The organism is Microcoleus sp. K5-D4 (genome assembly GCF_036704575.1).
Lineage (GTDB): Bacteria > Cyanobacteriota > Cyanobacteriia > Cyanobacteriales > Microcoleaceae > Microcoleus.
Genome location: NZ_JAUBSD010000060.1, coordinates 1 through 43,724, shown reverse-complemented (window position 1 = coordinate 43,724; position 43,724 = coordinate 1). Strand labels below are relative to the sequence as shown.

Sequence of the window (43,724 nt, the reverse complement as noted above, 5' to 3'; positions counted from 1 at the left end):
ACCTCTTTGAACAAAACTTGATATTTTTTATTATATCATATTAGTTGTTTGTGTAATTAATTTTGTTTGACTACTTACCTGTGTCACAAAAGTAATCCTTAAAACCGTACCTGTCCGTCGGGGGTGCGATCGCATCGATGTTCTCAAGCAAAAACAACATTCATGAATCAGCTTCTCAGACTATAAACGTGAACATCTAAGGGATTGAGGAAACCACTGAGTTGACCATTTTTGAAGCTCATGCCAGAAGCATGACCTGAAAACATAGGTTGTACTTCTCTCACATTTCCGGGAAGTTTAATCGCCACTTGAGCAGTACGATCGTATGAAGTATTGATGAAAACAGCTAGATTTTGGTTTTGATGCACCCAAATTCCAGCTAAGATGTTTTTCGCACCCGTCTCAATAGTTTTGAAATCTCCTTCTAGTAAGAACGAGTTAATTGCTTGCATTTCGGGTACTAAAGATTTGATTCCCATCCATAAATCTGGATGTTCCTGTAAAGTCCACTCTCGATCGTAATAAGTGTAGTAAATAATTCCTTTCGCACCCGCTAAAATTGCCTGATATGTCATATTACGTACCTCATCAAAAGTTGGTACCGCCGCGCCTTTCTCATACCACCGAAATGACTGCAAGTTTCCAATAATTAAACGATTGTTGGGAGCAGCATCGCGAGCAATAGAAATTATATTTTTAACCGAATTTAATGGTAGCTCTAATCCCACAGGATAAGCTTGAACTCCTACTGCATCAGCACTATTAATAAAATTAGAAATTTTTTTTTCTTTGCTACCGCTAATATAGGTTATGTGAGCGGGGTCGGCAGTTTTAAACTTACAATGTAAATCTAAAACCTGATTCAAAGTAAATCCATCTTTGTTACTATCGACATCATCAGCAATACTCCAACCAAAAATCGCTGATTTATTCTTAAATTTATTTACAACTTGAATAGGATCGACCGTTGGTACTAACTCAAATTCAGTCAGAACGTAAATACCGATTCGCTCAGACTCATCGAGAAATTTTTCATATTCTTCAAACTTTTCAAACCTTTTAAAAGAAGCGTGAATTATATTAAATCCTGCCGCCGCAATTTCACGTACGTGGTTCATGCGAACGTCCGCAGTAGATACCCAGGAAACGTGATAAAAACCAAAGGGAAAGAAGGGCTTGCCATTAACCATAGCAGTACCGTCAGCACGCACCTTAACTATAGGATTAGTAGTAGGAAGAACGGGGAGACGACCTGCACAGGATAAGCTGACATCAGAACTATTGCACGAACTAAAATAAAAAATAACTGAAATCAATAAAGCCGACAATGTTCTAATTAATTTACTAGGAAACTTATTCGTTATTTTTCTGTTATTATTATTCATTTGTTAAATTCCTATGCGATTATCTTGCTAGCTTTTTAAAGTCGGTCAGCGTGTCTTGCAAACTGCGATCGTTCCTGGGGAGGAATAGTATTTTCTGTTCTACACGAACTCGCACTTGAACTCAAGGCTAAAGCACCGAATAGGAAAATCCACCACAGACAAGTGAGCATTTGCAGTCTAAAAATGAAAAAATTCATAAATAGTGAAAATCCTGAAGCAACAATACCACAGCCTAAGATTGGAAATTCCAATTTTCTTGAATCCCGAAGCAGGAGACGAGCATAAACACTCCACAAAAACATAAAATATAGAAAACCAGCCATTCCAAGCTCGACAATTAGTAGCAAAAAAGTTGAGTGAGGGTGATATAAAATTGGTCCGAAGGAAGTTCGTATTATCTTAAAAGTTCTTCCTCCCTCTGCATCTGAACCATCCTCAATATCTAGAATATACCAATCCCAATAAGAGCCATAACCAGACCCCAAAATATTCAAGTCGGTAGTCCGATTACCAATAATTTTAAAAGATGTTAAGTATGTATCTGAACGGGATGAGTCTTCCAAGGACTGCAAGCGCTCGCCAGTATTTGATGTTGCAAATACTATTGCTGCTGCTATCATTACGAAAACAATTACTCCCAGAGCAGCAAGGGCAGCAATTTTCTTATTTTTATTAAATAAAATAGTTAAACAAAGAAATACACCAATAATGAGTATTGCGCCCCGTGACCCAAGACCGATTAGAGTCAGCATTAAAATAAAAATAATGGTAAGCTTAAATAAACGTTTGGTAGGAGTTTGAATCAGCTCTTGAATCGCAAATGCCAACGCTGGTATTAGCACAAAATATCCATCATCTGACCCAAACAACGGGCCTTGTACCCGCACTGTCGGATCGTTAATTAGGGCGCTTCTTACACCTGCAAACTGGAAGGATGATAAAGATGCAACTGTGTATAACAGCCCTACTCCAGCTAAACCAACTGTAAGTCGCCAGAGAAATAGCCGTACAGATGCAGCGGGTCTTTTTGCGATCGCATTATAGCCAAGCAAAAAGCTGGATGCTGTCAAAACCAGGGTACACATCATTCCCTTAGCATCGCGCGGGTCGATGCGGCTATCTTGAAGGGATAGCGTAGCATAAAATATCAGGCTAACTGTCAATATCGGCAAGTGATAATGCCAAGGTTCGAGGAAGGCGTTGATTAGATGTTCCCGTCTTTGTAAGGTGGTATTTGAGGTTTTTTTCCTCCTTGGACACAACAGGAATATGCAAGCGACTACTACAAGAAGTATGTCTTTGCCGTTAACAGGTATCGATTCAATTTCAAACCACGGAGTTTTGGTCGATGGTAGCACCGTCCAATATAAAAAGCTCAACCAAAACAGCAGGTCTAACATAAAATAAAATCACGAAAAATGACTAATGCTAGCAGCTAGAAAAGTTAGCCTCATAGACTTTTGTTAGCTCTTTTACACTCATATCAATACTGAAAGAACTCTTTTCTAAAACCCCTAGTGCATCCGATTGGGTAATGGTTGATGTATCGCCTCGTGCTGCCAAAACTGCCTCGACCCAATCCGATGCAGATTGCGACAAGGAAATTCGCCGCACCAGAGGCTTGACAATATCGACTTCCTCGGTAATGACATCGGAAAAAATACAGGGAAGTCCAGCCGCTTGTGCTTCTAGCAATACTAAGGGCAACCCTTCGTGAAAGGATGGCAAAAGGAATACATCCATAGCACCTAGCATTAACTGGGGTACGTCAGGTCGGACACCTGCGAAAATAATACGGTCTGTCAAACCAAGCTGAATAACTTTCTGTTCGATTTCTGGGCGCAGCGAACCATCACCTATCAGTAATAGGCGCATTTTTGGTTCTCGTTTGGCAACTTCCGCCACGATTTCCAACAGAAACAGATGGTTCTTTTGTTCGATAAATCTGCCTACATGACCGATCGCAAAAGCATCCGCAGGTAAACCCAATTCAGTCCGAATAGCAACCGAATTGACAGCAGACTGGAACGGAGTTAGATCGATGCCATAGTAAAGAATTTGCCTGCGCGGATCGGTTGACCATGCTGAACCGAATAGAGACGCGGCTGCCTTGTGGCTAACTCCTAAACCGACTTTTGCGTAGCGATCGACCCACCATTCTGTTAAAGCCAGATACAAACGCCGATACCACCCTGCTTTTGCCTGAACTGAGGAGGTATCGTTATGGCTTTGGGCAATGCGGACAGCTATGCCGGCTTGTTTTGCCAACCAAAGAACGTAACCGCTGAAGTGGTGGACATGACTGTGAACAATGTCATAGGGCCCGTATTCGCGTAGAATTCGTTTAAAGTTGCGACCGTATAGCCAAGGTTTTGCAGGAGCGAGGCAGGGGATAATCTTGCTGCCAAGAGCACGCACTTCGCCATCGTAAGGACAGGGTTTCTCAGTGTGAACTACAAAGTCCATATGGAAACGATCGCGATCGATATTTCGCAAAATGTGTATCAGCCAAGTTTCTATGCCGCCCCGATTCATGCCGCCGACGACATGAAGAATACGGATGGGACGCTGCTTAGTCGATGTTTGATTTTGTTCCTTGATATCTGTCGAGTCTGTGCAGTGCATAGAGGATAACTCCTAAACTAAAAACTGTTTGAACAATTGCAGTAACGATCAGCGCCAGCGCCGCCCCTTGAAGTCCCATAATTGGAATTAACCACAGACAAGCGATCGCAGAACTCCCCGTTACCAAAACAAACAAAGGCATTTGCACTCGAAAGTATCTAGCTGCCGTCATCCCGTAACCCAAAAAGGCAGAAACGTACCAAATACCCGCAGCCACCATCAGCCATAGGAACAAATCTGCTCGATCGGCATATTCCGGTTTATAAAGTAAAGTTAAGATTGGTTTGCCGGCAACAACCGCGACAAAAACGCCTCCCGCACCTAACATCAAGCCAACCCCCACCAGCTTGAGCAAAAGTGTGCGAAAAGCAGTGCTATTTCCCGCTGCATAATATTTTGCTAGTCGCGGACTTGCAGACTCCGCTAGCGCACTAACTACCATCTGCCCAACCACCATCAGGTAAGACATGGCAGCGAAAATTCCCAGTTCGCGTTCGCCCAAATACCGCTCGATAAAGTATCGAGGAATGTTAGTATTCAGCGAAATCAACATCATCACAAAACCCAGAGGTAAAGCAAGCCAAACTAACTTGCTCAAAGTTTTTCGGTGCCAGCGCGGGTACAAGGGATTGTGGCTGTTTGCAGGTTGAGCATCGGCAACAAATAAACCTTCTCTCTCTCTGCCATGCGAGGAATTCTTTAAAATTAATCTACCATTGCGAAGATCCCAAGCGAATAGGACTAAACCCCAGGCAATTGCTAATCCGATCGCTCCTCCTACAACACTCCCAGTCAGAGAAACTCCGATGCCTAAAAGTAACAGCGATAAAGGGCCTTTAATCATCAGGGCGATCGCAATCCGATCCATCCGTTCGTGTTGTTGAATCAAGCCGTAAAACACATCGCTGATCGACTCAAAAGCCTTTGCCAGGGCGATCGCCAAAATCACCAGTGAAGTCTCCCACCGATATCCAGCTTTGAGCGTAATTCCCGCAATTATCAAGAGTGCTGACCCAGTGCCTATTAACCTCAGACCTAGATAATCGCTAAAAACATAGTCTCCTTTCGCATCTGTCGCTTGGATACCTCGCAGTTGCAGATTAGTAAACATGATAACAGGTGCTGTCACCGCCAAACCCAAGGTAAATTGACCCACCATTTCAGGACTGCCCAATTTAGCTAGCACTACTAACATCCCCCACTGGGAAGCCGCATAAACGAGATTACCCGTGAAAGTCCAGGAAAAATTCCGGCGTAATGTTAGTGGTTTCAACTGTTGCATTAGTACCTAATTACCTGCTTGCTAATTGGTGAATTTAAATCCTATATTTCCCATTTCAAAGTTATTCACAAATGCCCCATTAAATTTTAGCAGCCATACCCCCTATCAAGTTCCCTACCGCCGCGCATTCTACAGGCTTCGAGAAAAAGTATCCCTGTCCGTAGAGGCATTTCAGAGCTTTGAGTTCAGCTATTTGCCATCTCGTTTCAACTCCTGTGGCAATCATGCCCATGCCTAACTCCTGAGTTATGGCAATAATTTTGTGAAGAATTTCTAAGTTCGGGTTGCTAGCATCAAGCCCGCTGACTAAAGAGCAATCTAGCTTCAAACTGTCGAATTTCCCATACTTCAGCCGCGTCAATTGGTAGAGGTGAGTTAATGATAAATCACTGAGACCGCAGTGGTCTATTTGTACTTGCAACCCTAAACTTTTAATTTGAACAAAAACAGACCCAGCCAAATCGGGATTTTCCGTCACAACATATTCAGGAATTTCTAACCTCAAACTAGAAGCATCAAGATTTGTCTCCTTCAATATTTGGCATATTGTCTGGATTAAGTCAGCTTGGAAAAACTGTTTGCTAGTTAGATTCACGCTGACTGTTAAAGGAGACTGAAGACCAAATTGCGACTGCCAAATTCGCATCTGGCTGCAAGCTTGCCGCAGTACCCACTCGCCAATAGGAATAATCAAGCCCGTTTCTTCTGAGAGTGTTAGGAATTCGTCTGGCCAAAGCAAACCTCGATTGGGGTGCTGCCAGCGCAACAGTGCTTCAAAACTACTAATTTGGTTGGTTTCCAGGCAGACGATCGGCTGATAGTGAATCCGAAACTCCTCATTGGCAAGAGCCACCAGCAAATCATTCTCCAACTGAACTGATGCTGCACTGCTAATCTTTGCTGGAGCGGTTATTTCTGTGGCTGTATTTGCGTGCAAATTGGCTGTTGAATATCCTGGTACGTACTCAGGCACTAACTGCTGTAACATTGAAACTATTAAATTTGTATCATTGCGATCGCCTGCTTGACAAAGAGCTTCTACTTCCAGATCGATATTTTCTTTCACTATGCGACTGGCATTGCCCAAGCTGAGAATTTTTTCGTGTTTAGTGCGGTTGTATTGCTCGCCCGGAATAAACAGTTCTTCAAACAATTTTTCTCCAGGTCGCAGCCCTGTAAACGCGATTTCTATGTCTTGACCCACTTCATATCCTGAGAGTCGGATCAAGTCCTTTGCTAAATCGAAAATTCGGATCGGTTCCCCCATGTCGAGCATGAATACTTCCCCGCCGCCGCCCAGGACTGCTGCCTGCAAAACGAGTTGAACTGCTTCGGGAATTGTCATGAAATAGCGACAGATATCTGGATGGGTAATTGTGATCGGCCCGCCCTCAGCAATTTGTCGCTTGAAAGTGGGTACGACGCTACCGCGGCTGCCAAGAACATTACCGAAACGAACCACTACAAAGGGGTTTTTGCTTTTTTTTGCTGCTTGCAGCACCAGCATTTCGGCAACTCTTTTGCTAGCTCCCATAATGCTAGTTGGATTCACCGCTTTGTCAGTGGAAATCATTACAAAGTTTTCCACATTGTATTTCAACGCCAGCTCCAAGAGATTTTTCGTCCCCCGCACATTGTTAGTAATCGCTTCCGGCGAGTTTAATTCCATCATGGGTACGTGTTTGTGAGCCGCTGCATGAAAAATGATGTCTGGTCTATTTTTTTCAAAAACGTACTCTAAGCGATCTATCAAACGAATGTCGGCGATAAAAGCTGTCAGGCGAGTAATATCTGTTTGGGTTTTGCTGGTCTTTTTGAGTTCTGACAGGACTTTTGTGAGTTCTTGTTGAATGTTGAATACAGAATTTTCTCCATGTCCGACGATGATGATTTCCGCAGGAGCGCACTTTAATATTTGCCGACAAAGTTCGCTGCCGATGGAGCCCCCGGCACCAGTAACTAGAACTTTCTTGCCTCCAATCAATCCCAAGACTTTCTGGGTATCGGTTTGAATGGGGGCGCGGCGGAGCAAGTCCTCAATCTGTACTTCTCTGAGGCTACCTAAACTGACGCGGCCTTTGATGATTTCATTGAGGCCGGGGAGGGTGCTGGTTGGAATTCCAATTGACTGGCAAATTTCTACGATTTCCCTAATCTCTTTTCCCGGAGCTGAGGGGATGGCAATCATGACTTTGCCGATATTTAGCGATCGAACTACTTCCGGAATGTTACAGCGATTGCCGACTACAGTCAGTCTGCCAATCTGCTTGGAGATTTTTTTGGGGTCGTCGTCAATAAAAGCGATTGGATCTAGTCCTACCTCCGGGCTCCTCTGCATCGTTTGCATCAGAGATGTGCCTGCACTGCCCGCACCGACTATCAGGACGCGATCGCGTTGCTGAACTTTCCACGGTTTTTGGTTCCATCTTTCGAGGGCTGGAATGCTGAAACGAATGGCCCCAACTAACAAAAAGCTAATGATAGCGTCTAGTAGCGGCAGCGATCGTGGCAGAGCGCGCGACGAATTATTTAGGTGGTAGAGTTGTTGGAACAAGATAATTTCCACTGCTAGGGATATACCTATCAGCATCGCTATTTGTGTCATTTCTTCCAGACCCGCATACTGCCAGTAACGCTTGTAGAATCCCCCGGCATAAAATACTGCTAATTTGACTGCTACAAATAATACTGTCACTAACGCTAGACTGTGTAGATAGGGAGCCAGAGTTAATGTATCATCTAAACGAATTGCCAGGGCCAATAACGGTGCGATCGCTAAACAAATTGCATCGATTATTAAAAAATGACGGGTTCTTAATCCCACCAACACTTTGCTGATTTTTTTGGCGCTCATATTCATCCTACCCTATTACACAAAAACTTTACTAAACCTATATCTAGTACCTAATGCTGAGGTATTTTTTTATACCGCCCAGCCCACTGAAATTAATCCGCCTTTCTTTTAATCCGGCATCACTCAAGTGATATCATTAAGGCGATTACCAAGAATACTTCGCCTCTCCTAATTGTTGTTTTTATTCTTTTTTTAGATTGAATTCTGAGATTTTAATGCTGAGTCAATCTTCTCCTAATACTGGTTCCCTTGCTCGTAAATTTATAATTCTTTACTTGTTTTTAACAAAAATATATAACTTATTTGTTATGGGGAACACACATATATTTGTTTCAACCATGACAGTGCTTGACTTAAGTGATACAATAGATATCCTCAATAATGAGTTGAAAAGCCTAGGGTGTTACTGTTTACCAAGAATCATTTTTCGGGAGTAACTGATGGAATCAACTGAAAGTGGTATCGGATTTCAGCAATACTGGCAGATTCTTAAGCGCAGGTGGCTGCCAGCTTTAGTTGTATTTGCCTCCGTTATTGCACTCGTCAGCTACAGTGCGATCGAGGAAAAGCCCATCTATGAAGCAGAAGGAAAGCTGTTATTTAAGAAAACAACTCCTGGTTCGGCTTTAACAGAATTGGGAAAAGAAATCGGACAGTTGACTCCTGCCGCGGAGCAAAGTAACCCTCTGACTACTGAGATAGAACTCGTTCGATCTCTAGAAATTATTGAAAAAACTATAAATATACTTCAGTTAAAAGACGACGAAAATAATCATCTCAAAACCCAAGATTTTTTGAAAAATCTGACTGTAGCTACTATTCGGGGAGCTGATATTCTCAGGATTTCATACAAACACAAAAATCCGCAAGTAGCAGCAAATGTCGTAAAAACCCTAATGAACTATTATATAGATAACAATCAAAAAGTCAATCGCTTAGAAGCTGTGTCTGTTCGACAGTTTATTGAAAAAAAACTGCCTAATTCAGAGAAAATTATGCGAAAAGCCGCGGGAGAATTGAGCCAATTTAAAGAAAATAATAAAGTTGTAAATCTTGAAGAAGAAGCTAAATCAGCAGTGGCAGTTATGGCGGGACTAGAAAGTCAAATCGACCAAGCTAAGTCTGATTTGCTCAAGGCAAGTGCTAAGTCCAAAGCATTTGAAGACGAATTACAAATGAATCCCCAGCAAGCATTGACCGCCAGCACTCTCAGCCAATCTAGCACTGTGCAGGAAGCTCTCAAAGAGTACAAACAGATCGAGCGGCAGTTAGCAATTGAGCAAAACCGCTACCTGGAAACTTCGCCTGTAATAACTAGGTTAGAAACTAAGAAAGCTACTATGAAAGCTTTACTAGACCAACAAATACAACAAGTTTTAGGCGAAGGAAAGCTGTTGCCAAATCAAACTTTACAGATAGGAGAGGTGAAACCAAAACTGATCGAAGAATTTATTAAGGTAGATGTAGAACGCCAGGGTTTGGCTGAGCGAGTTACTATTTTATCAAATGCTCTAGCTGGCTACAGGCAGCGGGTTAAAGTTTTGCCGAAGCTAGAGAAAGAAAAGCGCCAACTTGAAAGGAAACTCCAAGAAGCCGAAGCTGATTACGAAGAATTGCAGAAAAAACTTCAGCAAATTCGGATTACTGAAAATCAGCAAGTGGGGAATGCTAGGATTATCCAAAAGGCGAGTGTTCCTGAAGAACCAGTACGTTCTCGCAAGCTTTTATTGCTGGTATCTGGGGGTTTGTTGGGAACTCTGCTAGCTATAGCTGCGGCGATACTTTTAGAATCTCAAGATAAGTCTGTGAAAACTATTGAAGAGGCGAGGGAATTGTTTGGGTTTACTTTGTTGGGGGTAATTCCTTTGCATAGAAAGCCGGACAAAAATCCTCGGCGCAATTCCCGGCAGATTAAGTCTGTTACGCAGGATTTAGAGCTATCTCCCCGACAGATTGTGGTTAGAGATACTCCTCATACTTCGAGCAGTGCTGCTTATCGAATGCTTCAGGCAAATCTGAGATTCCTGAGTTCTGATAAAGAGCTGAAAGTTATTGTTGTCAGTAGTTCGCTACCGCAAGAAGGCAAGTCTACGGTATCTGCTAATTTGGCTGTAGCTATAGCTCAATTAGGAAGGAAGGTTTTGTTGGTAGATGGGGATATGCACTGTCCTGTTCAACATCGGATTTGGGAACTTCCCAATCAAGTAGGCTTGAGCAACGTGATAGTCGGACAAGCTGGATTTGGGGATGCGATCGCCCAAGTTATGGATAATTTAGATGTGCTCACTTGCGGCGTGATTCCGCCTAACCCAATGGCTCTGTTGGACTCGCAGCGGCTCACTTTATTAATTAAGCAATTTTCGGCGAGTTATGATGCCGTGATCGTTGATACTCCTGCTTTGAATGTTGCTGCTGATGCTCTGATTCTCGGGAATAAAGCAGATGGGATTTTATTGGTAGTGCGACCTGGAGTTCTTCATTCTGGTACTGTGGCTTTTGCGAAGGAGCTATTGAAGAAATCAAATCAGCACGTTCTGGGCTTAGTGGTGAATGGAGTAAGTCCTAAAAACGAACCGCACAGCCATTACTATTTTACCAATGAATCTTACACTCAAGAGCAGAGTCCTGGTATTAAAAAAACGAATAACCAGTAACCAATAACAACAGTTAACTGTTAACGGACAACTGACTAAATTGGCAGCCGCACTCCGAAAGTCGAGCCGAGTCCTTCCCCAGGACTTTCGGCCCAGACACTGCCGCCGTGGAGTTCCACGAGATGGCGGACGATCGCCAATCCCAGTCCCAGCCCGCCGTAATTGCGCGTAGAAGTGCTGTCAGCTTGGCGGAAGCGATCGAAAACAAAGGGCAAAAACTCCTTGCTGATGCCAATTCCCGTATCGCTGACAACGATCAAAACAGAGTGAACCGGAGACGGCCCAGACAACATAGCGCCACCCGCTGCTCCCGGTTCCCCATCCTCCAAGAGCGTGATTTCCACGCGACCCGACGGGGGCGTAAACTTAATAGCATTCGAGAGCAAATTCCACACCACCTGCTGCAAACGAGTAGCATCGCCTCTCACCAAGCTCACCCCTTCGCCACAAAAACTCGCCAATTCAATTCCCCTAGCTTCAGCATCAGGGGTCAGCGCCTTCACCGCCGTTTCTACAATCCGCACCAAATCCACCGGGAACAGCTTCAAACAGACTTTGCCGCTCACAATCCGGGAAACGTCGAGCAAATCCTCAATCATCTGAGTCTGCAACCGCGCGTTTCGCTCAATAGTCTCCAAACCGACAGCCGTTTTTTCGGCACTCATCTGGCGCTGCCGCAGCATCTGCGCCCAGCCCAAAATGGCGTTCAGAGGCGTCCGCAACTCGTGAGAAAGCGTTCCCAAGAACTGGTCTTTAATCCGGTTAGCCTCCGCTGCTTCCCGGTAAAGCCGCGCATTGTCGATCGCCACCGCGGCATCCCGCGCCAAATCCTCCAGCAAAACCAAATCCTCCTGCCCGCAGCGGCGGCCCGACTCCCCGCACAGCAACGAAATCGCTCCCAGCGTCCGCCCGCGAGCGATCAGCGGCACGCAGATTGCCGACAGCACTTGGGATTGGGATCGCAGCACCAACTGCAGTTCCTTGTCCGGCACAACCGCTTCGATCACCCATTCCGGTATTTCTGGGTAGAGCTTCGACTCACCAGTCCGCAGCACCTTTGCTACTCCGTGCCGTCCCTGGGGGTCTAGTGGCATACGCCGATCGATTTGCCGCAGCAGAGCGACTTTGCTCGGATCTGAGTGAGCAACTGCTTGCAAGCGGATCGAGCCGTCGGCATCAAGCAAATGCACACAGCACCAATCCCCCAGCTCCGGTACTGTTAAATCTGCCAAACCTTGCAGCGCCTTCTCGTAATCCAGGGAAGCCGACGACAGCAAAGCCAAAGCTTGAGCGTTAAAATAGGCTGTTTGGGCCGATCGCTGGCGATCGTCAATATCAGTACAAGTCCCGAACCATTTGAGAATTTTCCCGTCAGCGTCCCGCACGGGCAATGCCCTGCCCAGATGCCAGCGATAAGATCCGTCAGATGCCCGTTTAAAACGGTATTCCACCTCGTAAGTCTTCCCTGTCTCCACCGAGGTCTTCCAGCTTTCTACGGAATTTTCCACGTCATCTGGATGCAGGGCTAGCTGCCACCCCCAGCCTTGAGTTTCCTCCAGGGTCAAGCCAGTATATTCAAACCAGCGCTGGTTGTAGTAGTCGAGCCAGCCGTCGGCTTTGGCAGTCCAAACTATTTGTGGGATGGCTTCAGCGAGGACGCGGTACAACTGTTCGCTGGCTTCGGCTTGGCGACGGGCGGCCTGTTCCCGCGCCAATGCCCAATTCCGCTGTTCTTCGGCCTCTTTGCGAGCGGTGATGTCGCTAATCACGCCGATCCATTTGTAGGGATTGCCTTGTTTGTCAAGCACTGCTTTGCCCCGATCGATCCAGTGGAGCAAGCGGCCCCGCTGGCACTGAACGCGGTATTCCTGAAAAAATGGGGCGGCAGAACTGTCTGGCGCACTCAAATACCGATCGACTGCGGCCAAAACTCGATCGCGGTCGATCGGGTGCAAGATACTGTTCCAAGCTGCTCTTGTCCTCGGAAATCCCCCTTTTGCGTACTCCAAATGTTCGTCTACGTGACCGAACCACAGCACGATCCCGGTTTCGATATCCCATTCGTAAATCAAATCGCTGGCACTTTCTGCAGCAATCCGAAACCGCTCTTCAGACTGTCGCAGCACTTCCAGAAATTTAAAACGTTCCGTCACGTCCAAAACCAGAGACAGCACCGATACCAACTGTCCCGAATCGCTGTAAAAAGCCGAATTGTACCATTCGCAGTGTACCAACGAACCCCACTTATTATAATTGCTGTTGCGAACTACATTGCAGCGATTTTCGGGTTTTTTTAAACTATAAATTGCCGATTCTACCTCTTCCAAATCGCCCTTAGAAATAAAGTTCCATTCGCTAAAATGCTTGCCTAAAACTTCTATTTTTTCCCACCCAAAAATCTTCTGTGCCGCCGGCGACCACCCGCTGAGACGAAAATTTTCATCCCACTCAATCACCGCTAGGGGGGTATTTTCAAAATGAGAAGTGAGTTTTTGTAGCGCCTCGCGCAGGGATGCTTCTACTTGCTTACGCCCAGTAATATCGCTAAAAGAAATAGCAATGCCGTCGCCCAATTTAACGGTCATAATCCGAAACCAGGCGATAATGCCTTCGTTGTTGTAATAAATCTCGGTATCGAGGGGAATTCCTGTTTCTACAACTTGCACGTAACGGTCGAACAAATTGTTATCTTTATGACCAGGCAGCACTTGCAGCAATCGCTTGCCCGTTAATTCTTCAGGGGTACGGTGTTGCATTTTTGCCGCTGCGGGATTGACGTATTCCCATTCAAAATCCACAATTGTGGATTCGTCGCGGATGCTGCGGAATACGTTAAATCCGTCTAGAGATAATTCCTGAAAAACGCGGAAGCGTTCTTCGCTTTCTTGCAACTTGTCTACAGTGTCAAGCAGGAGGTCCTCGACTCGCTCGCGCTGTGTTATTTCTGCAAGCAATTGCTGGTTAATTTGCTGGAGTTCGGTTGTGAGGGAGGGGACGGAATTTGTAATAGCAGAGTTGGCTTGCAGTCGATCGACCTTTTGGGTTCCCAGCGCCGTATTTCCTGGAAAAGAGACCGCCCCAGCCCCAGCCAACACTTGAGGAACCCAGGGTATCAGGGATGCTACAGCCCACAAAGAGATGATAGCGGTAACGGCGGCGATCAAACTTGACAGCCAGTAGCTGGGATGCACCAGCATCCAAACTTGCATCAAGTGAGTTGTCCCGCCGCAGAAAAACCAGGCTCCCAATAGCAGAAACCCCTTGCTCAAAGGCACGTCCCGCTGCTTCCGGGCATAGTATGTCAGAATTGCTGGAATTGAATAATAAGCCAAGGCAATTAACAAATCGCTGACCGCGTGCAGTCCCATCAACTGGGGTTGCCACTGGCAACAGCCATCTTGGGGAATAAAATTGTGGTTAAATGACATAATCTTAATAAATGGCAGCATTTCGGCTTTCCTGTGCGATCGATCCTAGTTGCACTTGTGTTGCTGAACCGCTAATTTCTAGTTTATACACAAAAAAACATAAAACAAGAGTGACTTTAGTCCGGGGAGGAAAGTTCACAGCAGGCTTTAACCTGCCTGAAATATTCGTAAATTTATTGAGAGGTTAAGGGAGAGTGAGGTACTATAATTCCCCAGGAGGTACGAAATTCAATGCTATATTTTGAATTCACAACTTACGGAAAAACAGAGCAATTGAGCGCACGGGATGAAGGGATTACTAGAGTGCCGTTCATTGACACGGTTTAGCTAGAAGCTTGCAATATTCGATAAATTCATCTTTATTGAATCTATTTTTTGATAACTTTGCAGATTCAGAAATCCCTTCAACATAGGAGAATCGACCTCTACTTCGAGGCTCAGAAATCCTGCCGGAGCAGATTCATACTTGGAGCGAACCATCCCCGCCTCTCGCCTCGGAATGAAAACTAATCTGTACCTGTATCAAAGTCTACTAAATTCTGCTACTAAATCGGTTAATGTCACAGATTATCTTCCAGTCAAATTTCTGAAACCATCTCGAATTAAACCTCCATGCGCTTAGAGCAGCTTCAAGCATTTCTTTCAGTTGCTGAAACTGGTAGCTTTCAGCAAGCGGCCCGGAAGTGTGGCGTTACCCAATCGACTATTAGCCGCCAAGTGCAGGGATTAGAAGCGGAAGTGGGTTTGTCGCTGTTTCACCGCACGGCCCACGCGAAACTGACTGTGGGAGGGGAATGCCTGCTACCTCACGCTCGCAAAATCTGTCAGACTTGGCAAAATGCTGCTGAAGAATTGGGAGACTTACGGGCGGGAAAGCAGCCGGAACTTTGCGTGGCTGCGATTCACTCGGTTTGCGCTGCTTATTTGCCGCCTGTGCTGCAAAAGTTTTGCCGCGACTATCCAGACGTGCAGTTGCGGGTGACTTCCCTCGGAAGCGATCGAGCCCTAAAAGTCCTCAAAGACGGTTTGGTGGACATAGCGGTGGTGATGAACAACCGCTATTTTACTCAAGCCCCGGAAATGTTGGTTGAGGTGCTCTACAATGAGCCGATCGAGGTGTTGATGGCGGCGGGTCATCCCCTGGCTCAGTACGAACGAGTACCTTGGCCGGAATTGATTTGTTACCCGCAAGTGGTGTTTAAGGACGGGTACGGAATGCAGCGGATGGTGCAAGAACAATTTGGACGCATCGGTGCTAAACTTCATGCTGTTTTGGAACTCAACACTCTTGATGCTTTTCGGGGTGTGGTGCGACAGGGAGAGTTGATTGCTTTGCTGCCGCATTCAGCTTTGCTGGAGGCGAAGGGCGATCGCACTTTAGCTATTCGGTCGATCGCCCAAGATCGGTCAAATTCCAAGGTTTCGACGATCGGTCAATTGGCAGCCGATCCCACTTGGACTCGCGAAGTGGTGTTGGTGACAACTCACGATCGAATGCAAATTCCGCCGATCGCCCATTTCTGGAATCTGGTACGCGAATTTGTGCCGCCATTTGATTTAATCAAGCTAGAAAAATCAGGGAGTTAATTCGATAATTTTGAATTGAATTTTGGGAAGTTTAAATTTAAACGGATTCAAATATTACCAATTACTAACTACCAATTACTAACTACCAACTACCCATTACTAACTTTAAAAGTTATGAGTGACGCATTTAGAGAACTGCTGCGAAAAATTGGCAGCGGAGTACACACAGGAGAAAACTTAACTCGCTCCGAAGCAGCAGCAGCCACGCGGATGATGCTGCTGGGGGAAGCAACACCAGCTCAAATCGGAGCTTTTATGATTTCCCACCGCATTAAACGGCCCACCGGCGAAGAATTAGCCGGAATGCTGGATGCTTATGAAGAATTGGGGCCTATGCTTGCCCCCCCAAACCGAGAAAAAGGTTTTTCCGTCTCAACCGTCGCCGTGTTTGGGGTTGCTTACGACGGGCGATCGCGCACAGCTCCAATTAGCCCTTTAACAGCCCTAATTTTAGCTGCCTCTGGCGTCCCAACTCTCATGCACGGGGGGGAGACCATGCCAACGAAAGAAGGCATTCCCCTGATTGAAATTTGGCGTGGTTTGGGAGTTGACTGGAGAAAACTGAGTTTAGAAAAAGTCCAGCAAGTTTTTGACAATACGGGTTTAGGTTTTGTTTACCTTCCCAAGCATTTTCCTCAAGCCACCGCTTTAGTTCCCTACCGCCGCGAAATTGGTAAACGGCCACCTTTTTCGACAATGGAGTTGATGTGGTGTCCCTGTGCCGGCGACGTTAACGTCATCTCCGGCTACGTCCACCCGCCCACAGAAGGTATGTTTCAAAAAGCCTTTGAGTTGCGGGGAATCAAAAATTATACCACAGTCAAAGGATTGGAGGGAAGCTGCGATTTGCCGCGCGATCGTACTGCGATTATCGGCATTGCTAAGCCGGACGCTGAGTTTGAACGAGTGCTTTTAGCTCACGGAGATTACGGTTTTAGCAACACAAATCCTGCCTTTGAATCAGCCCCAGAGTTATTCAAACAAATGCAGGAAGTGTTGCTGGGAAAACCCTCGGAATTGATGCAGTCCGCTATCTGGAACGGCGGATTTTATCTGTGGCGCAGCGGAGTTTGTTTGGATATAAACTCGGGTTTGATTGAGGCCGAAACTTTATTAAGTCGCGGTCAAGTGGTGCAAAAACTTGAGGAAGTTAGCCAAGCCGTTAGTGTTTTGAGTTGACTGTTGACTGTTAACTACTGACTACTGACTACCAGACATCTCCAATAATTATTGTGGAACAGGCATCTTGCCTGTTCAAAACAGGTAATTCTTGCGATGACTACTGACTACTGACTGCTGACTACTGACTACTGACTAATGACTAATCATAAAATTGCTGTAATTGTGCTTGCAGGCGGTCAAAGTTCGCGGATGGGTAAGGATAAAGCTCTACTGGAAATTGAGGGCAAATCCCTATTGCAGCGGGCGTTGGAAGTGGCCGCAGTTGTAACCCCCGAAGTTTATGTTCTGACTGCTTGGCCCGATCGCTATCGATCGACCTTAACCGAAACATCCCAATTTCTGGTAGAGTACAATCCGGGCTCCGGGCCTTTGGTTGCATTGACTCAGGGATTGACAGAAATTGCCGCCGAGTGGATTTTACTGTTAGCTTGCGATTTGCCTTTGTTGGATGCCCAGATTATTCAGAATTGGGCAAGTCAGTTAACAGAATTTTCCCCATCAACTTTAGCAGTTGTGCCTTATCAAAATTCGCGCTGGGAGCCTTTGTGTGGCTTCTACCGCCAACAATCTCTGCCCAGCTTGAAAAGTTTTATTGACAAAGGGGGACGTTCCTTTCAAGTGTGGTTAAATCAAATCTCCTCAATACCTCTACCTGTAGGGGAACCAGAAGCAGTAATGTTATCCAATTGCAATACATTACAAGAGTTTGAGCAATTAAAAGGTAAAATGGTTAACGGTTGACAGTTGACTAATGACTAATGACTAATTACTAATTACTAATTACTAATTACTAATGATTAACCAATATTGGTTGCTTGATCGCAATATAACTTTCCTCAATCACGGCTCTTTTGGGGCTTGTCCCATTCCCGTACTCGAAGCGCAAACCATTTTTCGAGAACAACTGGAAAGAGAACCATTGCGCTTCCTTCTGCGGGAATTTGAACCCTTGTTGGATAATGCGAGAAATCAGTTAGCAGCATTTCTCGGTGCGGCTGAGGATGACTTGGCTTTTGTGCCGAATGCCACGACGGGAGTAAATGCTGTTTTGCGAGCGCTCTGTTTTTCTCCGGGCGACGAATTGCTAACTACAAATCAGGAATACAACGCTTGCCGCAATACACTTAATTTTGTAGCCGAGCGTACAGGCGCTAAAGTAATAGTAGCAGAAGTCCCCTTTCCAATTGAATCACCCGACCAAATTATTGAAGCAATAATTAAGTGCGTTTCACCGCAAACAAAGTTAGCTTTATTAGACCACGTTGTTAGCCAAACAGGTTTAATTTTTCCCATCAAACAGTTAGTGGGCGCGTTAGCTAACCGTGGCGTGGATGTATTGGTAGACGGAGCTCATGCGCCGGGAATGGTAGCACTGAATTTAGATGAAATTGGCGCGGCTTACTATACGGGAAATTGCCATAAATGGCTGTGTGCGCCCAAAGGTGCGGGCTTTTTATACGTGCGGCGCGACAAGCAAGATGCAATTCGCCCAACTACGATCAGTCACGGTGCTAACTCGCCGCGCGCTGATAAATCGCGCTTTCAATTAGAATTTGACTGGATGGGGACAGTCGATCCTAGCCCCTATTTGTGCGTACCTGTAGCTATTGATTTTATGGGTTCTTTGTTGAGCGGCGGCTGGCCGGAATTGAGGGCAAAGAATCATGCTTTAGCATTGGCGGGGAGAAAAATATTGGCGGACAAATTAGATTTGCCGCTGCCTTGTCCTGATGAAATGGTGGGTTCGATGGCTGTTGTGCCTCTGGCAGACGGCCAGTCTGATGAGGTTGCAAAGGGAGGAATTCCACCTTTGCAAGAGGCGCTGTGGGAGATTTTTAAAATAGAAGTTCCGGTGATTCCTTGGCCGAATGCTAGTAAGCAGTTGGTGAGAATTTCGGCTCAGTTATACAATACTTTGCCGCAGTATCAATATTTAGCTAAGGCGCTGGTTGAGCTGACGAGAATTTGAGCTGGAGCTTCCCCAAAAGAAACATCACACCCAGCTACAAACAGTTATAAGTTTGTAGTTAGGGTGTCGGTTCTCATAGTTTGGGAGAAGACAGACTATTCCTCCTTACTATAAACGTAGTAAGGGTTATATAAATAAGCAAAATAAGAGGAAAAATCCTGCAATTAATCACCTTTATTCCTATTTAATTTTGCTACTTTTTACCTCACAAAAAATACTCAAAAAAAATTGCTCTAAAACCCCATCGCCCTCAACTTCGCCCATCCACCCAAACCGAATAAAATTTTTAAATAACCCGGAAAAATTCCTAAGTTAAAACAGGCTGGTCAAAGCGGATAGCGCACAACTTCCGCGCAACAGAATATAATGTATCCACACTTGCATTTTTGCAAACAAAACAAAGGAAATGAAAAGAGGCGAATACCATGTCCAATGCCATGATGGTAATTTACCCCTATCGCGAACAGTACACCTGGGTTTTTGACGACGAGCGAGTCGGACTTGTCCGAGAACCATTTGTTCAGGGCGTCCCCGAAATGATTAACGCGCTTGTCGCAGACATTCCCAATGCCGCTCAAGGTTTCCGACTTTTATTTTCAGCCAATCCATTTCCCGGATATCAAGCAGAAATGCTGTGGTTGAAAGCAGAATACGGCGGTAACTGGTATCGGTGGGAATCGAAAAATCTCGAAGGCTGGCTGTGTCCGGCTATGTTCAAATACTTTCCCGAAGCACCGCCCAAGTTTTACTGCAAAGCTGAAAAACTGCAATAACCAACAGCAAGTCAATGAAAAACTTGTCAATTTTTAAAAGAAACTTTGTTGAACGAGTCGATAAAACATCTCGAAAAAAGCCTAAATTCTTCCTATATATAGTGGGGCTATTTTTCTTGGTTTTCACAGCCGCCATCTCGGCCACAATGGGGGCAATTACTGCCCTGTTAGCTCCCGTGGAACCGCCAATTATCAATAGAGTATTAGAGGCGACTGGCTTTGACTATCTATCCTCCAACCGCTCTGGATACCGCCTATCGCGGCCCGTTAATATCTTGATATTGGGAATTGACCGCGTGCCGGAAGCTGCAGCCAATGGCCCTAAGATATTTAACGGTCGCAGCGATACAATACTCTTATTACACCTCGATCCTAGAGATAAATCTATTAGTTTGCTTTCAGTTCCACGAGATACTAAAGTCGAAGTTCCCGGAATTAGCTTCAGCAAAATTAGCGAAGCCAATGCTAGAGGAGGAGCAGCTTTGGCGACGCGATTGGTTAGCAGTATGCTGAACAATACGAAAATTGAACGATACGTGCGAGTCAGCAGCAGTGCGTTTCGGGAATTAGTGGATTTGTTAGGCGGAGTAGAGGTATTTGTACCTCGACCAATGTCCTATACAGATACCGCTCAAAAGTTAAAAATAAACTTAGCTAAGGGATGGCAAACTCTCAACGGAGAACAAGCAGAACAATTTGCTAGATTTCGCAACGACGGTTTAGGAGATATCGGCCGCATTCAGCGGCAGCAATCTTTAATTCAAGCTATTCGCGATCGCCTCGCAAGTCCATCAGTATTGGTGCGCTTGCCACAAATTGTGCGATTGATGCAAAAATATGTGGATACAAACCTAAATTATGAGGAAATATTGACGCTGGCAAATTTCGGTTTGCAATTGGATCGAGAGAATTTTAAAATGGTAATGTTGCCGGGAAGTTCTAGTTCAGAACAAGCCGATTTGAGGAGTTATTGGATTGTAGATGCGATGGGGCTCGATCGCATTATGACACAATATTTAAACCCGGGCGTGCCGGATTTTGCACAAGGACGATTTCGCAACCCAACCGAGTCCGTTTTGCCCAAAAACCTCAAAATAGCTGTCCAAAATGCTTCTAACAAAGCGACAACCGCAAAAAATGTTGCTGACTTTCTCACAAAAAAGGGCTTTTTTAATGTATCTGTAGTGCAGGATTCGCCGGAGAAGCAGCGTCAAAGTCAAATTATTGTTCAGCAAGGAGATTTAGAGGCAGCGAATTTACTGCGAAAAGAGCTAGGCGGCGGTAAAATTGAAGCCTCTTCTACCGGTGAAATCAATTCTGACTTGACGCTTCGCGTCGGCGAAGATTGGGTAAAGCGATTTTAATTAGTCATTAGTCATTAGTCAGCAGTTAAGCGTCAACAGGTAACAGTCAACAGTCAACTATGCCCAATTCCCCATTCCCCTCATCATGAAAAGTGTTTTCCGAATTGTTCTGAGCCTGGTTTTAAGTTTAGTGTTGGCTTGTGCGTGGGTGCTGCTGAGTGCTACTCCGGCATTTGCCCTGCCGAAAACAAGTATTAATTACACAAATATTAATTTGTCCGATCGCGATTTTTCAAACTCGGATTTAGCGGGGGGAACATTTGTCGCTGCTGAAATGCGGGGAACAAATTTTCAAGGTGCTGATTTAACTAATGCAATTTTGACTAAGGGAGTTTTGCTGAATGCCAACTTGTCAGGTGCTAACCTCTCCGGTGCTTTGGCGGATAGAGTTACATTCGACGGCGCTAATTTGACAAATGCTAATTTTTCCGAGGCAATTATGACTCGAACTCGGTTTTTTGATGCTGCAATTTCCGGGGCTGATTTTACTGACGCGATTATCGACGCTTATCAAGTGAGTATCCTGTGCGAGAAAGCAGATGGTGTCAATCCCGTGACGGGAGTGTCTACCCGAGACAGTTTGGGATGTCCGTAGAAATTCACACTAAAAAAATCCCTGGCTAATTATTTGATTAGATGCACTTGTAGGGAAGTGAAATACACAAATTAAAGCCCCTCTCCTGCAAGGCGAGGGGTTTGAGGAAATTTCCAAGTATTGGCTCTATCGAGCGCTACAAATGTCTGTGCTGGCAGTACCAACTACCAAATCGGAATTCAGAAGCAAATCTAAATCGGTGTCAGGATTAACAGCATACAAATCGACTTTATCTCGACCCAAAAATACTCCGATCAAAGTCCCAATTCCCGCACCGCCGAGCACCTCTTCAGTCGCGATCGCCCGATCGCCCGTAACACCTGCGATCGCCGCCGCTGCTGCTGCACCCAACGCCGTATTCTTAACCAGATTACCAACATTAACGCCCTTGGTAACAGTTTCTTTCCTAGTAATCACTTGCGAAGTGGCATTGAGAGGCACTCTGCTGCCGTTGATGATACTTAATTCTTGAGCCACAAACTGAACGCCCGAAGCAGTCGATCGCAATTCGCCACTAATTTTCGAGCCTTCCGGTATCAGCACTTGGCCATTATTGCCCGTGATATCCGAAGCAACAGTCAGCGTAATCGGAGACTTGTCATTGGGGCCGAGCAAAATCTTGCCTTTTGCATATTCGATTGGGATAGTCACCCCCCTAGGAATTTGCACAGCAACAGATTCGCTAACATCAATCTTAGCAATGTAAGGAGAATTAATTGCTCTTGCTTGATTGGTACTCACTAATGTTTGATAGATAAAAGCAGCTACTTCAGCTCGCGTTGCTGACTTGTTGGGTTTGAGAGATTTAGGACTGGGATAGCTGACAACCAACTGTTTTTCAGTAGCAGCAGCCACGCTTTTGACAGCATAACTTTGAATCTCACCCGCATCATTATAGTAGCTGAGAACATCTTGAAAATCGCACTTAGGCTCATAGCCCATGCCGTTATTTAAAGCGACTACAACTTGAACGCGAGGAATCTGCTGTGTCGGCCTGAAAACATTGCCGGGATAGCCAGACATCCATCCCATTTCGTAAGCTTCGGCGATCGCCCCGCTTGCCCAAAAATTAGACGGAACATCGGCAAACCTTACAGCAGCGCGGGTTTTTGCCTTTTTCACAGAACGGATCATTGCCGCGAATTCAGCCCGCGTTACCGGTGCATCCGGGCGAAAACTACCATCGGGAAATCCTTTGATAATTCCTCTTTCTGACAAATCTTGAATAAAGTCTTTTGCCCAGTAGTTATTATTAACATCCGAAAAAGCTGTCTGAGCAAAAGAAGGCGCGGGAGCTAGCATCGGCGCTGCGGTTCCGGCAACTGTTCCCAGTGTTAATAAAACAGATGTACTGGCTTTGATGCGATGTAATACAGACATTTTTTGATTCTCCAATTTACACAATTTTTTTATTGAGGAGAACTAAGCTTTTAAGAGGCGGATTTATTCTGCCCAAACTTGCTCTTTCCCTCAGTTATGTAATCATTATTGAATTGTTTTATTTTTCGTGCGGGGAAGATACGGTCTTTTAAAATAAATATTTTTATTCTTAGTGTGGGATTTTAAAATGCTTAAATTCCTTAAAATCCTTATGTTGCTTATCTCCCTTATCTACCTTGTGTCTGCAATTAACAGGATTTAGGGACAAAGCCGAAAGGCGTTTGATATTAGTTAACTATATTAACTAAAAGTGAATATAATTGACTCGATCGAGAAATACCTGTTTGTTGCTTATGAGTAGCTTGACGTTTGCCTCTGCCCATCAGCTAGCGCGAATGATTCGCGATCGCGAAGTCTCTGCCGTCGAAGTTCTCGACGCTTACCTTACTCAAATCGCCAAACACAACTCGCAATTAAACGCCATTTGTACGCTGGATGAAGACAATGCCCGTACTAGAGCAAAACTTGCGGATGAAGCCCTAACCAGAGGAGAAAACTGGGGTGCTTTGCATGGGGTTCCCATCACGATTAAAGACATTTTTGAAACAGCCGGACTCCGCACCACAGCAGGCTATATTCCCCTCAAAGATTATGTGCCTCAACAGGATGCAACTGCTGTTGCGAGATTGCGGGCAGCAGGTGCTGTCATCATGGGAAAAACCAACATGGCGGAACTAGCAGCCGATTATCAAAGCACAAATTCTCTGTTTCCACGGGTGAATAATCCTTGGCATCTTGACTACACACCAGGTGGCAGTTCTGGAGGAAGTGCCGCGGCTGTCGCCGCCGGACTTTCACCGTTAGATTTGGGCAACGATTTCGGGGGTTCGGTGCGTCAACCCGCTCATTTCTGCGGCATATATGGTTTAAAGCCGACAGATCGCCGTATTTCTACAGCAGGGCAGATTCCTGAAGTGCCGGGAATGCCACTGTCTATTCGGCAAATGATGACAGTGGGGTGTTTTGCTCGATCAATCGAAGATATCCGGCTTTGTTTTTCGTTAATTGCAGGCGCGGATCTGCGACGCCCCGATGTCCCGCCGATGCCGCTCGATCGACCCTCTGGCAAGCCTTTGCAGCATCTCAAAATCGCTTGGACGGCTGAATGGGCCGAAGTTCCGGTTGCTTCGGAAATTCGAGCAGCTATGGAGTCGATCGTCCAGACACTCTCTCACGCAGGTGTCCAAACCGAACGCTGGCTTCCCAAAGACTTTGACCTTTCCAAAATATTGAATCTCTATGGGCGGATGTCAATGTACCTTACTATCTATGCTCAACCGCAGGATAGATATAACGTGCGTCGTAGTTTAGAGTTAATCTTCCGCACCGCAACCCAAGGCGACAAGGAACTCCGAAAATTGGGAGATTTCAGCAGATTCCTACCTGAGATATTGAATCCAAGTTTGAAAGGATATTTCGAGGCACTCACACAGCGCGATCGCTTCACTGCCCATATAGATGAGGCATTAGAACCGTGGGATGTATGGCTTTATCCAGTTGCGGCAACCACTGCGTTTACTCACCGTCCCGCTTGGAGTGCCGTTGACATTGATGGCAGATCCTATCCTTATGCAGTGGCCAACGGGGCTTACACCATGCCTTCTAATCTTAGTGGACATCCTGCGGTGGTAATTCCTATTGGACAAACTCAAAATGGTTTACCGATTGGAATGCAAATTGTTGGTAAGCGGTGGTGCGAAATGGAGTTGTTGGCGATCGCGACTGAGATTGACAAAGTGGTTGGTAGCTTGCAACACCCACCTGGTTACTGAGCATTTTCTCAAGTTTCACTTGATGGTCAATGTTTACTCTTGTGGTAGCGTGCGTCAGGTTTGAGATTTTTAATTGGCACGGAAAGTATTAATTTAACCCACAGTTTTTTGCGGGGGTGCGTCAGTTGTTAGATTATTAGTTGGTAATCAAAATAATCCTAGCTGACGCACCCTAATTGATTGTTACTGATGTGTAATGACTACCTTGTATCTGCCATTAACAGGATTTACGGACAAAGCGGTTTGAGAAGAACTGTCTCTGTTTTTTTAAGTTGAGTTTACCTAGAGAGAGCGATCGCACCCAACATTTTGAGCAAGTTCGTATTTTTATCTCTTAAATGTTGGGAATCGGTAAGTGAAAACAATCCTTTGTACTTCTACGGCGGCACTTGGAAAACCAGCAAGAAAAAATAGCAATTACCAGCTTCTTCTTCTGTTCTCTTCCTTCGCGTCCTACCCTACGGGAACGGCTTCGCCGAAGGCGTCTTCGCGGTTCGATCGCCCTTTTTCAGCTTTCCCCCACAGTTTTAACGACGGCGCGGGGCCGGAAGCCTCGCGCTATTGCCATTTTGCGGTTGCGGTTTTTCTTGCAGCTTCATTGTCAAACTAACCCGCTTTAACTTCTCATTCACCTCCAAAACCCGCACTTTCACAACTTGTCCGACTTTAACAATCTGTTTGGGGTCATCTACAAAGCGATCGGCTAATTGAGAAACGTGAACCAAACCATCTTGGTGCACTCCCACATCAACAAAGGCTCCAAAGTTAGCTACATTCGTGATTATGCCTTCTAATTCCATCCCAACTTGCAAGTCGGAGATTTCTTTGATTCCTGCTTGGAAAGTGGCATATTTAAACTCGGCGCGCGGGTCTCTTCCCGGTTTTTCTAGTTCGGAAATAATGTCTCGAAGTGTTGGTTCACCCACTTTTTCAGTGACATATTTCTTGATATTTACAGTCTTGATTTTTTCCGATATTTGTGTTATTCCTGTCAGCGGCAAGTCTAAATCCTTGGCGATCGCTTGCACGACAGGATAACTTTCGGGATGAACTGCTGTATTGTCCAGGGGGTTTTCGCCGCCGCGAATGCGGAGAAACCCGGCTGCTTGTTCAAAAGCTTTTGGCCCGAGTTTGGGAACTTTCAGAAGTTGACGGCGATTTTTAAATGCGCCGTTTTCGTTGCGGTAATTGACGATATTTTTGGCAACTGTTGCCGTCATTCCTGACACAAATGTCAGCAGTTCTTTGGAAGCTGTGTTTAAATCAACTCCCACATAATTAACGCAGCTTTCGACTGTTTCGTCGAGTTTCTTTTTGAGCAATTTTTGGTCAACGTCGTGCTGGTATTGACCGACTCCTATTGATTTCGGGTCGATTTTCACGAGTTCGGCGAGGGGGTCTTGCAAGCGCCGTCCGATGCTGACTGCACCGCGGACGGTGATGTCGAGGTCTGGAAATTCGGCGATCGCCACTTCGCTTGCTGAATAAATCGATGCACCGGATTCATTCACCATGACTTTAATCGGTTTCCTGTCCATTTCTGCCAAAACTTCCGAAACAAATTCGTCTGTTTCACGGGAAGCTGTACCGTTGCCGATCGCGATTAATTCAATTTTATACTTTTCAATTAAATGCTTGACAATTTTACCAGCTTGCTGTCTCTGGGCGGCCGATTGGTGGGGGAAAATTGCTTGATATTCTAAAAATTGTCCGGTTTCATCGAGGGCGGAAACTTTGCACCCCGTGCGAAATCCCGGATCGATCGCCAATGTGGGTTTCATTCCCGCTGGGGCCGACAGCAGCAACTCGCGGAGGTTGGTTTCAAAAGTGGCAATGGACTCGATATCAGCGACGGCTTTGTTGTGCGATCGTACTTCTGTAATTAACGAAGTCCTCATCAGTCGGTTGAAGGCATCCTTCAAAGTCGATCGATAAAACTCTTTAACTTCCGGTATCCTAGTTCTAATTTCCTGAGCTTCCAAATAAGCCATCACTGCGGATTCATCAAAAGCCAGTTCCAAATCTAAAACCCCTTCCGTTTCCCCCCGAAACAGCGCTAACATATTGTGCGATTGAACGCTTCTCGCTGCAACTTGGTAATTGCGGTACATTTCAAATTTAGTGCTTCCTTCAGGGAAATCATCTTTAATTTTCGAGACAAAAACTCCTGTTTTCATCAAAAACTCTCGCAAATAAGCCCGCAATTCGGCTTTTTCCGAAACCGCTTCCGCCAAAATATCTGCAGCACCTTTGAGAGCTTCTTCTGCTGTTTTCACTCCCTTTTCTTCCGAAATATATTTAGATGCTTCCGCCTCAAAATCTGCTAGTTTAGCCGTCGGTAAATTCAGACCTTTGATAAAATTCGCCAGCGGTTCCAAGCCTTTTTCCCTAGCAATTGTGGCTCGCGTCCGCCGCTTGGGTTTGTAAGGCAGATAAAGGTCTTCGAGTTCGTTCTTTTGCAAACACGATTCGATTTTAGCTTGCAGTTCTTCCGTGAGTTTCCCCTGAGAGCTAATCGTCTCTAAAATCGATTTTTTGCGCTCTTCAATTTCCGTCAGATACGTGAAGCGATCGGAGATGTCCCGCAACTGAATTTCATTCAGCAAATCCGTGCGTTCTTTGCGGTAGCGGGCAATAAACGGAATAGTTGCTCCCTCGGCGAAAAGTTCCAGAGCATTATTGACTTGAGACAGATTAATGGAAAGTTCTTGAGCAATCAGTTGAGGAATGTCGATCATAGTGCAGAATTTCAGCTCAGTCGATTTGAGATTTGAGAGGTAAGATTTACTTCACCAAATAGAGGAAGAAAAGTTTGAAATAAACGTTTTACAGGGTGTTGGCGCTCGTCCTGCAAGTATTAAAATGATGTTAGCATAAATGCAGTCATTTCTCAATATTATATGTTGCCTTTTAAATATCTTGTGCCGCAAACCGATCCGCCGCGATCGCCCAGAGAAACGCTGCCGACAATGTATGATTTACCCAGCGAAGACCCGGAGGAACCTGGTTTGCGGGACGAATTTCACGATTTGCAGCCGCAGTTGTTGAGTCTGACGTTTCGACCTCGGAATTATCCAGCTTCTGAGATATTTAGCGGCACCGACATGAACCTTTATTATGACGTGAATCACACTCTGTGGCACAAGCGACCGGATTGGTTTGCAGTTGTGGGAGTTCCCCGACTTTACGATCGCTCCGAACTGCGGATGAGTTACGTTACTTGGCAGGAAGGGGTGAATCCTTTTGTAATTGTATAACTGGTTTCGCCGGGAACAGAAAAAGAAGATTTAGGCGACAATACCGAGGAGGAAAAGTTGCCACCTCAGTCGGGAAACACTGCGGGTAACGGGCAAGTTTTGGAGCCGGAGACGAAGGAGGAACCGCCGAGAAAATGGGAGGTTTACGAGCAACTTTTGCGGGTTCCTATTTATGCCGTTTTCAGTCGCTATACTAACAAATTGCGAGTGTTTGAATTGAAGGGCGGACACTATCAAGAATTAGAATTGCCAGAGTCGCGAGTGTGGATTGCTGATCTAAGTTTGGGCTTGGGTTTGTGGCAAGGAGAGTTTCAGGGAATCGATCGACTTTGGTTGCGCTGGTATGATATTGATGGCAATTGGATTCTGACTGAAGCGGAACAGCAGCGTCAGCGGGCCGAGTCAGCAGAAGCTCAATTGCAATCTTTAATTCGGCGGCTGCGGGAATCTGGCATCGATCCCGATCGATTTTTAAACAGTTAGAGAAGACTGAAGTCCTGACTAAAAACGGGTTCGCAGTCAGGACTTTTGTTTTTTTACTTCACAAGAAGACTGAAAGCCTCACTATACACAGGCTTTAACATTTGATCAAAACTTGATTTGTTGTGGCTTGTTTGTTTGTTGCTGGTACTCTTTGCGGTTAAGTCATCCGCGTAGGGAGAGTGATGCAAATGAGCTTTACCGACAGAACCGAAAAGTTGCAGTTTGTCAGAAATGACCCATCGCATGGCATTGATAGATTTTTCCATTATTTCCAACAAATCCGGATTTGCCTCAGAAATGCTACTTTTTAACACGTCCATATAAGCTTCGCGAACTTCTGTATTCACATTAAATTTCGATACTCCGAATTCAATACATTGATGAATCATTGATTCCGGCAAACCGCTAGCACCGTGCATCACTAACGGCACTGAAACAGCAGCCCTGATTTTTACCAGACGCGGAAAATCTAGTTTTGGTTCGCTTAAATATTTGCCGTGAACGTTACCAATTGTTACGGCTAAAAAATCCACCTTAGTTTCTTTGATAAACTCTACTGCTGCTACGGGATCGGTCATCCTTGCGGCTTTCTCATCGATTGTCAAACCGTCTTCCCTGCCACTAATTCTGCCGATTTCTGCTTCCACTGCCGCACCGTTAGCGTGGGCTAATTTAGTCATTTCCCGGCTAAATATTAAGTTTTGTTCGTATGGCAAAAAAGAACCGTCTGCCATAATTGATTTAATGCCCGCAGCTAGGCCCAGGTGAATGTCTTTTTCTGAGGTGCTGTGATCTAAGTGTACTGCGATCGGCACTAAAGATTTGCGGGCGGCTTTGATGCACAGCGCGACTAAAGGCGATTGTCCGTATTGGAGGGCGCTGGGGTGAAGTTGCAGTATAGCAGGGCTGTGCAGCGCTTCGGCCGCATTGATGACGGCTTTTACTCCTTCGAGGTTGTAGACGTTAAAAGCGCCGATCGCATAACCATTTCTCAAAGCCGTGTTCAGCAATTCGCTAGTTGAGGCGAGCATATAGTACCTACTTTAAAAACTTTTGTGAATGTCGATCATTCTATGTCGATCATTCTATCAAAGATCTATGGCAAACTCAGCTTAATTTGTGTTTATTTTAATTGCGAATTCTTCCGCTAGCATTTATTCTGAATGTCGATCGTTCTATCAAAGTTCAAGGGCAAGCTCAGCTTAATTTGTGTTTATTTTAATTGCGAATTCTTCGGCTACGATTTATGTTGTGAAGTGCATTTATTATTGGGTAAGGTGCGCCTAGCGCACCCTACTATTTGTTTGGTGCGCTGCACCTTACTCCTTAAGTGATTTACTATTTTTGGGCGTTACCAGCGTGCAAACCGCATTCTTTTACGGTCGCTTCTTCCCACCACCAGCGACCTTCGCGTTCGTGTTGGTTCGGCAATACCGGCTTCGTACAAGGTTCGCAACCAATACTTACAAAACCCCGTTCGTGCAACTTGTTGTAAGGCACATCCAAAGCGCGAATGTATTCCCAAACCTCTGCTGAAGACCAGTTTGCTAAGGGGTTGAATTTAATTAATTCATGGTCAGGAGTTGAGAATGCAGTGTCAACTTCAATGACCGGAATACCGTTGCGGGTACTGGGACTTTGGTCTTTCCGCTGACCAGTAATCCAAGCATCGAGAGTATTCAGTTTGCGGCGCAGCGGCTTGACTTTCCGCACGCCGCAGCATTCTTTGTGACCGTCTTGATAAAAACTAAACAATCCCTTTTCTTCTACTAGGGCTTGTACTTCTGCTGCATCGGGAAACATTACTTCTAATTTAATGCCGTAATGTTTTCTGACTTGATCCAAAAACTGATAAGTTTCCGAGTGCAATCGTCCGGTGTCTAGGGTGAAAACGCGGAAATTCTTGGTAATTTTTGAGGCAAGATCAATCAGAACTACATCTTCAGCCCCGCTGAAAGAAATTGAGATATTGTCAAAATTTTCTAGGGCAAATTTGAGAATGTCTCGCGGTGTTTTTTGACTGTATTCTGCTTCTAGCGCGGCAATGTTGAGATTTCTTTGGATGGCAACCATATTTTCGGGTTTTCGGTGTTCTTTTCCTCTAGCCCTTTATTATAGCCGATCGCCGTCTCTCTCTCACCGACTAATTTGACAATCAAGCAATGTCGTCCGGGGCCCCCGGATTCATCCGTGAAGCGAGAAAAAAGCTCCGACTGCTCATCACCCGCCCCGAATTTATCAGTGTGAGCGCTTCTTCAATTCTGAAACCTAAAATCTAAAATCTAAAATCGATTGACCGCATCTTGCAGCAGTCTTTTCGGCTGGGCCCACAATCAAGCTCAAGGATGGTAGTCGCCTTCTGGTAGTAGTTTTAGTGAAACCCACACTTCTCTACTGGGTAAAATGGGACTGCAGCGCGGTCAGTTTATTTTCCCCCAAAATTATAAATTACAGACAATAAAATTCTTTAAATGTCATTGTTACCATCCTCAATTTTGGCATTAATTATTAATTCAATAATAGCGACAACTCAGCAATATAGTGCTGTATATTAAGTTAAAATTTTTATATCAGTACCAGTATTAACTGCGCCCTAGCTACTTTTCAAGGGCTGTTATTTGGACCAATGAAATAACTTAACCAGCACGACTTAGGCAATGCGCTGAACTAGATAATTGGGAACAAATCTCAAAAAAATACGTAGAAAATCCCGCTTTGGTACCCCAGTCGCTCTTTCTCATAAGAGCTGTTGGTTTCAACACAGCGAATTACCAATAATCAATTACCACTTACCGATTAATTTATTCAGACCGATTCCGTTAGCAAAGTAAATTTTTATCGTTTTTAATCACTGACAGCTAACCTTCAGCCATGCGATCGGCTATATTGTATTTGGAAGTACATTAATTTGTCCGCAAAGCGGTATAGTCCCATCGCCGCCGGTCGCGCCAGCTTCTGAATAAACGTAGTCCGCTGTCAACAACAGCAAGGAAGTGTGGAATTATGTCAAAAATTTTAGTAGTGGACGACGTTAAGACCGAACTAGAAATCATCTGCCGCATTCTTCAAGATGCGGGACTGGATGTGATGCGGGCAGGCGACGGCGAAGAAGCGATCGCCATGATCCGCAAAACTCCTCCGGCTTTGGTCGTTTTAGATGTAGTGATGCCACGAATGAACGGGTTTGAAGTGATCAGAGAATTGCGGGGCGATCGCGCAACGGCCAAATTGCCCGTAGTATTTTGTACTCATAAAAACACCGAGATCGATAAAGCTTGGGGAACTGATTTAGGCGCCGACGCTTACGTTAGCAAACCCTTTGAACCTCAGCAACTGGTCCACATAGTGCAGCGTCTGCTTTCGGCGTAGTCCGAATATAAAGTGATCGCCAGCTTTCCCAAAAATATTATACCGATAAACCCCGTTTTTTTTTAATAAACTGGGTTTTTGAATTCCATAAAAGTTTATGTTTAATGATAAAAATCTGCTTATTTGCCCAGCCGAGATTTATTTAACGGAAACATTTGAGGCACCCAAAGTTATCCTGAAAAACTCGATCGGCGATCGAGTTTAGGGTCTAAGCAAAATTCTAATTTGTAAGCTACACTATAAACTAAAAATAAGCCATGAAAATAACGGCTTCCCCCGCTGGGGGGAATCAGACAAGTGGAACAAAGCAATTTCTCCTGTTCGGTCAAGGAGGCAGTCTGTTCGCTATAGACTTAGAGGCAGTGCGGGAAGTCCTTTCCCTCAAGGAACAACCGATTTCCCTGGTTCCCAACACCCTGCCATTTTTGCTGGGATTAACCAACTTGCGGGGCGAAATCTTAGCAGCAGCAGACTTCGGACTGTTCGTCGGTATTGAGTCGGTTGACATCCACCACCCAAACAGCCGCATCTTAGTTGTAGAAGCCCCCGATCCACGAGACGTGAGATTGTTGTCGAGAATCAGCCTGGGATTAGCCGTCTCCCGCGTCGAAGGAGTTTTACCTCTCAATCCCGATCGCATTGTCTCAGCACTAGATGTCAGTCCCGACCTAGCTCCATTCTTAAAAGGTCTGTACAATTCCGAAGGACGTTTGCTAATGATTGTCGATGTAGAAGCGATCGCCCATTCCGAACGCTGGTAAAAAGCAACCATACAGGTAAGTCTACAACTGCTTTCCATCAATAATTTTAACTAACGATCGCCCGCATCCGATTTGCCCATCCTTAATTTTATGATCAAAATTCTCTATACCTTGATCGCAACGACTTTAACCCTGACGTTGCCTGACTTCTCCCAATCGGTGCTAGCTGGAGCTGCTAATTGCATCATTTGTGTGTGTTACTTTGCCATCGCCTGGATAATCAGCTTAGGTTTGTGGCGAAACCGTCAATTCGGGTTGGACATCTTCGCCACAGCCACAGCAGCCATATTTTGGACCTGCGCTTTCGGCCACAGCGGCCACGCCGCCGAATACCTAGGGCTGCCCCACTCTCCAGTGGCACAAACTGTGTTCGATTGGATCACTGTAATGGCGGCGCTCGTTTTTTTGAGTTTGTCCAACCGCTACGGATTCTTAGTAGGTTCTACCCGCATCCTTAACGCTAAAAAAGAAACAGAACAAGCACTGAGCGAAACTAACCAGCGATTTCACGCAATTTTCGACCAAGCTTTTCAAGCGATCACATTATTGGAGCCAGACGGTACTGTGCTCGAAGCAAATCAGACAGCGCTAGAAGTGGGCGATTTCCCAGCATCAGAAGTGCTGGGGATGAAATTTTGGCTGACACCTTGGTGGGCCTCAACTCCAACCAACCAGCAGCGCCTAAAAGCGAACATTCAACAAGTTTCGGCCGGTAATTTTGTCCGTGAAGAATACGAAATCATCGGCCCCAATAACCATGTGACAGTAATGGACGTGTCGTTTAAGCCGCTGTTAAATGCAACAGGAGAAATATTTCAAATCCTCGCCGAAGGCCGCGACATTACCCAGCGCAAAAAGGCAGAAGCCGCATTGCAGCAGCTAACTGCAGAACTAGAGCAGCGAGTGAATGAAAGAACCGAGCAGCTCCTGCAAACTAACGCACAAATGGAACAGGAAATTCGCGATCGCACCGCAGTACAAGAGCAATTAAAATCCTCAGAACAATTCTTAAACAACATCCTCAACAGCATCCCCGACCCGATTTATGTCAAAGACCAACAGCACCGTTGGATCATATTAAATGATGCCTTTTGTCAATACATAGGTCATAGCAGAGAAGAACTAATTGGCCAATCCTACGACCAGTTTTTGCCCAAAGAGGAAGCAGAGACATATCGAGAAAAAGACGAATTAGTTTTCTCGACAAATACCAGCACCGAAATCCAAAAAACCATCACAGATCCAGCAGGAAACACCCGCTTTGTCTCCGCCAAAAAATCTACCTTTGTAGATGCCGACGGCAGACAATTTCTCGTTTGCGCGATTAGAGATATCACCAATCGCGTGGAAATGGAAGAACAACTGCGGCACACACTCGCCGAAGCAGAAAGCTCCCAAAACTTGCTGCGTACAGTCATTGACGCTACGCCAGACTGCATTTTCGTCAAAGATCGAAACTTGCGCTACACCCTAGTCAATGCAGGTTTCGCCGCCGCATTCGGCAAAACTCAAGCAGAAATTATCGGCAAAGACGACGCAGAAATCGGCATATCGGTTGATCGCATCTTCCCCAACTTCCACGCCCAAACCGATTCCGAGAACCAAATCCAAAACTTCCGGGCCGGCAACCACCTCGCCCCCGGTTCCAACGACTTAGCCACCTTAGCCGACGGCAAAGTACACAGCTTCGACACCCAGAAATTGCCCCTCAAAGATGCAGAAGGCAATATTTTAGGAATGCTCGGCATGGCGCGCGACATCACAGAGCGTCGCAAATCGGAAAAAGAACTATTGCGGTTCAAAGCAATTTTAGAAACCACAACAGACTGGGTAGGCATCGCCGACTCCCAACAGCGCGCCATTTATCTCAACCGCGCAGCCAGAGAAATGTTGGGAGTTGGCGACGACGCAGATTTAACCGGAATCAGCATTTCTGACCTGACATCCCCCAAAAGTATCGACACTATTGTGAAAGTCGGCATCCCCGCAGCTTGCCGAGACGGGGCGTGGAGTGGCGAGACAGTTTGGCAGAGTTTAGACGGCGAAGAAATACCAGTTTCTCAAGTAATTGTTGCCCACAAATCCGAGAATTCAGAAGTTGAATTTGTCTCAACGATCGCCCGCAACATTACAGAACGCAAGCGCGCAGAAGAAGCATTGCAGCAGAACTTACAAATGCTCGACCTTGCCAGCGACGCCTTGATCGTTCGGGATATAGACGGCACGATTAATTATTGGAGTCAGGGAGCCGAACGGATGTACGGCTGGACAAAAAAAGCAGCCTTGGGAAAAGTCACCCATACTCTATTGCACACCATTTTTCCCCAGCCTTTCGCAGCTATTTCGGCACAGTTAGAAGAGCAGGATTATTGGGAAGGAGAAGTAATTCACACCACAAATTATGATGCCAAAATTACCGTATTTAGCCGCTGGAATTTGCAGCGAGACGAACATGGTAAACCCAAAGCTATTTTAGAAACTAACAACGACATCACGGCTCGCAAGCAAGCCGAAATAGAAAAACAAAGATTGATTTCGCTCGTAGAAAGTAGCTCTGATTTTATCGGCACGGCTACCCTAGAGGGAGAGGCAACATACCTGAATGTCGCGGGAATGAAACTAGCAGGATTGCCAAATATTGAAGAAGTAAAAAGCAAAAGCGTTTATGACTTCTTCTCAGCAGAAGATGTTAATCTTTTCAAAGAAGAAATCCTGCCGGCTACTGTGCGAGACGGTTTTTGGCAGGGCGAATTCCGCTTGCGGAACTTTCAAACCGGCGAAAACTTTCCGGTTGACTTCACCCTATTTACCGTCAACAACCCAGAAACGGGCGAGCCTATGGGGCTAGCTACAGTTAGTCGCGACATCAGCGATCGCAAACGCGCAGAAGAGATGCTGCGCGATCGTGAAAGACTCTTCCGAGCCATTTTCGACCAATCTTTCCAATTCATAGGTCTCCTCAAACCGGACGGCACCGTTTTGGAAGCCAACCAAACAGCCTTGGCCGCCGCAGGCCTGCGGAGCGAAGAAATAATAGGCACTCCGTTTTCCGAAACCCTGTGGTGGCAGATTTCCCCGGAAACCAAGCAACAGATACAAGAAGCGATCGCCCTTGCCGCAGCCGGCGAGGTAGTCCGTTACGAAGTGGATGTGCTGGTTGCCAACGGTGCAGTGGCGACCGTTGACTTCTCCATCAAACCCATCACAGACGACAGTGGCAAAGTCTTGATGCTAATTCCAGAAGGCCGTGACATCAGCGATCGCAAAGCCCTAGAACGAGAATTACTTTTGCGTCAAAGCCGCTTTGACGCATTTTTCACAGCCGCCCCCACCTCAATGTGTATTTTTGACGAGCAGTTGCGCTTCGTGCAAGTCAACGAGAAATTAGCGGCAACCACCGGCGTCTCAGTTGCCGAACACTTCGGTAAGACGGTGAGGGAAGTTATACCCGAAATGAGCGATACCCAAGTGCCGATGTTGCAGCAGATTCTCGCCACCAACCAACCGTTGTTAAACGTTGAGGTATCGGGATCATTCTTCAACGAACCGGGCGTCCTGCGAGATTGGCTGGCGTCATACTTTCCTTTGCCCGGCCCTGACGGCAAACCGATAGGTATCGGGGCTGTGGCGATCGAAATTACCGATCGCAAAAAAGCAGAAGAAGAGCGCGATCGATTTTTTACCCTTTCCCTAGACTTGGTTTGTATTATAGATTTTGAAGGCAAATTCAAGCGCCTCAATCCCGCTTGGCAAACAACCCTAGGCTACAGCCTAGAAGAAGTGAAAGACCAATCTTTTCTCAATTTTCTCCATCCAGACGATCGCGAAGAAAGCATAGCCGCAGCAAAAAGAATAACCGAGGGCACAGAAATAAAGTTCTTTGAAAATCGCTACCGCTGCAAAGACGGTTCCTACAGATGGCTGTCGTGGAAAGTGCGACCTGAAACCGAACAAAAGCTCATGTATGCAGTCGCTCGCGACGTTACCGAAAGCAAACAGGCGATGGTGCAACTGGAAAAAGCAACAGCTCAATTAGCCAGTTCCGAAGACCAATTTCGACAGCAAAGCAATCTCTTGCAACTGCTAATAGACAGCATTGGCGACGGCATAATTGCTGCCGACGAAAAAGGCAATTTTCTTTTGTTCAACCCCGCCGCCGAAGATATCTTTGGCATGGGTGCGACAGATGCTGTTCTCAACGAATGGTCGGCAAAATATGGTTTATTCTTGCCCGATACGGTAACTCCCTACCCCCCAGCCGACATACCTTTAGCGCGCACGGTTCGAGGAGAAGCCGTTGACGACGTAGACCTTTTCACCCGCCACGCAGGCAAGCCAGAAGGCCTGTGGGTGAAAATTAACGGCCGGCCACTCAAAGACGAAACGGGGGCGCTTAAAGGCGGCGTAGTAGTTTGCCGCAACGTCACTGAACAAAGAGCATCTCAGCAGCGAATGCAGCAGTTGGCAGAGGCACAGGAACGCTTGCTGCAAGAACTCAAAACTCGGCAGAATGCCCTAGACGAATCGGCCATCGTCAGCGAAACTGATGTCCAAGGCATGATTACCTACGTCAACGACAGATTCATTGAAATCTCCGGTTACAGCATGGGAGAACTCCTGCACCGCAACCACCGCCTCATCAATTCCGGCTACCATCCCAAATCATTTTTTGAAGAAATGTGGGTGACACTTTCTCGCGGTTTGGTGTGGCAAGGGGAAATCAAAAACCGACGCAAAGATGGCTCGTTTTACTGGGTATATTCAACGATCTCCCCCATCTTTGATACCAGCGGCACAATAGTCAAATATATCGCCATTCGCTTTGACATCACCGAGCGCAAAGAAGCAGAAGAACGACTAGAAAAATTGGCCGCCGAACGCAAAGCTGAAGCTGATTCTCTGACGCAGCAAGTCCTTAAATTGTTGGGAGAAATTAAAGGGGCTGCTCAAGGCGACTTGACAGTCAGGGCGGAAGTGACTAACGACGTTTTAGGTGCTGTCGCCGACTCTTTCAACTTCTTAATCGGTTCTCTGCGGAAAGTGGTAACGGGAATTCAAACTTTAGCCGAACAGGTAACATCTGCCACCGACGAGTCAATTACCAATACCAGTCAACTCACCCAACAGGCAGAAATTCAAGCAGCAAAAATATCTGCTATCATGCGCGAAATTGAGCGGATTGTGAATTCGATCCGCGACGTGCGAGATGTTTCGGTGCGTGCCGAAACAGTCGCCCAGCAGTCTTCTCAAACGGCTGAAGTCGGCGGTATGGCGGTCGATCGAGCTGTCGAAGGCATTAACGGGCTCCGGTTGACGATCGCCTCTACCTCGAAAATGATGAAGCGTTTGGGCGAATCTTCGCAGCAAATTGGCAAAATTGTAACTTCGATTTCTCAACTTGCTTCGCAAACTAATTTATTAGCTCTGAATGCTACTATTGAGGCGGCGCGAGCCGGCGAACAAGGTTTAGGCTTTGCAGTTGTTGCCGAAGAAGTGCGGAAATTAGCAGAAAGATCCGCCGGCGCTACGGAGGAAATCTCCGAAATTGTCGGTACAATTCAAGAAGAAATCAGCCGCGTGATGAAGGCAATGGAATCCGGGACGCTGGAGGTAGTGGAAGGCACTAAGCTGGCAAGCGAAGCTAAAACTCACCTCAATGCCATCATCGAAGTTAGTCGAGAAATGAATGCTTTGGTGCAGAATATTACTAGCGCATCTGCCAAGCAAACTGTTTCGGCTGAGGGAATTGCTAACAGTATGCAGCAAGTCAATGAGATTGCGAATACGACTGCACAAAAAGGTGCGGATGTCAAAGCATCTTTGGACGAGCTGTCTGGTTCTTTGGGCCAATTGCAAAAGTCTGTGGCGAATTTCCGCAGTTAGTTCAGTTGACTGTTAACAGTTAACAGTTGACGGTTGACTGTTAACAGTTGACGGTTGACTGTTATACGAATCACTAATAACTATCGTTGTTGCCGGGGCGGGTTGACAACTTTTCTGAATGCGAAGTTATAAATAATCGTGAACCCACCCTGGCAACAATTACAGTTAAATAACTGGACACATATATAAAAAAACTGCCAACCGACAACTGTTAACTGCCAACAGTCAACAGTCAACAGACAACAGACAACAGACTAATATGAATGATGACGATTTAAACGAATTAATAGATGCTTTTACCGCAGAATGCGAAGAGTTTCTCCAGTCAATGGAGACGAATCTGCTGGCGATGGAAGCTGCGGGTTTGAAAGAGCGACAAGCGGCAGTTAAAGAAATGTTTCGGGCGGCGCACTCGATTAAAGGTGCGGGTTCGATGTTGGGCTTTCAAAACGTATCGGCGGCGGCTCACACGCTGGAGGACTGTTTTGTCATTTTGCGCGATCGCACAGACTTGTCGGCTCTGGAACCGACTACTGTGAGTGTTTTGCTGCAGGGGGTGGATGCTCTCAAAAAGATTACGATCGAATCAGTTCAACACTCCGATGTCACAACTCCGGATCAAACGGAAAACTTGGAGGCGATCGCCCAAATTTTCGCCCAGTTCCAGGCCAAGTACGGCGAGTCTGAACAGCCGCCAGTCCCCGCAGCCAGCCAATCGCCCGCCCCCGACACCCTGAAACTGATTTTTGAACAGCAAGTGCCGGCACTCTTCAATCGCCTAGAAACGGAGCTTTCCCAAGCTTCCGAGGCAGATTTGGCAAAAAGTGTCACCGCCCTCAACCAGGTTTACTACCAACTCTCCGGTTTGGCTGGAATGCTGCTATTGCCGGAATTTGGGAAAATCGCCGCAGCCCTCAGCGCTTTGATCGACTCTCCCGACTTGACTCTACAACGGTTGCAATCCGAGGGTTGGGCGATCGCCCAAAACTTGCAAACCGCACGCCAACAAATATTGGAAGGAAGGGCGATCGACATCCCCGACATCTCCCCCTCCCCGACTCCCCCCGACTCCCCCCCACTCTCCGACTCCCCGCCATCCCCGGAAATCTCCCCCTCCCCCTCCCTCTCCCTCCCCGACTCTCCCTCTCCCTCCCCGACTCTCCCCGACTCCCCGACTCTCACAGTCTCCAACCCGCAAAGACCGACCATCCGGGTAGACTTGGAACGCTTGACAGAATTAGTGAATCTAGTCGGAGAATTAGTCATCAACCGTACAAATTTAGAACTTCAAGAATCCGAACTGCGTGGCGAAGTCAAGCGCATCCGCCGCAATATCGTAGATTTAAACCAATTCGGCGGTCAGTTGCGAGAAGAATACGACAGACTGACTTTTGCAGAGTGGAGAGGGGGAAACGGGAACTCTGGATTCGGAAAACTTGCAGCAGCAGAAACTGAATTCCCCATGATTGCTAACGGCAAATCCTCTCCGGTTCATGCTCACTTCGATATCTTAGAGATGGATCGTTATACAGAGTTCCACTCGACAGCCGCAGAAGTCATCGAAACTGCCCAAGCAATTTCTCACTCCGCCACCAAATTAGACACCTTAGCGATGAAATTCGAGCGCAGTACCGACCAACTGCGCCGCATTACCGAACAACTACGCAGCCGCGTCATGCAGTTGCGAGTCGTGAGTTTCAGTCGCGCCGTCGATCACTTGCCCAGAGCGCTCCGGGAAATGTGCCTCACATACGATAAAGATGTCAACCTGCTGCTAGTGGGAAGAGACACCAAAATTGACGAAAGTTTGCTCGACGCTTTGCGCGATCCCTTAATACACTTAGTGAGAAACGCTTTCGACCACGGTATCGAAATGCCCGAAGTTCGGAAAGCAAGTGGCAAGCCCGCCAGCGGTCAAATTGAAATAGAAGCCCGCCACCAAGGTGGCCAAACGATTATTACTGTCGCCGATGACGGCAAAGGCATTGACCCGGAAATGATTCGCCGTAAAGTTGTCACAAAGGGTTTGGCGACGGAGGAACAAGCTCAAGAATTTTCCATTGCCGAACTCTACGATTTTCTGTTTTGGCCGGGTTTCAGCACTGCAGAAGGGGTCAGCGACCTTTCGGGGCGGGGAGTCGGGCTCGACGTGGTGCGAACAAATTTGCGGACTGTGCGGGGGACTGTGAAGGTAGACTCTCGCCTGGGAAAAGGTACGAGTTTTATTATTAAACTGCCACTGCTGCTGTCGATTACTGATGCTTTGATGGTGAAGACCGATCACAATAAAATAGCAGTGCCGCTGGATGCAGTCGAGGAAATTCTGCACATTAAAGCCTCGGAAGTTCACATTGCCGGCAATCAGCCGATGCTGTGGTGGCGGGAGGAATTTATTCGTTTGGTGAGGATGCAAGATTTGCTCGAATACAGCGTCGTCGGGCCGGATGCCCCCTCTCCTGACCCTTTGACCCAAGACGAAATTCCCGTCCTGGTTTTGGCTTCTACCGAAGGAATGCTGGCGGTGGCCGTAGAACGGCTGATCGGTCAGCAGGAAATAGTGGTTAAACCTTTGCCACCGCCTCTCTCCAAGCCTCGCGGCGTTTTGGGGACTACGATTTTGGGGGACGGGCGCGTGGTGAATATTCTGGATGTGGACGATTTGGTGGGCCAACCTGGGGTAAATAGTTCGATCGCCGCTGTCTCCGGTAAAGTGCAGGAGATAACGCCGAGTTCGAGTAAGTCACCGCAGATTTTAGTAGTGGATGATTCCTATACAATTCGCCAGTTGCTGTCTATGACGCTGACTCGTGCTCGCTACCAGGTGGTACAGGCTAAAGACGGTGTGGATGCCCTGGAAAAGTTGCAAAATGGTCTTGATTGCAGTTTGGCGATCGTGGATATTGAAATGCCTCGGATGGATGGATTTGAATTGTTGCGATCGATCAGATCGACTGAGCGGTTTGCTAAGATTCCCGTAGCCATGCTGACATCCCGTAGCGGGGAAAAACATCGGCAAATGGCAATGGAATTAGGCGCAAATCAATACTTCACCAAACCTTACAGCGAAGCCCAACTTTTACAAGCTATTCCCAAATTAATCCACCAATCAATAATTTAATCCATAATCTCAAATTTCCATCAAATAATCCCTAATGTCAAACAAAACTTAGGTCAAAAGTAATTGAATACGCAAATAAGAGTGGGAACTACGCACCCGACTCACCTACTCAAGTCGAATAATCTAAAATCTAAAATCCAATAATCCTCAATCTAAAATCTAAAATCCAATAATTCTTAATCTAAAATCTAAAATCGAATGACTCACGCCAATTACAATCGCCGCTTTCGGAGCAAGAAACAAGCCACTGTTAGAATTGCCCCTAAAAAATTTGTTTCCTTTGAACTGGGAAATATTTACTATGCTGTTCCTATCGAACGAGTGGAGCGCATTGTTAAAAACTTTAAGGCCTACGGTCTTTTACCGAACGGTAATAGTCTACTGCGGCATCAAGAAGAACTGATTACCCTAATTAATTTATCCAAAATATTTCCCAGCAGTCCGAGCATTGCTGACTGCAAATACCTGATTATTTGTACCTTAAATAAAAGCGATCGGTTAGGGATTCCCCTTCCTGAGATGCCAAAAATTTTGGAAATTACCGAAGAAAGCTTCTGCGAGATTCCCGAATTGTACCGTCAACAACAACTGCCTCCGGTAATAGAAAAGTTAATTCGCGCACCTGATGGTTCCGAAGTTTTTTATCTAAATTTTGATTTATTTAGCGAAATGTAGGGTTTTCACTTTTCGAGGTATTATACCATATAAATGGTATTTTCGCAAACAAAAAGTTATAGATTTATGAAAAAACTCACCATAATGTCGATCGCCCTACTAATTTTTGCAGCAACTCTCGATTTGCCGAAGGTGGGGCTGCAACTAAGTGCGATCGGGCAAATAGAAACACCCCAACCAATCCCAACACCCCAACCAATCCCAACACCCCAAACAATCCCAACACCCCAATCAATCCCAACACCCCAACCACAAACACCCCAACAAATCCAAACACCCCAACAAATCCAAACACCCCCAATACAAACACCCCAACCAAAACCAGCCGACCCCAAAAACCTCGGCTACGTCTCCCCAGAATTTGCCGAAAATTTCTCCCAGCAACAAATCGACCAAATCAACGCCAACGTCGAAATGCTGCTGCTAACTCAAAGCTGCTCCCGCTGCGACCTCCGCGCCGTAAAATTAGTTAACATTAACTTAAAAAATCCCATCCTTACAGGAGCAGATTTATCAGATGCCAACCTCAGCGGTAGTCGCTTCGAGATCTCAGATTTTGTCAACACCAATCTAGCTCGCACAAACTTAAGCGGAGCCGAATTAGTAGGAGCGAGAATCAGCAACGCTAACCTCAGAAAAGCTAACTTGACAAAGACAAATCTAGACGGTGCAGACCTGCGATTTTCCGACTTGAGAGATGCCAATCTTTCCGATGCCAACCTCCGCAATGCTAATATAGATGGCGCTAGTATCGATCGAGCAAGTATGGCCGGCACCACAATGCCAGACGGTCGAAAAAATCAATAATAATAGAGGTAGTCTTATGTCGCCGATTAAACAACGCCTTCTCGAAGCGATCGAACGGACTCCTGAGCCACTTTTAGAGCAAACGCTGGCATTTCTGGAATTTTTGACCAGTCGGACACAATCCGCGATCGCCCCAGACTTCGACTCAGATTTTGACTCAGATACCGACTCCAACGAGCAAATCCTCGCCGATCTGAAAGCCTCCCTCCACCAAGCCAAAGCGGGACAAACCTTTCCCATATCGGAACTCTGGGACGGTATCAATGTCTGATATGTCAGTCCAAGTCACATTCACGGTACTCTTCAAACGTCGCCTCAAAGGACTCGCTAAAAAGTATCGCCAAATTCAAACCGATATTCAGCCAGTCCTTGATGAGCTTATCCAATAGACCTCTTGCGAAAGTGCGAGCGCTCTAGTAAAATAAAAGAAAAAATTAGCTGAATAATATGAATTACGAACA

28 protein-coding genes are annotated in these 43,724 nt (G+C 46.1%); 18 read left to right on the top strand and 10 right to left on the bottom strand.

Going from position 1 to position 43,724, the window contains the following annotated elements:
* Positions 1-167: 167 nt before the first annotated feature.
* The 5 genes from QUA77_RS18705 to QUA77_RS18685 all read right to left on the bottom strand — a co-directional run bounded on the left by QUA77_RS18705 (position 168) and on the right by QUA77_RS18685 (position 8,146).
* Entirely contained in the window at positions 168-1,385 is a 1,218-nt protein-coding gene (locus tag QUA77_RS18705; RefSeq protein WP_333451729.1) for a hypothetical protein, read from the bottom strand.
* A 35-nt stretch (positions 1,386-1,420) separates the two neighbouring features.
* Positions 1,421-2,785: a hypothetical protein gene (locus tag QUA77_RS18700; RefSeq protein WP_333451727.1), complete on the bottom strand. Its 1,365-nt coding sequence runs from the start codon at positions 2,783-2,785 to the stop codon at positions 1,421-1,423.
* Between the two features lie 28 nt (positions 2,786-2,813).
* On the bottom strand, positions 2,814-4,010 hold the full coding sequence (locus tag QUA77_RS18695; RefSeq protein WP_333451726.1) for a glycosyltransferase family 1 protein: 1,197 nt from the start codon (positions 4,008-4,010) through the stop codon (positions 2,814-2,816).
* Positions 3,958-5,292 carry an oligosaccharide flippase family protein gene (locus QUA77_RS18690; protein WP_333451724.1) on the bottom strand — a complete coding sequence of 445 codons (1,335 nt, stop codon included), beginning with the start codon at positions 5,290-5,292 and terminating at the stop codon, positions 3,958-3,960. Before QUA77_RS18690 ends, QUA77_RS18695 begins: the two co-directional genes overlap by 53 nt.
* A gap of 79 nt (positions 5,293-5,371) precedes the next feature.
* The gene (locus tag QUA77_RS18685) at positions 5,372-8,146 is read right to left on the bottom strand and encodes a polysaccharide biosynthesis protein (RefSeq protein ID WP_333451722.1); all 2,775 of its coding nucleotides are present in this window, start codon (positions 8,144-8,146) and stop codon (positions 5,372-5,374) included.
* A gap of 440 nt (positions 8,147-8,586) precedes the next feature.
* On the opposite strand from QUA77_RS18685, the gene QUA77_RS18680 reads away from it, so the two are divergent.
* Positions 8,587-10,800, top strand: a complete 2,214-nt coding sequence (locus QUA77_RS18680; protein WP_333451720.1) for a polysaccharide biosynthesis tyrosine autokinase — start codon at positions 8,587-8,589, stop codon at positions 10,798-10,800.
* Between the two features lie 35 nt (positions 10,801-10,835).
* Here the strand turns inward: QUA77_RS18680 and QUA77_RS18675 are convergent, their stop codons facing one another.
* Entirely contained in the window at positions 10,836-14,249 is a 3,414-nt protein-coding gene (locus QUA77_RS18675) for a PAS domain S-box protein (RefSeq protein WP_333451718.1), read from the bottom strand.
* Positions 14,250-14,840: 591 nt separating this feature from the next.
* Here QUA77_RS18675 and QUA77_RS18670 point away from each other — a divergent pair.
* From QUA77_RS18670 to QUA77_RS18640, 7 genes are all read left to right on the top strand, one after another.
* Entirely contained in the window at positions 14,841-15,815 is a 975-nt protein-coding gene (locus QUA77_RS18670; RefSeq protein WP_333451716.1) for a LysR family transcriptional regulator, read from the top strand.
* 114 nt (positions 15,816-15,929) lie between these two features.
* A complete protein-coding gene (locus QUA77_RS18665) occupies positions 15,930-16,994 on the top strand; it encodes an anthranilate phosphoribosyltransferase family protein (protein ID WP_333451714.1) in 1,065 nt (354 codons plus the stop codon).
* Positions 16,995-17,132: 138 nt separating this feature from the next.
* On the top strand, positions 17,133-17,738 hold the full coding sequence (locus QUA77_RS18660; RefSeq protein WP_333451712.1) for a molybdenum cofactor guanylyltransferase: 606 nt from the start codon (positions 17,133-17,135) through the stop codon (positions 17,736-17,738).
* A gap of 52 nt (positions 17,739-17,790) precedes the next feature.
* On the top strand, positions 17,791-18,966 hold the full coding sequence (locus tag QUA77_RS18655; protein ID WP_333451711.1) for an aminotransferase class V-fold PLP-dependent enzyme: 1,176 nt from the start codon (positions 17,791-17,793) through the stop codon (positions 18,964-18,966).
* Between the two features lie 425 nt (positions 18,967-19,391).
* Positions 19,392-19,739 carry a DUF6717 family protein gene (locus QUA77_RS18650; RefSeq protein ID WP_015175132.1) on the top strand — a complete coding sequence of 116 codons (348 nt, stop codon included), beginning with the start codon at positions 19,392-19,394 and terminating at the stop codon, positions 19,737-19,739.
* A 146-nt stretch (positions 19,740-19,885) separates the two neighbouring features.
* Positions 19,886-21,103 (top strand): LCP family protein, encoded by a 1,218-nt coding sequence (locus QUA77_RS18645; protein ID WP_333451709.1) that lies wholly within the window; start codon positions 19,886-19,888, stop codon positions 21,101-21,103.
* An 85-nt stretch (positions 21,104-21,188) separates the two neighbouring features.
* Positions 21,189-21,698, top strand: a complete 510-nt coding sequence (locus tag QUA77_RS18640) for a pentapeptide repeat-containing protein (RefSeq protein WP_333036435.1) — start codon at positions 21,189-21,191, stop codon at positions 21,696-21,698.
* Positions 21,699-21,824: 126 nt separating this feature from the next.
* On the opposite strand, the gene QUA77_RS18635 is transcribed toward QUA77_RS18640, so the two are convergent.
* Positions 21,825-23,078, bottom strand: a complete 1,254-nt coding sequence (locus QUA77_RS18635; RefSeq protein WP_333451707.1) for an S-layer homology domain-containing protein — start codon at positions 23,076-23,078, stop codon at positions 21,825-21,827.
* A gap of 353 nt (positions 23,079-23,431) precedes the next feature.
* Between QUA77_RS18635 and QUA77_RS18630 the strand changes: the two genes are divergently transcribed.
* On the top strand, positions 23,432-24,910 hold the full coding sequence (locus tag QUA77_RS18630) for an amidase (protein ID WP_333036438.1): 1,479 nt from the start codon (positions 23,432-23,434) through the stop codon (positions 24,908-24,910).
* A 527-nt stretch (positions 24,911-25,437) separates the two neighbouring features.
* Here QUA77_RS18630 and QUA77_RS18625 read toward each other — a convergent pair.
* Entirely contained in the window at positions 25,438-27,648 is a 2,211-nt protein-coding gene (locus QUA77_RS18625) for a Tex family protein (protein WP_333451705.1), read from the bottom strand.
* Between the two features lie 162 nt (positions 27,649-27,810).
* Between QUA77_RS18625 and QUA77_RS29380 the strand changes: the two genes are divergently transcribed.
* Positions 27,811-28,167 (top strand): hypothetical protein, encoded by a 357-nt coding sequence (locus QUA77_RS29380; protein ID WP_445302089.1) that lies wholly within the window; start codon positions 27,811-27,813, stop codon positions 28,165-28,167.
* Between the two features lie 57 nt (positions 28,168-28,224).
* Positions 28,225-28,650, top strand: coding sequence for a Uma2 family endonuclease (locus QUA77_RS29375; protein ID WP_445302088.1), 426 nt, complete (start codon positions 28,225-28,227; stop codon positions 28,648-28,650).
* Positions 28,651-28,703: 53 nt separating this feature from the next.
* Here QUA77_RS29375 and QUA77_RS18615 read toward each other — a convergent pair whose 3' ends face one another.
* Together QUA77_RS18615 and QUA77_RS18610 are read right to left on the bottom strand one after the other, a co-directional pair.
* Positions 28,704-29,681: a class II fructose-bisphosphate aldolase gene (locus QUA77_RS18615; protein ID WP_333451703.1), complete on the bottom strand. Its 978-nt coding sequence runs from the start codon at positions 29,679-29,681 to the stop codon at positions 28,704-28,706.
* Between the two features lie 307 nt (positions 29,682-29,988).
* Positions 29,989-30,723: a phosphoadenylyl-sulfate reductase gene (locus tag QUA77_RS18610; RefSeq protein WP_333036441.1), complete on the bottom strand. Its 735-nt coding sequence runs from the start codon at positions 30,721-30,723 to the stop codon at positions 29,989-29,991.
* Positions 30,724-31,653: 930 nt separating this feature from the next.
* Here QUA77_RS18610 and QUA77_RS18605 point away from each other — a divergent pair.
* The 7 genes from QUA77_RS18605 (at position 31,654) to QUA77_RS18575 (ending at position 43,534) form a co-directional block, all read left to right on the top strand.
* Complete coding sequence (locus QUA77_RS18605) at positions 31,654-32,019, top strand: response regulator (RefSeq protein ID WP_333036442.1); 366 nt, start codon at positions 31,654-31,656, stop codon at positions 32,017-32,019.
* 257 nt (positions 32,020-32,276) lie between these two features.
* The gene (locus QUA77_RS18600; RefSeq protein WP_333036443.1) at positions 32,277-32,780 is read left to right on the top strand and encodes a chemotaxis protein CheW; all 504 of its coding nucleotides are present in this window, start codon (positions 32,277-32,279) and stop codon (positions 32,778-32,780) included.
* Between the two features lie 90 nt (positions 32,781-32,870).
* Positions 32,871-38,663 carry a PAS domain S-box protein gene (locus QUA77_RS18595; protein ID WP_333451700.1) on the top strand — a complete coding sequence of 1,931 codons (5,793 nt, stop codon included), beginning with the start codon at positions 32,871-32,873 and terminating at the stop codon, positions 38,661-38,663.
* 259 nt (positions 38,664-38,922) lie between these two features.
* On the top strand, positions 38,923-41,781 hold the full coding sequence (locus QUA77_RS18590) for a hybrid sensor histidine kinase/response regulator (protein ID WP_333451698.1): 2,859 nt from the start codon (positions 38,923-38,925) through the stop codon (positions 41,779-41,781).
* A gap of 198 nt (positions 41,782-41,979) precedes the next feature.
* Complete coding sequence (locus tag QUA77_RS18585; RefSeq protein ID WP_333451696.1) at positions 41,980-42,456, top strand: chemotaxis protein CheW; 477 nt, start codon at positions 41,980-41,982, stop codon at positions 42,454-42,456.
* A 66-nt stretch (positions 42,457-42,522) separates the two neighbouring features.
* Positions 42,523-43,263, top strand: a complete 741-nt coding sequence (locus QUA77_RS18580; RefSeq protein WP_333451695.1) for a pentapeptide repeat-containing protein — start codon at positions 42,523-42,525, stop codon at positions 43,261-43,263.
* 16 nt (positions 43,264-43,279) lie between these two features.
* A complete protein-coding gene (locus tag QUA77_RS18575; RefSeq protein WP_333036453.1) occupies positions 43,280-43,534 on the top strand; it encodes a hypothetical protein in 255 nt (84 codons plus the stop codon).
* Positions 43,535-43,724: the final 190 nt, after the last annotated feature.

What these genes read in the sequence shown, in the direction of transcription:
- QUA77_RS18590 (WP_333451698.1), top strand. Translation starts at nt 38,923, where the DNA reads ATGAATGATGACGATTTAAACGAATTAATAGATGCTTTTACCGCAGAA.
- QUA77_RS18595 (WP_333451700.1), top strand. Translation starts at nt 32,871, where the DNA reads ATGATCAAAATTCTCTATACCTTGATCGCAACGACTTTAACCCTGACG.
- QUA77_RS18705 (WP_333451729.1), bottom strand. Translation starts at nt 1,385, where the DNA reads ATGAATAATAATAACAGAAAAATAACGAATAAGTTTCCTAGTAAATTA.
- QUA77_RS18615 (WP_333451703.1), bottom strand. Translation starts at nt 29,681, where the DNA reads ATGCTCGCCTCAACTAGCGAATTGCTGAACACGGCTTTGAGAAATGGT.
- QUA77_RS18670 (WP_333451716.1), top strand. Translation starts at nt 14,841, where the DNA reads ATGCGCTTAGAGCAGCTTCAAGCATTTCTTTCAGTTGCTGAAACTGGT.
- QUA77_RS18600 (WP_333036443.1), top strand. Translation starts at nt 32,277, where the DNA reads ATGAAAATAACGGCTTCCCCCGCTGGGGGGAATCAGACAAGTGGAACA.
- QUA77_RS18655 (WP_333451711.1), top strand. Translation starts at nt 17,791, where the DNA reads ATGATTAACCAATATTGGTTGCTTGATCGCAATATAACTTTCCTCAAT.
- QUA77_RS18645 (WP_333451709.1), top strand. Translation starts at nt 19,886, where the DNA reads ATGGGGGCAATTACTGCCCTGTTAGCTCCCGTGGAACCGCCAATTATC.
- QUA77_RS18625 (WP_333451705.1), bottom strand. Translation starts at nt 27,648, where the DNA reads ATGATCGACATTCCTCAACTGATTGCTCAAGAACTTTCCATTAATCTG.
- QUA77_RS18585 (WP_333451696.1), top strand. Translation starts at nt 41,980, where the DNA reads ATGACTCACGCCAATTACAATCGCCGCTTTCGGAGCAAGAAACAAGCC.
- QUA77_RS18575 (WP_333036453.1), top strand. Translation starts at nt 43,280, where the DNA reads ATGTCGCCGATTAAACAACGCCTTCTCGAAGCGATCGAACGGACTCCT.
- QUA77_RS18640 (WP_333036435.1), top strand. Translation starts at nt 21,189, where the DNA reads ATGAAAAGTGTTTTCCGAATTGTTCTGAGCCTGGTTTTAAGTTTAGTG.
- QUA77_RS18660 (WP_333451712.1), top strand. Translation starts at nt 17,133, where the DNA reads ATGACTAATCATAAAATTGCTGTAATTGTGCTTGCAGGCGGTCAAAGT.
- QUA77_RS18630 (WP_333036438.1), top strand. Translation starts at nt 23,432, where the DNA reads ATGAGTAGCTTGACGTTTGCCTCTGCCCATCAGCTAGCGCGAATGATT.
- QUA77_RS18665 (WP_333451714.1), top strand. Translation starts at nt 15,930, where the DNA reads ATGAGTGACGCATTTAGAGAACTGCTGCGAAAAATTGGCAGCGGAGTA.
- QUA77_RS18700 (WP_333451727.1), bottom strand. Translation starts at nt 2,785, where the DNA reads ATGTTAGACCTGCTGTTTTGGTTGAGCTTTTTATATTGGACGGTGCTA.
- QUA77_RS18675 (WP_333451718.1), bottom strand. Translation starts at nt 14,249, where the DNA reads ATGCTGCCATTTATTAAGATTATGTCATTTAACCACAATTTTATTCCC.
- QUA77_RS29380 (WP_445302089.1), top strand. Translation starts at nt 27,811, where the DNA reads ATGTTGCCTTTTAAATATCTTGTGCCGCAAACCGATCCGCCGCGATCG.
- QUA77_RS18685 (WP_333451722.1), bottom strand. Translation starts at nt 8,146, where the DNA reads ATGAGCGCCAAAAAAATCAGCAAAGTGTTGGTGGGATTAAGAACCCGT.
- QUA77_RS18690 (WP_333451724.1), bottom strand. Translation starts at nt 5,292, where the DNA reads ATGCAACAGTTGAAACCACTAACATTACGCCGGAATTTTTCCTGGACT.
- QUA77_RS18610 (WP_333036441.1), bottom strand. Translation starts at nt 30,723, where the DNA reads ATGGTTGCCATCCAAAGAAATCTCAACATTGCCGCGCTAGAAGCAGAA.
- QUA77_RS18650 (WP_015175132.1), top strand. Translation starts at nt 19,392, where the DNA reads ATGTCCAATGCCATGATGGTAATTTACCCCTATCGCGAACAGTACACC.
- QUA77_RS18680 (WP_333451720.1), top strand. Translation starts at nt 8,587, where the DNA reads ATGGAATCAACTGAAAGTGGTATCGGATTTCAGCAATACTGGCAGATT.
- QUA77_RS18605 (WP_333036442.1), top strand. Translation starts at nt 31,654, where the DNA reads ATGTCAAAAATTTTAGTAGTGGACGACGTTAAGACCGAACTAGAAATC.
- QUA77_RS18635 (WP_333451707.1), bottom strand. Translation starts at nt 23,078, where the DNA reads ATGTCTGTATTACATCGCATCAAAGCCAGTACATCTGTTTTATTAACA.
- QUA77_RS18695 (WP_333451726.1), bottom strand. Translation starts at nt 4,010, where the DNA reads ATGCACTGCACAGACTCGACAGATATCAAGGAACAAAATCAAACATCG.
- QUA77_RS18580 (WP_333451695.1), top strand. Translation starts at nt 42,523, where the DNA reads ATGAAAAAACTCACCATAATGTCGATCGCCCTACTAATTTTTGCAGCA.